Below are 53240 nucleotides of genomic sequence, written 5' to 3' on the forward strand. Positions count from 1 at the left end.
TGTCGGTCCCCGACCGCGAGGCCGGCGCCCTCCTCGGCGCGGCGGCGGTCGGCGCCGCGGCGCTCGCCGCGGTCCCGCTCGTGCCGGCCGCGCTCACCTACGGGATCGGAGCCGACCACCTCTCGGCGGCGCTCGCGAACGCCCCGGCGAACCTGGCCGACCGAACGCTGGTCTTCGTCGCGGTGTTCGCCGCCGGGATGGCGCTGCTGTACCAGGGCCTCGTTCAGGGCGCGTTCGGGCGGGTGCTCGGCCCCGAGCGCGCGGCCGCCGCGACCGCGCTGACGAGCGCGTACTTCGCGACGCCGCGGTTCGTCTCCGCGCCCGCCGCCATCCGGTCGGGGCCGTGGCTGTACGTCACGCCCGAGCGCGCGGCCGTCGCGGCGCTGTTCGTCCTCGGTCTGGGCGTCGCCGTCTACGCCGACCGGCGGGTCGACGACCGGCGGGCCCGCGCCGCGGCGCTCCTGCCGGTCGCGCTGGCCGTCGCGCTCGCCGCCTTCTCGGTCGGGCGCGGGATCGACGGGCCGCTCGAACTCCTGACGCCGGCCACGCACGTCGCCCTCGTCGGGGTGGCGGCGTACGCGTACGTCGGGACGCGCTCGCTGCTGGCGCCCGCGCTGGCGTACCTGTCGTACGCGCTCGCGAGCGTCGTCGTCAACTCGGCGACGCTCTACGCGCTCGTCGGGGCCTGACCGCTCAGTCGCCGGTCGCACGCCAGCGCTCGGCCAGCTCGACGACGAACTCGGCGTACTCCGTCTTCGCCCGCTCCCACTCCTCCCCGCCCGACTCGCAGGCCGATTCCAGCCGACCCAGGCGGTCGGCGTCGTAGCGCGACGCCAGACACATCGCCTGGAAGACGGGCGAAGTCGCGGGGTCGCCGCCCTCGTCGCCCGCGATCCGCTCGCGGATCTCCTCGGAGTCCATCGCGAGCGAGACGCCCGACCCGGGGATCGACTTGGCCATCTTCGGCGTCCCGTCGAAACCCGGGAGCATCCGGGTGTACAGCCCCGCCACGTCGCCGTCGACGGGTGCGGCGTCGCGGAACCGCCGCGCCATTCCGGTGAGGTGGTGCTCGTCGATCCCGAACTGGAGGACCAGCCGCTCGTACTCGCCCGCGTACAGCGGGTGGAGGAAGTCGACGCCGTGGAGGACGGCGCTGTGGGCGTCGGCCGCCTCCGAGGTCGCACCCGACCGCGCGACGGCGGCGGTCCCCGGCCCGCGGTCGCCCTCGGCGGCCCCGTAGGCCTCGCGCACCGCCCGCTCCCACTCGGTCGGCGGCGGATCGCCGTCCGGCGAGTCGCCGTCGGCGTCGTCCTCTCCGCCCCACGCATCGGGGTCGTAGTAGGGCGCCAGCAACTGCCCGGTGTGCATCACGTCGCGGGCCTCGCTCTGAGTGCGGAGCCGGCCGCGGTCCGGGTCGAATCCCAGGTCGAGCGCGAACGCGCGGTAGCGCTCGGCGAGCGACCGCACGCGGTCGAGCGGGGCGCCGCCGTGGTAGGGCTCCAGGTCGGCGAGGACGAACTGCACGTCCAGGCCCGCCTCCTGGAGCGCGACGGCGGTCAGGAACTGGCCGACGGTCCCCAGGTGGGGCGGACCGGTCATCCCGACGCCCGTCGCGACGAGCGTCCCGCTCCGGTCGGCCCTGTCGGTCCCGTCGGCCCCGTCGGTCCCACCGAAGACGGCCTCGTCGTCGACGGCGACGAACCGCCGGCGTTCGCCGGCCGGCACCGGCCCGACGGCCCCGTCGACCGGTTCGAAGTCGTTGCGTTCCCGGACGGTCTCGTAGTGGTCGGTCAGTGCGTCCACGGCCGGAACACGTACGCGAAGCGTAAAGTGATAATCTGTGACTAGGTACCGTACAACATAGACGGCCGCCACGGGGCGGCTGGCCGGCCCGATCCGGCGAGAGTCCGGGAGGGTACGGCGGCGATAACCCGCGCCTACCGGGAGTTGCGGGGCTATAACGAAATACGGGTGTCCCCCTACCCGGGAGCGTGCTATGTCCGACCGACAACTGCGGAACACGAGACGGACCTTCCTCGCGTCGAGCGCGCTGGGGGCGCTGTCGGCGGTCGCAACGGGCGGGACGGCGGCTGCAACGGACGGGACGGTCGCGCCGACGGCGGCGGTCGAGTGCTCGACCGTCAGCGTCGACGACTGGGGGAGCGCCCGCAGCGCGCGGGCGGTCTTCGCCGACGGGAGCTTCGTGGACATCGGCGAGGGACGGCCCGAGACCTTCGGTGCGCCCGGGCGCGTGGTCGAGTCGGTGACGTTCGCCGACTTCGACGGCAACGAGTGGACGCGGACGAACGACGCGGCCGACTGCGACCCCGGGGGGAAGTCGGTCACGTTCACCGACTCGCGGGCGACCGTCCGGCCGGGGCAGTTCCTGGAGACCGACACCTACCCCGGCCGGCTGGTCTCGCAGGTCGACCTGCACTTCGTCGACGGGACGAGCCAGGAGAAGGTCCACCTCGACGGCCCCGAATCGCCCGACGGGATCACCGGCGTCTACCGGGGAACGGGCGAGCACGCGGGCAAGGTCGTCGAGGCGGTCGAGATCTTCCACGACCTGGGGTACGTGACCCACTACGTCCGCAACCCCGCCGCCGAGCAGTACCTGCTCGGGAAGGCGACTCACCAGGAGCGGCTCGTCGAGGTGATGGGCGCGACCGAGGGCGCCGTCGACTACGAGTTCACCGTCGACGGGCCGGTCCGCGCCGTGACGCTCTCGGACCGCCGGGGCGCCTCGCCCGGCGGCAACGACGCCATCGCGACCGGCGACGGCGGGACGACCGTCTCGGGTACGACCGGGAACCCGGGCTACAGCGACGTGTACGCCGTCGGCGGCCCGATCACCGAGTTCTCCCAGACCGGCGGCGACGGCGACTACGTCCTCCGCGAGGCCGAGTGGCGGGCCGTCGAGACCACCGCGCCAGCGACCGACCTGCTCGCGGTCGTCGCCACCGAACAGGGGGAGGTCGACTACGAGTTCACCGTCGAGGGGACCGTCCGGAAGGTGACCAACGCCGGCCCGAAGCGCTCGGCCGGGGACAACGACGAGGTCGTCGAGAACGGCGACGGTACCGTCACCGTCAGCGGCTTCACCGGCAACACCGGCTACGGCGACACCTACGCGGTCACCGGCGACGTGACGGACTTCGCGCGGACCGGCGGCGAGGCGGCTTTCCGCATCGACTACAACGGCCGCGAACTGACGCCCGAGGCACTACTCGCGCGGGACTGAGGGCGGTACCCGGACCGTTCGACCAGCTATTTCCCCGCCGACCGCGTACTCGCGGCCGTGATCGACCTGCGTAGCGACACCGTCACGAAACCCGACGAGGCGATGCGCGCGGCAGCCCGCGACGCCGAGGTCGGCGACGACGTGTACGGCGAGGACCCGACCGTCAACGAGCTCGAAGCCCGCGTCGCGGACGTGCTGGGCTTCGGCGACGCCCTGCTGGTCCCCTCGGGGACGATGGGCAACCAGGTCGCCGTCCGCACCCACACCGAGCGCGGCCAGGAGGCGATCGTCGAACGCGAGAGCCACGTCTACAAGTGGGAGCTCGGCGGCGTCGCACAGCACTCGGGCGTCCAGCCACGACCCGTCGAGGGCGACGACCGCGGCGTGGTCGCCCCCGAACAGGTCCGCGAGGCGTACGTCGAAGCGGACGGCCACCGCGCCGGGACCGGCCTGCTCGCCCTGGAGAACACTCATAATAGCAAGGGCGGCACCGCCATCGCGCCCGAGGCCATCGACGCCGCGGCCGCGGTCGCCCGCGAGCGCGACGTGTCCGTCCACCTCGACGGCGCGCGACTGTTCAACGCCGCCGCGGCCCTCGATACCCCGGCCGAGCGGGTCACCCGCGAGGTCGACTCGGCGATGGTCTGTCTCTCGAAGGGGCTGGGCGCGCCCGTGGGGTCGGTGCTCGCAGGATCCGAGGAATTCGTCGAGCGCGCCCGCCGCAACCGCAAGCTCATGGGCGGCGGGATGCGCCAGGCCGGTATTCTCGCCGCGCCCGGGCTCAGAGCGCTGGAGAACCGCGACCGCCTCGCCGCGGACCACGAGCGGGCCCGCCGGCTGGCCGCCGGGCTGGACGACCTCCCGGGGATCGACGCGCCCGAGCCCGAGACGAACATCGTCGTCGTCCGGACCGACGATCCGGCCGACGAGGTGGTCGCGGCCTGCGAGCGCGAGGGTGTCGGCTGCGTCGCCTTCGGCGACTACCGCGTGCGCTTTTGCACGCACTGGGATGTCGACGACGAGGATATCGACGCGGCGCTGTCGGGCGTCGAGCGGGCGATAGACTGAACGCCAGCGGGCGGCCGCTACTGGCGGCCCTGGTTCATCCCCTCTTTGAACCCCTGTGCGGTCCGGCGGAGGAACAGGTAGAGGAGGAACACGAACGTCAGAAGGACGGCGACGATGGCGACGAGGACGGGGTCCTCGAAGAACCACGAGACCAGGTCACCGATCTGCATACGCCGGCCTACCGCGCCCCCGGGCAAAGAGGTTTCGGCACGGCGACACGCGCGGGAGCGGCCGGCCGGACCCGTCGACCGCGCCGGCACGGAGGGAGGCGGTGCCGGCAGGGTGGCGGCGATTGCGCCGGCACGGGGGAGGCGGTGCCGGCGATGGGTGACGCCCGCGCCGCGACCCGTGTCGGGCCGTCACGGGCGGGACCTGTCACGTCTGTCAGGTGGTAAGACTGATACTGCAGGGGTGCAAAGCGCGACGTGAGATGTCGCTGCTGCCCTCCAAACCCGACACCGCGGCGGCCGACGACGCGGAGCCGCGGGTAGTCGGCGTCGAGAGCGACGACGCCGACGATCTGCTCTCTGCGCTCTCCTCGGAGACTGCCCGTCGCCTCCTCGGTGAGCTCCACGAGGCCCCCGCGCCGCCGGCCGAGCTGGCCGAACGCGTCGACACCTCGCTGCAGAACGCACAGTACCACCTTGAGAACCTCGAGGACGCCGGCGCCGTCGAGGTCGTCGACACGGCCTACTCCCAGAAGGGCCGCGAGATGGACGTGTACGCGCCCGCCGACCAGCCGCTGGTCATCTTCGCCGGCGACCAGGAGAAGTCCACGAGCATCAGGACCGCCCTCTCGCGGCTGCTGGGCGCGGTCGGCCTGCTCGCGGTCGTCAGCCTCGTCGTCTCGGCGCTGGCCGGCCGCGGCGTCCCGGTGCTCGGCGGCGAGTCCGCCGGGGCCGGCACCGACGGCGCCGCGGCCGCCGCCCACACGCCGACCCCCACCGGCCCCCCCGTCGCCTCCACGGGCGTCGTCGAGGGGCTGGGACCGGGCGCCTTCTTCTTCCTCGGGGGCGCCGCCGTGCTCGTCGGCGCCTTCGCCGTCTGGTACGTCCGCGGGTAACCACCGGCGGGCCGATCCCCCGGACATCCGGCCGACCGGCCCACCGCGGCGGTCGGTCCGACAGTGAAACGGCCGTTTGAGTTTCCGCCGGCTACTTTTCCCTCCCCGCCGAAGTAGCGGGTGCACGCCGCCCCGCCCTGCCCCGCTTCGACCCCGGCCCGCCGTCACTCCCGCCCGGTGGCGGCGAGGTCGAACTCGTCGAAGACCTCCCCGTCGGGTGCCACCAGCCGACCGGTCGGGCCCTCCCCGGTCGGTTCCAGTTCCGCGTGGCCCGGACGGTGCCACCGCGGGTCGGCGTGACTCCCGGGGTTCAGGACCGTGACCGCCCCTACCCGTCGCCACCCTGGCTCGTGGGAGTGCCCGACCACGACGACGTCCGCCCGCTCCTGGCGCCCCAGCAGCGACAGCGACGTGTCGTCGTGTTCGTGGCCGTGGACGACGGCGACCCGGAGGCCGTCGCGCTCGACGGTCCGCTCCGCCGTCAGCCGCTCCCGGACCCCCGGGTCGTCGTTGTTCCCGTACACCGCGGCGAACGCCGCGTTCGTTCCGCTCTCCCCATCCCCGCGTTCGCCGCTGTTCTCGGCCCCGGCTCCGGCCCCGACCTCCGACTCGAACGCGTCCAGCACCGCCTCCGTCGTGAAGTCGCCGGCGTGAACGACGAGGTCGGCCTCCCGGACCGCTTCGAGGGTCCGGCCTTCGAGTCGGTGCCCGTCGGTGCCGTGGGTGTCCGAGACGACCGTGATCACGGTGGCGGGTTCGACGGCCCACCACCTAACGCCTCGGATCCGCCGCGGTCGGGTGCCAAAGCCTTTGGCGAACCCGTGCGACCGGACCACAATGGCAGAGAGCAAGTCGGTCGTGATGGCGGCGCTGATCGCGAACGGGGCCATCGCGATCATGAAGTTCGCCGGCTTCCTGTTGACCGGGAGCGCCGCGATGCTCTCGGAGACCTACCACTCGATCTCCGACACCGGCAACCAGGTCTTTCTCCTCATCGGCCTCCGCTACGGCGGCCGCGAGGCCGACCGGCGCCACCCCTTCGGCTACGGCAAGGCGCAGTTCTTCTACGCCTTCCTCGTCTCCGTCTTCCTGTTCGGCATCGCCGGCTGGGAGTCCGCGAAACACGGCATCAACGCGCTGATGGGCTCGGGCGGCCACGGCGGCGGGGGCGAAGCCGTCGAGTTTCTCTGGCTATCCTTCCAGCCGCCGGGCGGGTTCGACCCGATCCTCGTCAACTACACCGTCCTCCTGCTGGGCATCGCCTTCGAGAGCTGGGCGTTCAGCAAGGCCTACGCGGGCATGAAGACCCAGATCGAGGAGAACGACTGGTCGGGCATGCGCGAGGCGTTCCGCAAGACCAGCGACGTGACCACCCTCACCGCGCTGACCGAGGACACCATCGCCCTCGTCGGCCTGGTGCTCGCGCTGGCCGGGATCTTCCTCGAACAGCAGACCGGCAACGCCGTCTACGACGCCCTCGCCGCGCTGCTCATCGGGATCATGCTGATGGGCTTCGCCGTCGCGCTCGCCTGGGAGAACAAGCGGCTCATCCTCGGCGAGAGCCTCCCCAGAGACGAGGAGGAGAAACTGCGCGCGATCGTGGAGGACCGCGAGGAGGTCGACCGCATCGTCGACTTCCGGACGGTCTACTTCGGCCCCGAGCGGATCGTCGTCTCCGCGGACGTTGAGTTCCACCCCGGGTCCGACGGCACCGACCTCGACGCGACGATCACGGAGATCGAGGAGGCGATGAAGGCGGCGAACGCGAGCGTCCGCACCGTCTACCTCGAACCCGAGGTGTGAGCGGACACTCCGGACCCGGCGGTTCGTGCGACACGTCGAGGACGCGCGAAGCGCGGTCGAGAACGGCGTCGGTCGTCGGTCGGTGCGCTGGGTCGTCAGTCGGCGGAGGCGGCGGCCTCGCAGTCGCCGTCGCAGTCGGGCTTGTCGATCTCGTAGAGGTTCTGGCGGGCGTCGGCGAAGTAGACGTCCTCCTCGACGACGCCGACCTCCTCGAGGCGTTCGAGGGCGTAGCGGACGGTCCGCGCGGAGAGCATCGACTCCTCGACGATCCCTTTCTGGGTGAGCGGACCGTCGTACTCCAGCACTTTGAAGACGAGTTTCGCGCTCGGCGGCAGGTCGCTGAGGTCGTCCCCGTCTGTCTCGGGCATCGATAGATGGGTGGGGCGCGCGTACAATAAAGATTCACACTGGCGACAGCCAAGACCCGCAGTATCGCCGCCACGGGAGCGCAGACGGTGACGCCGGTGGGGCGCCGCCGGGGGACGGCAAGGGGCTGAGGGTGACGGCGGGACCGGTGGGGGCCAGTGGTGGCCAGCGGGGACCAGTGGGAGTCAGTGAGGGCGCGGCGCGTTCCGGCCCGACGGTGGGGGCGGGAACGAACGGCTTTTGGGGCCGCGCGGCCGAGACGGACGTATGGCTACCGAAACCGCCGAGGGGTGGGACGACCACCTGCGGGGGCTGACGGTGACGACGCTCGCCTCCGTGCTGGGGATCGGCGCCGGCGTGGCCGCCCAGGCGCTGGCGACCGGCCCCAACGACCGGCTGGGCCTGTACCTGCTCGGCGCGGCGGTGCTCGTCCAGCTTCCGGTCTACATGGCGATCGGCATCGACGTCGACGACTTCGGCCCCAAGGAGTACCTCTACATCGCGTTCATCACCTTCTCGCTGTGGTTCGTCTCCTGGGGGATCCTGCTGACCGCGGGGACCTCCCTGTAACGATGGCGGACGACTCCATCGCGGTCGTCGACCTCGACAGGTGTCAGCCCGACCGCTGTAACTACGAGTGTGCGAACTTCTGCCCGCCGAACCGCTCGGGCAAGGAGTGTATCGTCACCCGCGAGGAGCGCTTCGAGGAGGGCGAACCCTTCGAGGGCGACCCCGACCAGATCCACATCTCCGAGGAGATCTGCCTCGGCGAGTCCTGCGGTATCTGCGTCAACAAGTGCCCGTTCGACGCGATCGAGATCATCAACCTCCCGCAGGAGCTCGACGACGACCCCGTCCACCGCTACGGCGAGAACGCCTTCGCCCTCTACGGGCTGCCCGCGCCCCAGGAGGGGCAGGTCACCGGCATCCTCGGCCCGAACGGCATCGGGAAGACCACCGCGGTCCGCATCCTCGCCGACGAGATGGCGCCGAACCTCGGCCAGGTGTCGGGCGACCCGCCCGGCTGGGAGACCGTCATGGACGAGTACCGCGGGACCGAGCTGCAGACCTACCTCGAGGAGCTGCGGGCGGGCGACGTGACCGTCGCGCGCAAACCGCAGTACGTCGACCAGATCCCCGACCAGTTCGACGGGACGACTCGCGAGCTGCTGGAGCGGACCGACGAGCGGGGCGCGCTCGACGAGCTGATCGACCGCGTCGGGATCCGCCCGGTCGTCGACCAGGACATCGACACCCTCTCCGGCGGCGAACTCCAGCGGGTCGCCCTCGTCGCCTGTCTCGCCCGCGACGCCGACTTCTACTTCCTCGACGAGCTGACCCCCTACCTCGACATCGGCCAGCGGATGACCGCCGCGCGGCTCGTCCGGGAACTCGCCGACGAGGGCGGCCGGTCGATGCTCGTCGTCGAGCACGACCTGGCCATCCTGGATCTTTTGGCCGACACCATCCACGTCGCCTACGGCTCGTCGGGCGCGTTCGGCGTCATCACGAGCCCCAAGTCGACGAAGAACGGCATCAACGAGTACCTCGGCGGCTACCTGGAGAACGAGAACATGCGGGTCCGCCAGGAGTCCATCCAGTTCGAGGAACACGCCCCGCGGACGACCGCCCAGGGCGACGTGGTCGTCGAGTACCCCGACCTCACCAAGTCCTACGGCGACGGCGAGTTCTCGCTCGACGTGGAGGGCGGGGAGATCCAGGAGAACGAGGTGCTGGGCGTCGTCGGCCCCAACGGCATCGGGAAGTCGACGTTCGCCCAGCTGCTCGCCGGCCGGCTGGAGCCCGACGAGGGGGAGGTCGACGCGCGGCTGGAGATCGCCTACAAGCCCCAGTACGTCGAGATCGACCAGCCGATGCGCGTCGACGCCTTCCTCTCCTCTATCACCGACGACTTCGGCACCTCCTACTGGAACACGGAGATCGCCGACCCGCTGCAGCTCGACCGCGTGATGGAACAGAACCTCACCGACCTCTCGGGCGGTGAGCGCCAGCGCGTCGCCATCGCGGCCTGCCTCTCCGAGGACGCCGACCTGTACCTGCTGGACGAGCCATCGGCGCACCTCGACGTGGAACAGCGGGTGCGGGCCACCTCGGCCATCCGCCGCTACGCCGAGAACCACGACGCCACCGCGCTGGTCATCGACCACGACATCTACATGATCGACCTGCTGGCCGACCGGATGCTGGTCTTCGACGGCGAACCGGCCGAACACGGCCACGCCTCGCCGCCGGTGAGCATGCGCGACGGCATGAACGAGTTCCTCGCGAACCTCGACATCACCTTCCGCCGCGACGAGCGCACCGGCCGCCCGCGGATCAACAAGCCGGGGTCGCAACTCGACCGCGAGCAGAAGAACGCCGGCGAGTACTACTACTCGGACTGACCTGTCAGCGAGGTCCGTTTCGGACACGTCCGAACCCTTTTCAGACATTCCGCCGTACCGATCCGTATGAGCACCGGGCGCGAGATCCGCCTCATCGAGGAAGACGACGGCTGGTGGTCGGCCGTCGACGAGGAGACGGGGGTCGCGAGCCAGGGTCCGAGCAGGACGGAGGCGCTGGCGAACCTCGACGAGGCCGTCGAGGCGACGCAGGCAGCTGAGGAGGTCGACGGAGAGGCTCCGGAACCGGACGCGCCGTGGTTCGACGAGTAGCGGATGGTTTCTCGCGACTTTTCCGGCGAGGAGATAGTCAACGTCCTCCGCAAATTCGGGTATCGCCACGACCGGACACGCGGTGACCACGCGATTCTCAAGTACACGCATCCCGAGACGGGCGAGAAACGGACCGTCACCGTCCCGCTGCACGACCGCGTCCGGACCGGGACGCTACAGCAGATCGCGGACCAGTGCGGGGCGGACGATTTCCACTCGTGGTGTGAGTGGATCGACGAACACCGCTGAGCCACGACTCGCAGTCAGTCGGTGTGCGTGACGAACGGGTTCTCGGGGGCCTCGAAGTCACCGCTCTACCTGAGCGGCCGCCAGCGCCCCGTAGAGACCGATATCGTCGCCCAGCGGCGTGAGCCGAACGGTCGGGCGGTCGACGAACAGGTACCGGTCGAGGTGCGCCTCGATGCCGGAGAGGATCCGGTCCGGGTTGTTGAGCGCGACGCCGCCGCCGAGCGTGACCAGCCCGGGGTTGACCGCGTTACAGACCGCCGCGACCCCGGCGGCGTTGTACCGGTCGACCTCGTCGAGGCAGTCCCGGGCCCAGGCCTCGCCCGCGTCGGCCGCGGCGAACACCGCTTCAGCCGTGTGGCCGCCGCCGTCGAGCCCGACCGCTCCGGAGCGCCCGTCTCCCCGCTCCGCGTCCGAGGCGGCGGCGTCGTCGGCGAACTCGGCGGCGAACCGAGGGATGCCGCGGCCGGAGCAGACCGCCTCCCAGGCGCCGGCGACGCCCGTGCTCTCGAACTCGCGGGGCGCGACCGGGAGCAGGCCGAACTCGCTGGCCTGGCCGCTCTCCCCGCGGTGGAGCCGGCCGTCCTCGACGACGCCGCCGCCGATCCCGGTCCCGAACGTGAGGTGGGCGAGACAGCGCTCGTCGCGGCGCGCGCCGTAGTACCATTCCCCGAGCGCGGCCGCGTTGCAGTCGTTGGCCAGCGTGACGGGGAGCCCGTGGGCGCGGTCGACCGCTCCGCCCACGTCGATCCGTTCGACCGTCTCCCCGTCGGGCGTGTCGAACTCGCGGATCACACCCGCCGAATCGTCGACGAGCCCGGCGGTCGAGACGGCCACGGCGTCGATGGGGTGGTCGGTCGACCGCCGCAGGTCGCCGACCGCCGTCGCGAGCTGGTCGGCGAGGTCCCGGGGGCGCGTCGGCTCGGCGGCGACGTCGGTTAGGAACTCCCCGCTCGTCGTGGCGACGGCGGCTCGAAAGTTCGTGCTCCCGATACCGAACGCGGCGACGCGATCCATGGGTCCGACGATCCGACGGGATCGGCATGAGTATTCGGTTGTTACTTCGCGGGCGCGAGCGCCGAACCGCGACCGGGTCGGTGCTGCAGGCGGTCCGAGGGCAGTCCCGGCCGGGACGGTGACCGCCTCGGCGCGGAGGTCTCGGAGTCGACGCGCGAACTCGTGAGCGCGCTCTCGCCGCTGATGGCCTACGGCGAGCCGGTCGAACCGATCTCCGCGCAGGGCGCCGAGAACTACGAACGGTTCGCGCACATGGGCGGCGGCGCCGACGCCGTCTACGAGCGGACCTGGTTCCACGTCGCCGTCCTGCTGGCCTGGTCGCTCGGCTCGCTGGCACTCGGATACCTCCGGTTCAGCCGCCCCGAACTCGGCTGACTCGCCGAGCAGGTTCGCCTCGGCCCGGCCTCCGAAACGCCGTTGCTACTGGAGTCCGTACCACGGCCATGGGAACTATCAGCGCGGACTTCTCGGGCGAGACAGTGATCGTGACGGGCGCGAGTTCCGGCATCGGTCGCGCGGTCGCCGTCGGCTTCGGCGAGGCCGGCGCGACCGTGATCAACGCCGACGTGCGCGCCGACCCGAAAGACCGGGACGGCGATGCGGCCGCCGGCGACGCCGAGACGCCGACCCACGAACTGGTCGACGCCGAGACCGGCGGCCGGGGGGTCTTCGTCGAGACCGACGTCGCCGACTACGACGCCCTCGCCGCCGTCGTCGAGGGCGCCCGCGACTTGGGCGGCGTCGACGTGATGGTCAACAACGCGGGGATCCACGAGAGCCGCGAGTTCCTCGACGTCGAGCCCGCCGGGTACGACCGCCTCCACGCGGTCAACGCCCGCGGCGCGTTCTTCGGGACGCAGCTCGCGGCGCGGGACATGATCGACCGCGACGACCCGGGCGTCGTCGTCAACACCGCGTCGACGACCAGCGAGCGCGCCGAGTGGGACCACTCCCACTACGCGACGACCAAGGGGGCGGTCCAGATGCTCACGCGCAGCGCAGCGCTCGAACTCGCCGACCACGGCGTGCGCGTCAACGCCGTCGCGCCGGGCCCCGTCGCCACCGAGATCACCGATGGCTGGTCCGAGCGCGCCGCGGACGCCGTCGGCGGCGGTCGCGAACCCCCGACGCGCGCCGGCCGGCCGGCGGACCTGAAAGACGCCTACCGCTACCTCGCCAGCGAGGGCGCCGACTACGTCACCGGCGAGGTGCTCTGGGTGGACGGCGGCGATAGCCTCTGACCGGGCCGCCGACCCACCAGACCGGGAACAAAAACGGGATTCAGCGAGCGCTTTTGGTGGGGTCGGCCGTGGGTCCGGACATGCTCCTCGCCGGCAGCGACGACGGCGTGTACCGGTTCTCCGACCTCGACGGCCCTGCCGACCGGACGGCCGAGCGAACGCTCGCCAGCGGCCGCGTGATGCGACTGCGGACGTTCGACGGCCTCGACGGCGGTTTCGCGAGGGAACGGAGCGAAACCTCGTCGGACTCGTCCGACGGCGCCTTCGCGGCGACGACGACCGGCCTCTTCCACTCGCCGGACGGCGAGACGTGGGTCGACCTGGGAGTCCCGACCGAAGCGGTCTACAGCGTCGGCGCGCTCCCCGGCGGGCGGCTCTACGCCGGGACCCGTCCGGCCCGCGTCTACGCCGGCGAGTTCGAGGGCGTCGACGCGGGCGAGTCCGACGACGGCGGCCCGGCCGTCGAGTGGCGCGAGTGCGAGGGGTTCCAGCGGCTCCCCTCGCGCGAGGAGTGGCGGCTCCCCCGCCACGACGATCTCGCGCAGGTGCGCGACCTCCACCACGACCCGGCCGACCCCGACCGGCTGGTCGCCGGCGTGGAGGTCGGCGGCGTCCACGGCAGCGACGACGGCGGCGAGACGTGGGCCGAACTGCGGGGGGACGACGCCGCGGGCGATGTCGTCGACGACGACATCCACGAACTCCACGTCGCCGGGCCGGGCGAGTACGTCGCCGCGACCGGCTTCGGGCTCTTCCGCACGACCGACGCGGGGGCGTCGTGGACACGGCTGGACGGGGGAGTCGACCAGCGGTACTTCCGGACGGCGTTCTCGCTGGACGGGACCGTCTACGCCGGCGGCGCGCTGGCGAACTCCGCGACCTGGGACGACCCCGACGCCGACCCCGAACTGTTCGCCGTCCGCGACGGCGCGGTCGAGGCCGTCGAGTTCCCCCCGGCCGACGAGACGGTCACCGGGATGACGGCGGCCGGCGGCGACCTGGTCGTCGCGACCCACCGCGGGTCCGTCCTCGTCCGCCACGGCGGCGAGTGGACGGCCGTCGGCGAGCTGCCGGTGCCCGGCGACCTGACCGGGCGGTACACGCCCGTGACCCGGCTGGCGTGACAGTTGCCCGGCGACCTGACCGGGCGGTACACGCCCGTGACCCGGCTGGCCTGACCGTCACCCGCCGACCGCCCGCTGGTCGGGCCGCAGCGCGGCCGCGTCGTCGGCGTCGGCCCGCGGCAGCGTGACGACGACGGTCGCGCCGTCGTCGCCCCCGCGGCCGTCGTCGGCGATCCGGAGGTCGCCGCCGTACCGGTCGACGAGCGTCGCCGCGATGCGGAGCCCGCCGCCGTCCGTCTCCGCGCCCGGCCGGTAGACGGTCGGCCGCTCGTCGGGCGCGAACCCGGGGCCGTTGTCGCTGACCGTCAGGGTGACCGCGTCGTCGCCGTCCTCGACGGTCAGCGCGACGTGGGGGTCGGCGCTGTCGTTGTGCTCGACCGCGTTCTCGACGAGGTTGTCGACGACCGACCGGAGGCCGGCGTTGGCGACGACCGGCGCCCGCTCGGGGAGGTCGGTCCGCACGGTCGCGGCGGTGGCGGCCTCGACGCTCGCGGCCGCGTCGCCGGCGACGGCGGCCAGATCGACCGGCTCGTACTCGGCCTCGCCGGCGACGGTCTTCGCCAGCGAGCCCGCCGTCTCGATGCGCTCGAATGCCTCCTCGGTCTTCTCGCGGACGACCGCCGCGTGGTCGGCCACCTCGTCGTCCTCCGCGTCGGCGTCCTCGATCTCGCCCGCGTAGGCGCGGATCACCTGCATGTCGTTGCGCAGGTCGTGCCTGACGAGCCCGTTGACGAACGCGAGCGCGTCGCCCGCCCGCTGGGCGCGGGTGGCGTCGGCGACCGCCCGCGCCCGGTAGTAGCCGGCGACGACACCGGCCAGCCCGCCGAACGAGGCGGCGACCAGCAGCGTGAACGCCGGTTCGGAGACGACCCTGTCCTCCAGCAGCCGGACGCCGATGGTCAGCCCGACCGCGCCCGTGAAGACCACGACCCCGCCGAGCGACCAGACGGCCACAAGCCACTGGTACTCGGCGTCGAGGTCGGTGTGCTCGAGGCGGTAGCCCGCGTATACCAGGCCGACCGCCGGGGCCCCGTCGACCAGCAACGCGATCGCCGGACCCCGGAGCGAATCGAGCGTCGCGGCCTCCGCCGCGTGGTGGACGAGCGCGGTCGCCGCGAGCACGGCGCCCACGCTCGCGACGGCCAGCGGGCCCACCCCCCACCGGCGGTGCGTATCCATGATCCTGCTTTGGGACTTCGCCTTTTTTAATTGGATGCCTAATGCGCCGGGAGACGGGGCCGGCGGCGTCGGCCATTGACACGCCACGTGGCCGCGCGTGTCGTTTTGCTGGTGGCCGACAGGGTCGACGTTGAGAACTGGCCGACGCGTCGGCGGGGCGCCAGCGAGGGGCGCGGAACGGCGTGCTCACCGTCGTTCGGCGTCGACCGCTTCGATCGCCTCACAGACGATGTCGAGCCCCGTTTCGGCCTGCTCGCGAGTCAGCACCAGCGGTGGGATCAGCCGCAGGACGTTGTCGTCGCGGCCGCCGCCCCAGGCGAGCACGCCCCGTTCCATACAGCGCTGGCGCACCGCCGCGACGGCGTCGGGAGCCGGGCGCCCCTCGCCGTCGACGAACTCCGCGCCGACGAACAGCCCCAGCCCGCGAACCTGGCCGACCAGCGGGCTGTCGACCCGGGCGAGCCGCTTCCGGAGGTAGGTCCCCAGCTCGGTCGCGTGGTCGAGCAGGTCGCGGGCCTCGATGTACTCGATGGCGCGCAGCGCCGCCCGCATCGCGACGTTGTACCCCCGGAAGGTGCCGGTGTGGCCGCCCGGCCCCCAGGTGTCCAGCTCCTCGCGGTAGACCGTCGCCGAGAGCGGGTGGCCGTTGCCGATGGCCTTCCCGACGGTCATCGCGTCGGGGGTCACGTCGAAGTGGTCGCTGGCCCACCACTCCCCGGTGCGGCCCATCCCCGTCTGTATCTCGTCGACGATCAGGGGCACGTCGTGGTCGTCACAGAGGTCGCGCAGCCCGGACATGAATCCTGCCGGGGGGACGACGATGCCGCCCTCGCCCTGGACCGGCTCGACCCACACGCCCGCGGGGTTGGGCATCGCCCCGTAGCGGTCGCCCAGCAGCGTCTTCACGTCTTCGAGGGCGCGCTCGACGGTCTCCTGCGGTGTCCCGTCCTGACGGAACGGGTAAGGGTACTGGGCGTGTTCGACCTCGGCGAGCAGCGGTGTGTAGTCGCGCTTGTACTTGCCGTCCGCGCTGAGGCTGAACGCGCCCGAGGTCTCGCCGTGGAAGGCACCGTAGAAGGCCACCATCCCGCGGTTACCGGTATACTGCTTGGCGAGTTTGATCGACCCCTCGACGGCGTCGCTCCCGGTCGGTCCGCCGAAGACGACGCGGCTCGCCCCCGCCATCTCGCCCGGGGCTATCTCGCGGAGTTTCTCCACGAGGTCCAGCCGGGGTTCGGTCGGGAAGTCCAGCGAGTGGGGGAGCCGCCGGGTCTGCTCGGTCGCCGCCTCGGTGACGTAGGGGTTGGCGTGGCCGACGTTGAGGACGCTGATCCCGCCGAAGAAGTCCAGATAGCGGTTCCCGTCGACGTCCTCGAGGGTAGCGCCGCGGCCCTCGCGGAAGGCGATGGGCATCTCCGTCGGGTACAGCACCGCGGAGCTCTCGGCGGCGCGCTGGCGGTCGCGGAGCTGTCGGGACTTCGGGCCCGGCACCGCCTCGACCGCGGGCGCGTCGTCGAAGTGGAGTTCGTCGATGGGGGGCGGCGCGGTCATGGGTTCGCTTCGGAATTGGGGCGTTTCCCCCTTGGCTTCCCCCACTGATTTTCCGCTTCCGGGCGGGGTCGCGGCCCGCTCGGTGCGGCCCCGTCCCCACGGGCCCGCCCGCGGCGACGGGGTCGCGGCCCCGAAAGCTCCTTCGCTGTGCCGGATCCATACCGGGGCGTGTACGACTACCACGTCCACTCCAACTACTCGGACGGCGAGTTCATGGGCTCCATGCTCCGAGCGGCCGCCGACGCGGGGCTGGACGGCGTCGGCTTCGCCGACCACTGCAACGTCTCCGAACGGGAGGGGCCCCGCCGCGCCAAGAAGCGGCTCGGCTTCAACCTCGACGCGACCTACGAGCGTCGCCGCGACGCCATCGCCGACCTCCGCGCCGACTACGACATCCGCGTGTTCGACGCCGTCGAGATGGACTACCATCCGGCCGACGAGGCCGAGATCCGGGCGTTCCTCGCGGAGGCGGACTTCGGCTACGCCGTCGGGAGCGTCCACGAGCTCCGCGGCGTGAACGTCCACCGGGACTACTTCGCGGACCTCCCGGAGTCCGAGCGGGCGGCCGCCGTCGACGAGTACTTCGACCGGGTGGTCGCGCTCGTCGAGTCCGAACTGTTCGACGTCGCCGCCCACCTCGACATCGTCGAGCGCAACCCGGCGCTGCGGGGCCACGCGACGGCCGACCACTACGAGGCGGTGGCGGCGGCGCTGGCCGACTCGTCGACGGTCCCGGAGCTCAACGCCGGCCGGGTCGACCGCGAGTACGGCGAGTTCCACCCGAACGCCGAGTTCCTGTCGGTGCTGGCCGACCACGACGTGGCGGTGACCGTCGGCTCCGACGCCCACACACCGAATTCGCTGCGAGAACGGATACCGCTACTGCGCGACCGCCTGGCCGCCGCCGGCGTCGACACGGCGACGCTCTAGCTCGACGCGCCGTCCAGGTCCGCGTCGATGGCGCCGTCGAGGCCGTCGTCGTCCGGTGCGTACTCGTCGTCCTCCGAGTCCGAGACCTTCTCGCCGTCCGCTTCCTGGGACTCCGTCACGGTGTCGTCGCCGGTGACCGAGACGAACAGTTCGCCGAGTTCACGCGTCCGCTCGCGGTTCTGGGATTCGCTCATCACTCCCGCTTGGCGGCCGCCGGGAATAGCGCTGATGCCTAACCACGTTGGTATCCCGCGGTTCGGTCGAGAAAAGCCGTGAGCGCCGTCGTGTGGCCGGTACTGCCGGCCGTTGTCACATGACCTCGCGCTGGCAGGTCCCGCAGAGCGCCTCGTCTTTGATGTCGACCTCGCGGACGGTGGGCGAGAAGCTCATGACGCAGCGCTTGTTGTCGCAGTGTTCCAGGCCCATGGTGTGGCCGATCTCGTGGATGACCTCCTTGCGGACGCGGTCGGAGAACACGTCCTCGTCGGACCGGCGGGAGATGCCGCCGTCGGAGGAGGTGTTGAGGCGGTAGGTGGAGATGACCGACCCCTTGCCGTCGAGGTAGGCGAGCCCGAAGACGTAGTTGCGGCGGTGGTAGAACAGGTCCTTGGGGGTGATGGCGATGTTCTTGTCGCCGTCGCCGACGCGGGTGGCGAGCTTGATGAACGATTCCGCGCTGTACTGGTCGCGACTGCGGTCGTACGCGCCGGAGGGGATCGACTGCGTGTCGTGCATCGTCACGTCGCTCTCGTAGACGGCCCGGAGGCTCGCCGAGGCCTCGCGTTTGACCTCGGCGCGGACGTCGCCCACCGGCACGATGTCGACGTGCATACGGGACGTTTATGCGTGCCGCCGTGATAAACTCCCCGCTGTGATCCCCGAGACGCTGGAGGCATTGGTCGCCCGCTTCGCCGAATTCGATACCGCCGTCGAAGTGGGGATCGGCCGCCGCACGGTCGTCGCCGACGCGCTCGCCGAGGCGGACACAGACGTGACCGCCACCGACCGCCGGGTCCGGTCGGTCTCCGACCCCGTCCGGTTCGTCGTCGACGACGTGACCGACCCCGACCCGTCGGTCTACGCCGACGCCGACCTCGTGTACGCGCTGAACCTCCCGCCGGAGCTCCACCGGCCGACGCTGGCCGCCGCCCGGGGGGCCGACGCCGCGTTCATGTTCACCACGCTGGGCACCGACCAGCCGCTCGTCCCAGTCGATCGGGAGACGCTGCCCGGCGAGACGCTGTTCGTCGCGCGGGGCTGATATCGCGATGGGGCTGTGACCGTCCTCGACAGCGCGGGCCGACCGCACCGTATGGCACAGCCGCCCCACCGAACCGCCGCCGCTCCCGCCGAAGTTTCTCCCGAGTCGGAACGGACTTTTGCCAGGAGCGCATCGCCGGAAACACCGATGAACGCGGACGCGGTCGTGCTCGACGTCGACGGCGTGCTCGTCGACGTGGCCGACTCCTACCGCCGGGCGATCGTCGAATCGGTGTCGCGGGTCTACGGCGACACCATCCCGAAGGAAGCCATCCAGCAGTTCAAGGACGCTGGGGGATTCAACAACGACTGGGAGCTCACGTACGCCGCCGCGCTGTACGTCCTCGCCGACGGGGCGGGGCTGGGGCTGTCGCTCCCCTCCTTTACCGACCGGGTGGCGGCCACCGGTGGCGGCGTCTCCGCGGCGGAGACGGTCGTCCTCGACGCGCTAGGCCCCGCCGAGCGCGAGCGCGTCATGAACGAGTGGGACCCCGACCGGCTCCGGGACGTGTTCCAGCAGCTGTACCTGGGCAGCGACCTCTACCGGGAGCTGGAGGGCGGCGAGCCCGAGATGGACACCCCGGGGTACATCCACGACGAACCGGTCATCCTCGACGGCGAGACGGTCGACGCGCTCGAGGCCCGCTACGACGTGGGCGTCCTGACGGGCCGGCCCGCCGCGGAGGCCGACATCGCGCTGGACCGCGTCGGGCTGGACGTGCCCGACGAGCACCGGTTCACGATGGACGACTGGGCGGAGGGCAAGCCCCACCCCCGCGCGCTCGTGACGCTGGCCGAGCGCTTCGGCGCCGACTCGGTCGTCTTCGTCGGCGACACGCTCGACGACATCGAGACGGCCGTCAACGCCACCGACGAGGACGCCGACCGGGAGTACCGTGGCGTGGGCGTCCTCACCGGCGGGCTGACCGGCGAGGAGGGGCGCCGGAAGTACGAACGCGCCGGCGCGACCGCGGTGGTCGACTCCGTCAACGACCTGCCCGCGTTGCTCGACGGCGAGGACTGAACGGCGAGCGACAACGGGAACTGACTCCCGACGAGCGCCGCGGTCGCGACCGCGGCGACAGCCGACGGGTTCCCGCCCCGTTCGCCGAATCGCCAACGCTTATCCTGATCTCGGCCTACGGCCCCGACATGGACATCGCACTGCTTGGCGGGACCGGCGACATCGGCGAGGGACTGGCGCTGCGGTGGGCCTACCACACCTCCCACACCGTCGTCGTCGGCTCCCGGGACGCCGAGCGCGCCGAGAACAAGGCCGAGGAGTACGCGACCGAACTCGACAGCCGCGGGGTCGACTCCGACATCGCGGGCGCCGAGAACGCGGCGGCCGCGGCCCGCGCCGACGTGGTCGTCGCCGCGGTCCCCGCGTACCACCTCACCGACACCGTCGAGGCGGTCGCCGACGAACTCGACGCGGGCGACGTGCTGGTCTCGCCCGCCGTCGGGATGAAACGCGACGAGGAGGGGATGCACTACAACAAGCCCGGCGCCGGGAGCGTCACCGCGCTGGCCGCCGGCGCGGCACCGGACGAGGTGGCCGTCGTCGGCGCGTTCCACAACCTCGCCGCCGACCGCCTCGCGAACCTCGACGCCGACCTCGACGTGGACACGCTCGTCGTCGGCGACGACGAGGACGCCGTCGACACCGTCTCGGCGCTGGCCGAGGGGATCGAGGGCCTGCGGGCCGTCTCCGCCGGCCCCATTGCGAACGCCGCCGAGGTCGAGGCGCTGACCCCCCTGCTCATCAACATCGCGACGAACAACGAGAAGATGCACGACGTGGGCGTCAAGTTCCACTAGCTCGGCCGCATTACGACGCCGACCGCAGCCGGCGAAGTCTTTCGTCCGCGACCAGTTACATCCGATATGTCCGACCCGGAAGCGGATCTACGGGAACTCGCGGCTCGTGTTCGCGAGCGGTTCGACGAAGAGGGAACCACCGAAGCGGACGTGGAAGACACGATCGCGGCGGTCCGCTCCGAAGACTGACGTGGGCACTGCTGACGAAGTGAGTACGGGGACGGGCGAGAACGGAGATCAGGAAGGGCGCGCTACGCGGAGGCCTGCTGGAGGGCGTCCTCGATGTCGTCGGCCTGGGTGACGCCGACGAACCGCTCGACGATGCCGTCGTCGTTCTCGACGATGAGGGTGGGCAGCGAGCGGACGTGGTACTCGTTGGCCACGTCCTGCTGTTCGTCGACGTTGATCTTCTCGAACTCGACGTCTCCCCACTCCTCTTCGAGGTCCTCCAGAATGGGGTCCTGGGTCTTGCAGGGGCCACACCAGTCGGCGTAGAAGTCCTTGAGCGTGACTGTCATGGGTCATCGGACGTTGCGAATCCGCGGGGATAAGGGTTTCCACTACCGCCGTTCGGCGGGTCCGACGGTCGCCCGAGTGACAGCTTCGGCGGAGGAGCGAACGCCGCCGCGACGGGGGTCGCGGGTCGGGGGCAGGACGAAAGGCTTACGCGGGCGGGAGTGGGAGAGACAGATATGAGCAGCAACGACGGCGGCGGACTGATGTCCAGCGCGGGGCTGGTCCGGTACTTCGACGCCGAGGACCGCAACGCCATCCGCATCGACCCGAAGACGGTCATCGCCTTCGGCGCGATGTTCGGCTTCCTCGTGCTCGTCCTCCGCGCGACGATCTGACCGGCCGACCACCGCGACTACCGCGACCACCGCACCGACAGCACCGACCGGCGGCTCGCCCCGCCCGCGAGCGGCGAACCACCGCCGCGGGGCGTGACCGCGACGTTTTCAAGCCCCGCCCGCGAACCCGCGGGTATGCACTTCGACCAGCGGACGCAGGCGGCGCTCCGGGAGGCCGGCCTCTCCGACGAGGAGATCCGGGCGGCCTCCGAGCGCGTCGTCGCGGCGACCCGCGAGGCCGCCGACGACCTCGAAGCGTTCTTCGCCGACCGCGACGCCGTCTACTCCGACATGGACCAGGCTCACTCCGCCGAGGAGTTCCCCGAACACGCCGTCGACTATCTCGACCTGTTCACCCACGCCGACGACATCCGCGGGTACCTCCGGTTCGACTCCTGGGGCGTCCCCGTCACCGGCGGGCGCGTCCTCTCCGACGAGGTCGTCGAACTCTCGCTGGGGCCGACGGTGAACGACCGGGTCCGCTTCGCCGCCGACCGCGACGCGCTGTGACATCCTCACCCGCCGCGAACGGCGGGGCTTCCTACAAGGGAAGTCTCGCTACGCGAGGAGGTTTCGGAACTGTACGCCGAGAGGGTCGTCTGTCGGGGTTCCCGACTCGCCTCTCGGTGTCCCGTGGTGCTGTCACAGGCACTCCCGTCCCGTGGCGAGTCATCGTCTGCCGGTTTCAGCGGCAGGCTCTCTCCCCACGGGTCAAGGCGGCCAGCGATGTTGGCCGCCGCGTTCAGATCGGCGTGGTACTCCGTGACCCAACAGCCCTCGTTGGTACACCGGAACTCGTCGCCGTCACGGTGGCCGACGTGCCCGCAAGCGTGGCACGTCTGCGACGTGTAGGCCGCGTTGACGTACTCGACTGGAATCCCGGCGTCAAGGGCTTTGTCCTCAATGCGGCCCTGCAAGCGGGCGAACGCCCATGCGTGGAGACGGCGGTTCATCCACTTGCCGTAGTCCAGCGACTCACGGATGTAGGTCAAGTCTTCGAGGACGATCACCGGGCCCTCGAACTGTCGGGCGTACTCAACGGCTTCTCGGCTGGCCTTCTCGACAATATCCGTGAGTGCGTTCTGGTAGTGGGTGGACCGTTCGTCAATCCGCCACTCGGCGGCCCCGCGTTCTTGCAGGCGTTTCAGCGTCGTATGCATCTCTTTGCGGAGGTGTCGCGCTCGCCCGCCGTCAACGAACAGCGGGTCCACCGGAGCGCCCTGCTCGACGGCACAGCCGACGAGCAACGACGACTCGCCCACGTCGAAGCCGACCGGCGTGGGGTCGTCCGGCGTCTCCGGTTGCTCGATCTCGTACTCGACGGTGACGTGCAACGTCCACGAGGAGCGGTGCTGGCGCAGGCGAAACTCGCCCACGGACACGTCGCCGTCGTACAGCCGGTCCCACAGGTCCCGCTGGTCGGGGTTGATTCGCAACGGAATCCAGAAGGAGGTGCCGCGCCCGGCCTGTGGCACCCGCCAGCAGAACTCGTGGGCGCGGTCGGGCGAGTGGTCGAGGTGCCACCCTCGGTTCGTGAACCGAGCGGGATGGTCCTCGGCCAGTTCCTCGGCGTCGTAGGTCCGTCGGAGCTGCGGGACGTACTGTTTGAGCGTGTCTTTCGCATACGAGGACAGGTCATAGCCGGTCACAACGTCGTTGACCGCCGTCTGCGTGTCGGCCCCGGACGCGAAGGCGTCACGGAGCGCACGGCGGTAGGTCGCCTCGGTGCGCTGAAGCCGTCGCTCTTTGTGCGCCGTGGGTGGCGCGAGCGTGGCTTCGAGCGTCTTGGTGGCGGTCGTCGTGGCCGACATTCGACAGTCAAACAAACACACCCGACACACATAAAAATCATGCTAACTACACACAAACATGGGCAAAGAGATTCGGTTCATAGTCGAGGAGGACCAGTTCGAGCGACTGAAAGCGGTGAAAGAACGGCGCGGCTACACTTGGAAGGGCCTCATGTTGGAAGGGGTAGACGCGCTCGACACCGACGACAGAGACGGGTAGGACAGACGGTCAGCAACAGTCGTGGACGGACAGGGCGGCAAACGCGATTCCTCCGCGCCGTTCACGGCGCGGTTTCCTCGCTACTTCAAAGATGAGCGGCGACGACGGAGCGGCGGACGCGAGCGCGGATGCGGCCAGCGACGAGGACGCCGGAAGCGATGCCAGCGAGGAAGCCACCGGAAGCGATGCCGGCGACGCACCGACCGTCCGGGTCCGGGGCATCTACACGACGGCGCTGACCCGGCTGTTCGAGGACGCGGGGCTGTCGGTCGTCCAGGCGTCGCCGCCGATCCGCGACCGCTTCGACGACGCGTTCGCGGTCGCGCCCGCGGGCGCCGAGGTCGCGACGACCGACGACCGGCAGGGCGTGGGGGTCGTCGGCGACTCCGCGGCGGTCGCGGCGGCGCTCGACGCGGCCCGCGGGGTCGGCACCGACGCGCTGGCGTGGCGCGACCCGACGCCGCGGGGCGCCGTCTACGCCGGCGAGGTGACCGAGACGCTCGGGAGCGGCGCCGTCGTCGCCCTCGGGAGCGGAGCTACCGAGAACGACGCCGAAACCGACTCGCTGCCCCCGGTCGCCGGCACCGACCCGGAGGGATTCCTGCCCTACTCGAAGACGGCCGCACACGTCGAGGAAGGGGACCGGCTGCGCGTCCAGGTCGAGGAACCCGCGGCGCCGTGGAGCGACGGCCGGCCGGTCCTCGACACGACGGTCCGCGTGCAGGCCGGCCTCGCGACGCTCGTCCGCGGCACGTCGCCGGACAGCAACGGGCCGGAACTGGCCGACCTGCTGCCCGTCGACCCGCCCGAGGGCTGGGGGACCGACTGGGACCGGGCGGCCGACGACGCGGACCTGGACGCGCTCGGTGACGCGCTCGACGGAGTCGCCCACCGGGCGGCGGCGCTCGATTCGGCGTTCGACGACGCGCCCGCGCCGGAGGAGGCCGCCCCGTACTGCTACTGGCCCGGCGAGGCGACCGTCTGGGTCTGGTTCGGCCGCGAGTCGCGGTTCGGCCTCGACGAGCACCGGCGGGACGTGACGGCGACGATGCCCGGCCACCACCGCACGAAGGCCGCGACGAACGCCGCCAGCGCGGCCGTCGACTTCGTCGAGGCGGTCTGTCCCGACGCCGGGACCGGCGGCGAGGCGGACTTCCCGTTCGACGCCGTGACGCGGCAGTTCGGCCCGATGGAGGGCGACAGCGTCCGCATCGACCACGGCAAGCCCGACGGCCGGATGTTCTCGCTGGGCAGCGGCGAGGTGACCCGCCGGGACGCCGACGGCACCGTCGTCGTCGAACGCGAGATGTCCGGCCGCGGCACCTACGACGCGCTCGGCGTCGAGCAACAGGCCGGCGACGTGGCTGTCACCAAACTCACCGAGGGCAAGTGGTGGTACCCCACCGTCTACCGCGGCGACGACGGCGAGAAACGGGGCACGTACGTCAACGTCTGCACCCCGGTCGAGGTGTTCCCGTCGGCGGTCCGCTACGTCGACCTGCACGTCGACGTGGTCAAACACGCCGACGGCCGCGTCGAGCGGGTCGACGACGACGAACTCGACGCCGCCGTCGACGCCGGCCACGTCCCCGAGGCGCTCGCAGAGAAGGCCCGTAGCGTCGCCGGCGCCGTCGAGAACGCCCTCTGAGGGCTACTCCTCGTCTCCCGGCTCGTCGCTCCCGTCGAGCAACCGCCACGCGCCGATCCCGATGCCGGCCAGCGCCGCCGCGGGGCCGAACCCCGGGCCGTCGCCCGCGGTCGCGCCCTCCGTTTCGACTGCGTCGGTCCCCCCGTCGGAACCGGCCCCGTCATCGCCCGCGTTTTCGCCGTCGCCGCTCCCGTCCGTCGCGGGACGGCCGCCCGACCCGGTCGGGGCCGTCGTCGCGCCGGCGCGCCCGGGCGTCGGTGTCGGCGTCGCCCGGTCCACGTCGGGGAACGTGTAGACCCGCGCCGGCGCGTCGGGATCGGAGGGGTCGTAGTAGCTGGTGGCGACGACCGCGCCGCCGGGCGCCGCCAGCTGTGCGGTCCAGAAGCTCGTCTCGGAGGAGCGCCGGAAGTACCGCACCCGCTCGGGGTCGGCCGGGTCCGACAGGTCGTGGACGGCCACCCCGCCGCGGTACCACGACGAGTAGCAGTGGCCGGCGGCCAGTTCGAAGTTGTGGGCCGTCGTCCGGACGCCGTTGATGTTCGGGTCAGCGGTCGGCGGCGGATCGATAGTCGAGAGGTGCTCCGGCGAGCGCGGGTCGGCGATGTCGTAGATGGCGACCCCGCTCGGGCCGCCGGGGTCGTCGGGACCCGGCGTGGTGCCCTCCTTCCCGAAGTTGGAGTTCCACGACTCCTTGCCGACCGCGAGCAGCGAACTGTCGGGATCGGTCGCGGCGTAGTGGTCGTTGCCCGGCGGCTCCGAGTACTCGCGGGCGACCGCCAGCCCGTCGAGTTCGGCCAGCGTCTCGGGGTCGCGCTCGCGAACGTCCGCGACGTACCCCGGATCCGTGGGGTCGCTCACGTCGAGGATCCACGTCCCGGCGTCCCAGTAGGCCAGGTAGGCGAAGCCGTCGCGGACGAACACGTCGTGGAGCGTCCGCAGCTGCTGGGGGACCGACTCCCAGACCGGGTCGTGGTCCAGCACCGACCAGCGGGCGACCTCCCGTGGCTGGTCGCGGCCCACGTCCACGACGAGCAGCGGGTTGGCGTCGCGGTCGCTCCGGGTGAGGTAGGCGTACTCGCCCGCGAGGTCGCAGTTGTGGACCGGGTAGGCCGTCTCGTAGGCCCGCAGGAACGCGGGGTCGGTCGGGTCGCTCACGTCGAACAGCGCGACGCCGTAGAAGCTGTCGGGGTCGTAGCCCGCGGGGCCGCCGACGAGCAGGCGGCCGTCGTCGTACTTCACGTCCCGAACCCCGCCCATCGTCTGGTTCGTGCCCGGCGGCGAGATGTCGCGCTCGCTCGCGACGACCGTCGGGGCCGCGGGATCGGTCAGGTCGAGGACGGCGAAGCCGTCGCCGACCGCGACGAACGCCGTGTCGCCGTCGGGCGTCAGGACCGTCTCCGTCGCGCCCTCGACGGCGACGCTCCCGATCGGTTCGTATCCCGAGGTGGGCGTCGCGACCGCGTCCGTCGGTGTCGGCGTGGGCGTCCCGGAGGGGGTCGCCGTCGCGGCCGCGTCGTCGCTCGTCGTGGTCGCGTTCGCAACTGCGCTCGCCCCCGGCTCGGCCCGGCGGGCGTCGCCGTCGCGGGCCGCCAGGGCGGCGGTCGGGAGGGCGGCGGTCCCGGCGACCGCCCGGAGGAACTGGCGTCGATGCACGTCCCCGGCATGGCGGTCGACGGGTATCAGTTTCCCGGTGGGGTCGACGGGACTGGCGGACCGGCGGGCCGGCGAGGCCGGCGGACCGGCCGGACTGGCGGACTAGCGGGCCGGCGCGCTCGGCGCGGTCACTCGTCGTCGCCGCGGCCGAGCCGCCAGGCGCCGATGCCCAGCGCCGCGAGCCCCGACAGGACGCCCAGCCCGGGGCCGTTCCCGCTGGTCGTCGCGTCCGCGTTGCCGGTCGCCGTGTCCCCCTCGCCGGCCATCCCGCTCGTCGCGGTCGCGGTCTCGCCGGCCATCCCGCTCGTCGCGGTCGCGGTCTCGCCGGCCATCCCGCTCGTCGCGGTCCCGCCCGTCGCGGTCGGGGTGTCGGTCGGCGTGGCCGTCGGCGTCGGCGAGGCCGACGGCGTGGCCGTGGCGGTCGGCGACTCGGTCGGCGTCCCGGCCGAGGTCCCCGTGTCGGTCGCCGCCGCGTCGGTCGGCTCAGGCGTGTCCGTCGGCAGGTCGACCTCGGCGCCGGAGGGCGTCACCGTCGCCGGGTTGTCCGAGGGGTCCGGGAAGGTGTAGAACGCCCCGGGCCCGTCCCGGTCGGTCGGGTGGACGTAGCTCGTCGCGATGAAGAACTCGCCGGGGACACCGACCTGCGCGGTCCAGAAGCTCGCGCGGTCGCCGTTCTCGTAGTGGGCCAGCTGTTCGGGGTTCGCCGGGTCGGAGATGTCGTGGACCTTCACCCCGCCGCGGTACCACGACGAGTAGAGGTAGTCGCCGGCGATCTCGAAGTTGTGCGAGGTGGTGTAGTAGCCGCCCTGTCGCCGGGCGGTCTCGCCCTCCGGCGGCTGGGGCGGTTCGATCTCCGTCAGCCGCTCGGGACTGGTGGCGTCGCTGATGTCGTAGAGGATGATCCCGCTCGGCCCGCCCAGGTCCTCCTCGTCGGACTCGTCGTCGTCGACGCCGCCCTCGAGGTTCCAGCTCTCCCCGCCGACCGCGAGCAGGTCGCCGTCGTCGTCGGGCTGGACGTAGTGGGCGTTGCCCTCCGGCTCCATCGCGTACTCGTAGAGGTCGGTCCCGCTCACGTCCTGCAGCTCCGACAGGGAGTACTCGGCGGCGTGGCCGACGTACTCGGGACTCGCCGGGTCGGACACGTCGAGGATCCACGCCCCGCCGTCCCAGTAGGCCAGGTACGCCCGCTCGTCCTGGACGTACATGTCGTGGAGATTGACGAGGTTGCCGGACAGCTCCCCGTACTCCGCGTCGTACTCGGCGGGCGACCACTGTGCCACCGACTCCGGCTGGTCGGGGGCGACGTGGACGACGTCGAGCTCCCGCCCGGTCGTCAGGTACGCGTACTCCCCGTGGAGGTCGGAGTTGTGGATGGTGTAGGTCGTCTCGTAGGTCTTCATCGGCCGCGGGTTCAGCGGGTCCGACACGTCGTAGATGGCGATCCCGCGGAACCCCTCGGCCGCCCGGGAGGTCGCCAGCATCAGCCGGCCCTGGTTGTACTTGATGTCGTAGAAGCCCGTGATGGACCGGCCGCCCGACGCGGTGATCCCGGTGTAGGTGCCGACGACCTCGGGGTTCTCCGGGTCCTGACAGTCGACGACGTAGAAGCCGTCGATCCGGGAGGCGAACGCGTACCGGCCGGACGGTTCCATCACCGCCTCGGTGGTCTGGAACCCGCCCTGGTCGTTCGACACGTCGAAGCTTGCCAGCGGGCCGTAGCCGTCGCCGGCGTCGGTGCCGGTGGGGGTCGCGGTTCCGGTTTCTGTCGGCCCGGCGGTGGCGGTCGGCGTCGCGGTCGTTCGGGAGGAGGGCGATGCGTCGTCGTCGCTGCCGGCGGCGGTCAGGGCGCTCCCTGCGATCCCCGCGAGACCGGCAGCGCCGACTGCGGAACGGAGGTATTCACGGCGGCGCATGCACCCCATCCTCCGGGCGGCTGTCGTTTAGTTTTGCTGATCGGAACGGTCGGCGACCCCCTCCGCGACCGCCCCTGCGGCGCCGGGCGCGAACCCGCTCCTTTTCCACCCGCCCGGTGTAGGACCCCCCATGTTCGAGTCACGCCCGGACCGGGACGCCGAGGTCGTCCTCGTCGGCCGGTCCAACGTCGGCAAGTCGACGCTCATGCGCGAGCTCACCGGCCACACCTTCGACACCGGCCAGCGCCCGGGCGTCACCCGCTCGCCCAACCACTTCGACTGGGCCGGCCCGGACTTCGTACTCACCGACCTGCCCGGCTTCGGCTTCATGGAGGGCGTCCCCGAGGACGTGCGCGAGCAGACCAAGACCGACATCGTCCGCTACATCGAATCGAACGCCGACAAGATCCTGGCCGCCGTCCTCGTCGTCGACGGCAAGGCCGCCGTCGACATCATCGACCGCCACTCCGGCCCCGACGAGGTGCCCTACGACGTGGAGATGTTCCACTTCCTCCGCGACGTGGACATCCCCGTCGTCGTCGCCGTCAACAAGATGGACAAGGTCGACGACCGCGACGAGCGGCTGAACGAGCTCTGCGACCGCCTCGGCCTCTACCCCCCCTGGAAGCAGTGGCAGAACACCATCGCCCCCATCTCCGCGAAACGCGGCTCCATCGAACCCATGACCGAGGCCGTCCGCCACCACCTCCACGAACAGGAACGCGACGACCTGTTCCAATTTTTCTGAACCCACTTTTTGCGGCGGAGAGTTCCTCGCGCGCCGGAGGCGCGCTGCGGGAATCCTCCGCCGCAAAAACTTGGGGAAAAAGGCCGGACGACTCGGTCGCTTCGCTCCCTCGCGTCCGGTGAACCGGCGCTCCGCGCCGGATGCTGCCTGCAGGCCAGGGCTGTTGCAGTGAGCGGTTGCGGTGCGGTCGGCGCGTGCTGTCGTCTCGGAATCGCTTGCGATTCCGATGGGCCGTCAGAGCTTGCTCTGACGTTGGCGGCCTCCGTGCCGCGACGGAATCGCGCGAGGTCTTCGTGAACGTGTGAACGAAGGCTCGTCAGCGCTTGCTCTGACGGTGGATTCGCGACTCGCGTGTCGCGAATCGGCTGGGGAGGCTCGTGGCCGTCTGCGGTGCTGTGGGGGGCGGGTGCGGTCGCAGTGTCGTGCTGTGCAGTTGCGGTCCCTGGCGGACTGAAAGGGCGAGGCGCGCTCGCGCTTGCCTGGTCGCCTGAGCGACCCCTACCCGAGCGCAGCGAGGGTATGTCGCTCAGCGACCGCGAGCGCGCCGAGGGCTTTCACCGCCTGCTGTTTCTTGCGGTACTGACTCCAGCTAGCGAGCGCGTCGAGGGCTTTCACCGCCTGCTGTTTCTTGCGGTCGAGTCGAGTGCGGTCGCTGCCTCGCGACAGTCTTTCAAACTGGTTCGACCAGAGACACCCGACCAACTCCCACCGCTATCCGACGATTCCATCGAGCAACACCCACGCTTAGGTGCGGGCACGCCCACAGGCGATCCATGCAGGTCGAAGCACACTCGGCGAACGAGACGGTCGAAGTCACCGACGGCGTCCACCTCACACAGCTCGCGGTCGGCGAGCGGATGAGCATGCAACACGTCCACATCGAGCCGGGGGCAGTCGTCCCGGAACACAGCCACGAACACGAGCAGGTTGGGTACATCACGAGCGGGTCGGGCGTGTTCGTCGTCGACGGCGAGGAGTTCCCGGTCAGCTCCGGCGACTCCTACCACCTCGCGAGCGAGGAACCCCACAGCGTCGAGGCGACCGGCGACGAGCCGCTGGACGGCATCGACGTGTTCGCGCCGCCGCGGGCGAACCCCGACTGGATGGACTGAGGCGGGACGGACCGCGGCCGCACCCGACGATCGGCCCCGCGGCGAACCCGTGAGTCCAAAGGTCTAAGCCCCGTCGTCGCCAACGTCGAGGTACTATGAGCACAGAGACCGAGGACGGCGACGACCTGCGCGAGCGCATCTCGAACTTCCTGCGGCGGAACTTCCCGCAGATCCAGATGCACGGCGGGTCGGCGGCCATCGAGGAGATCGACCGCGAGAACGGCTCCGTCACCATCCAGCTGGGCGGCGCCTGCTCGGGGTGTGGCATCTCCCCGATGACGATCCAGGCGATCAAGACGCGCATGACCAAGGAGATCCCCGAGATCGAGACGGTCAACGCCCGCACCGGCGGCGGCATGGGCGGCGAGGAAGGCATGATGGGCGCCGACACCGGCCCCTCGATGCCCGGCGACTCCCGCGGCGGCGACATCGGCGGCGACGACGACGAAGGCCCCGAAGCGCCGTTCTGAGGTCGTCCCCTCGGTTCACCTTCTCGGGTTTTTTCACCGCCCGGAGTCGCGACGCTGCCGGTCGCACACGGCAGAAATCGAGCGCCTACAGCCCCAGCGCGGCCGTGACCGGGACGCCGGCGGCGACGGCGCCGACGAGATAGCCGCCCAGCACGCCGGCGTTCAGCGGCGGGAGGCCGGCGTGGGCGCCCTCGACGCGGTGGACGAGATAGAGGAGCCCGCCCATCCCGACCAGGCCGCCGACCAGCGCCCCGAGGGCGGGCGCGTTGGCGTTGAGCGCCGGGACGACGGTGGGAGCGTCGAGAAAGCGGCCCGCGCTCACGGCGAGCATCCCCGGGATGATCGCGTCGCCCAGTCCCAGCAGGGCGACCTCCGAGCGAGCCGGTGACGCGGCACCTTCGGGCGGCTGGTCGCCGTCGGCCGTGTCGGGCCCGCCGTCCGCTGAACTCTCGTCGCCCATCAGGTCGAACTCGGGGTCGCGCATCGAGAACGAGCGGGAGTGGGGGACGACGAAGACGATGGGGGCCTTCAGGTCGCCGAGGCCGGCGGCGAGTTCCTGCATGTGGCCGGAGACGTAGACGGCGTAGGCGTCGTAGCCGGCCCACGCGACCAGCAGGACGACGACCGGGAGCGGCCCGAAGCCGAGGCCGAGCATCGGGATGGCCGCGGCGCCGAACACGACGGCCGCGATGTCGTTGACGTACCACTCGGGATAGGTCCAGAGGACCGCGAACGTGACCGCGGCGACCGCGATCGAGGCGGGACTGGTCGGCAGTCCCATCGCGAGGCTCCCGCTCGCGGCGATCTCGCCGACGCCGGTCAGCGCGACGAACGCGACGGCGGTGAGCGTGCTCGCCGACCCCAGCAGGAAGGCGCGGACGAGCGCCTCGCCGTAGCCGTAGCGGAAGGCGGCGACCATCCCCGCGGTGGCGACCAGCAGTATCGCCGCGAAGACGCCCACGTTCCCCACGTTCCCGGGGTCCTCGAACATGGCCAGCCCCATCGCGGCGACCTCGTCGGTCAGCGCGAGCCCGAGGACGATCGTGGCCGCGTACAGCGCCACGATCCCGACGTAGGCGCAGGTGCCCGACGGGATCCCCGTGGTCTCCTCGGTCGCTCCGGTGGGCCGTTCGCTCATCGGTCGGCCCCCCGGCGGACCGCCGTCGTCGGCTCCCCGCGCGCCGCCAGCCGTTGCATGGTCGGCGACGAGGGCCACCGCCGGCAAATACTTCCCGGAGTCGGCGCCGGACCGGCGGCCCGCGGCCGGCCGACCAGCGGGCGACCGGCGGACCACGGAGTTTAATTCCGTGCGTCGCGCTCACCCACCCATGAGCGAGACAGACGGTCCGGGGAACGTCCTGTTCGTCGTCATGGACACGGTCCGGCAGAGCCACCTCTCGGTGTACGGCTACGACCGGCCGACGACGCCGAACCTGGAGGACTTCGCCGACGACGCCGTCGTCTTCGAGGAGGCCGTCGCCCCGGCGCCCTGGACCCTGCCCGTCCACGCCTCGCTGTTCACCGGGCTCTACCCCACCCAGCACGGCGCCACCCAGGAGAACCCCTACCTGGAGGGCGCCACCACGCTCGCCGAGTCGCTGTCGGCGGCGGGCTACGCCACCGCCTGCTACTCCTCGAACGCCTGGATCACCCCCTACACCAACCTCGCCGACGGCTTCGACGACCAGGACAACTTCTTCCAGGTCATGCCCGGCGACCTGCTGTCGGGCCCGCTCTCGAAGATCTGGAAGACGATGAACGACAACGACACCCTGCGGAGCGTCGCCGACCGGCTCGTCGAACTCGGCAACACCGCCCACGAGTACTTCGCCGAGAGCGGCGGCGGCGACACCAAGACCCCCGAGATCGTCGACCGCGTCCAGACCTTCGTCGAGGAGAGCGAGGAGTCCGGCGACGAGTGGTTCTCCTTTATCAACCTGATGGACGCCCACCTCCCCTACCACCCGCCCGAGGCGTTCGCCGAGGAGTTCGCCCCCGGCGTCGACTCGACCGAGGTCTGCCAGAACTCCAAGGAGTACAACTCCGGTGCGCGGGACATCGACGACGACGAGTGGGCGGATATCAAGGGCCTCTACGACGCCGAGATCGCCCACATCGACCACCACCTCGGCCGGCTGTTCGACTGGCTGAAAGAGACCGACCGCTGGGAGGACACCCTCGTCGTGGTCTGTGCCGACCACGGCGAACTGTTCGGCGAGCACGGCCTCTACGGCCACGAGTTCGGCATCTACGACCCGCTGGTCAACGTCCCGCTGCTGGTCAAACACCCCGAACTCGACGCCGAGCGCGACACCGAGACCCAGGTCGAGTTGCAGGACCTCTATCACACCGTGCTGGACCACGCGGGGGTCGACGCCGACACGGGTGGCGAGCCGTTCGACCGCGCCCGGTCGCTGCTCGACGCCGACTACCGCGAGTTCGCCAGCGTCGACGCGCCCCGCGGGGCCGACTCGCGCTTTTCCGCCCACGACGCGGGCGAGCTGGACGGCTACGCGTTCGTCGACTACCACCGGCCGGTCGTCGAGCTGAACCAGCTGGAGAGCAAGGCCAGCGCGGCCGGGATCGAACTCGATACCGATTCCCGGTTCTACTCGCGGATGCGCGCGGCCCGCCGGCCCGACGGGAAGTACATCCGCAACGAGCGCATCCCCGACGAGGCCTACCGGCTGGACACCGACCCCGACGAACTGGACGACGTGGCCGACACCGACGACGAGGTCATCGCCGCAACCGAGGAGGCGCTCGTGACGTTCGAGTCGGAGATGGACGGCGAGTGGGCTGACGTGACCGACGAGGACGTGCTCGACGACATGGGCGAAGAGGCCAAAGACCGACTGTCGGACCTGGGATACATCGAGTAACCGTGAGCGAGTCCAGCCGTGACCTGTTCGACTTCGTCGACCGGCAGACGGCTATCAAGATCGTCGGCGGGTTCGTCATCGCCTTCGTCGCGCTCGGGCTGATCGCCTACGGGATCGGGATCGAGAAGATCCAGCGGGAACTCTCCCGGGCCGACCCGGCGTGGCTGGCCGCGGGCTGTCTCTCGACGGCGGTCGGGCTCGTCGCCTGGGCGAAGGCCTGGCAGGTCGTCCTCCGGGTGGTCGGCTACCGCGTCCCCTTTCGAAAACTCGTGGTCACCTACTACGCGGCGACGTTCGCCAACTACGTCACGCCGCTGGGCCAGGCCGGCGGCGAACCCTTTATCGCCTACGTGCTCTCCAGGGACACCGAGGCGTCCTACGAGGACTCGCTGGCCTCGGTCGTGACCGCCGACCTCCTGAACCTCCTGCCCTTTTTCACCTTCGCCGCGATCGGGACCGTGGTCCTCGTCGTGCGGACGACCCTGTCGGACCAGATCCGCGGCGTCGCGGGCATCCTCGTCGTCTTCGCGGTCGGCGTCCCCGTCGCCGCCGTCGTCGGGTGGCGCTCGCGGCGCCGGCTCGGGAACCTCCTCCTGCGCGCCGTCGCGCCGGTCGCCCGGCGGACCCGCTTTGTCAGCGTCGAGGGGCTTCGCGAGCGGCTGCGCGAACTGAACACCGCCTTCGAGCGCATCGCCGCCGACCGACCGGCGCTGGCCCACGCGCTCGTCTACTCGTTCGTCGGCTGGCTCTTTTTCGCCCTGCCGCTGTACGCCGCCGTCCGCGCGCTCGGGGAGTCGATCTCCATCTTCCTCGTGTTCTTCATCGTCCCCGCGAGCACGCTCGCCGGGCTGACCCCCTCGCCCGGCGGCCTCGCCGGCGTCGAGGCGGCGCTGGCCGGCCTGCTCGGGACGCTCGGGGGCTTCTCCTTCGCGACCGGTCTCTCCATCGGCATCGTCTACCGGCTGGCCAGCTACGTGTTCGCGGTCCTGGCCGGCGGCGTCGCCGCGCTGTACGTCGTCTCGCGGAACTGAGCGACGGGTGTCGGCGCGGTCACGCCCCGCCCTCGACCCACGCGTCCAGGGCGTCGTCGACGGTCCCGCCGACCGCTCGCCCGCGGTAGCCGAAGATGTCGTCGTACCCCGACTGGGACAGCAGGACCGGGACGAACGACTCCTCGGCGGTCAGGAGCCCCTCGGCCGACTTCGCGTAGGCCTCGCCCGGCGCGACCGGCTCGAAGTTTCGCGCCAGCAGTTCGTAGGACTCGTCGCCGGGCGGCTTCTCGACCCTGTCGTATATCTCGAAGTACTCGGCGTCGGGTTCGTGCATCGGCGGCGCCGCCGGCAGCGCCCCCTCCGCGTGGAGGAACGTCCGGATCAGCATCTCGGCCTTCGCGACGGCGTTCGGCTGTTCGACCCGTCCCGCCTCGACGGAGACGACCCCGCCGGTCGACGCGAACGCCGAGTCGGTGACGGGCGTCTCGTTGACGACCGGCCCGACCGGCAGTTCCGCGGCGATCTCGACCGCGCGCCGGTCGCCCTCGGCGACGAACGCGACCGGCTCCGGCGTCGCGTGGGTGGTGTGGATGGCGACGGTGTCACAGTCGGCCGTCTCCTCGGTGAGCTGGGCGGCCAGCCGCCGCTCGCGCTCGTCGGCCTCGGGGTCCCCGGGGAACACCCGGTTCAGGTCCGCGTCGAGGCCGCGGCGGTGCGCGGCCGACGCCGGGGGGTTCGCGACGACGAACTTCACCGCCCGCTCGAACTCGGGGCCCGACGCGAGGACGCGGTGGACGGCCCGGGCACCCGTCGGCTCGTCGCCGTGGACGTTGCAGACGACCGCGAGCTCCGGGTCGCCGGGGCCATACACCGTCACGTCGGGGGAGACATCCTTGTCGAACATCCTGGCCGACGGGTAGCTCCTCCGGACGGAAAGCCGTGTCACCGGAACCTGCGTGGGGCTACGACTCCACGTAGTCCTCGTGGCCGCTGGCGACGAGGTACTCCCGCAGCAGCGCGGGGAAGTTCCGCCCCTGCAGGTACCGCAGGCCGAAGTCGTCGGCCCAGCCGACGATGCCCTGGTCCTCCGTCACCACGCCGGCCTCCAGTTCGCGGGCGAGGATGAGCAGGTCGAAGTCCTCGCGGGAGTCGAGCACACCCTGGCGCAACGCCCGGCGGTACTCGTCGCGCAGGTCCGAGATGACCCGGTCCACCTCGGTCATGTGGTCGTGGTCGTCGACGGGGTCGGTCGAGGACTGCTCGGCCTCGCGGACGGCCTTCTCGGCGACCCGCAGGCCGCGGTTCACCCGGTCGGACATCTCGTCGACGAACTGGTAGACGATGTGGGCCGGCACCTGCACCTCGTAGCGGGCCGGCGCCTTCGTGATGACCCAGGTGTCCAGCCTGGCGAACACCTCCTCGTCCACGTCGCGGTCGCGCAGCATCTGGGTCAGCTCCTCGTCGATCGTCGGCGGCATGTAACAGGAGATGTTGAGCGTCAGCTTCGCGTCGGCGACGAGGTCGAGCAGTTCGAGACACGCCGCTTCGAGGTCCTGGTCGCCGTCGCGGATCTCCTCGGTGATGAACACCGACGTGTCGAGCACGAACCGCTGTTTGAGCGGCGAGTCCGACATTAGCTGGCTCTACGCGACGAACCCCCAAGAATTGCCGGGGCGGTCTCCGACGGTCTGTTCTCCGCGTGGGTGTCTCGGTCGTTTCTGGGTGGGTTGGTGTGGAAGGGAGCTCTTCGAGAGCGACCGCACTCGACGGTGAGCGGTGACAGCGCTCGCTCGCCTGGAGTCAGTACCGCAGAGGATAGCAGGTGATGAAAGCCCTCGGCCCGCTCGCGGTCGCTGAGCGACATACCCTCGCGGCCTGCGGCCGCTTCGGGTAGGGGTCGCTCAGACGACTGACGTGGACGCGAGCGGGCCTCGCCCTTTCAGTCCACCAGGGACAGCACCGCGACCGCCCCGCACAGCACCGCAGACGGCCACGAGCCTCCCCAGCCGATTGCGCTGTCTGCGGGCGACCCGAGCGTCGCCCGCATGGCCCGAGGGACCTCCGGTCCCTCGCTGCTCGCAAGCTGCGATGCTCATCCACCGTCGGAGCACGCTCCGACGAGCCTTCGTTCACACAGTTCACGAAGACCTCGCGCGGCTACGGTCGCGCACATGAACGCGCGCTCCAGCGCGCGCCATCCGCACCGCGACCGCTCACCGCAACAGCTACTGTCCTCACTGGGTGTTCGCCGAGTTCGCGAGCGGTCGGTATAAACGCCTGGAGCGGCTACTCGGGGGTATGTCAGAACACGAGGACGCGCTGCCGGACTCGGACGAGGAGTGGCGCGAGCGGCTGACCGAGGAGGAGTACAAGATCCTGCGCGAGCGGGGGACGGAACCGAAGTTCAGCGGCGAGTACCTCGACGTCGACGAGGAGGGGGAGTTCACCTGCGCCGGCTGCGGGACGGAGCTGTTCTCGACGGACCAGCAGTTCGACTCCGGGCACGGCTGGCCGAGCTTCTTCGACGTGGTCGAGGAGGGCAACGTCGAGACGAAACTGGACACCAGCCACGGGATGCGCCGGACCGAGGTCGTCTGTGCGACCTGCGGCGGCCACCTCGGTCACGTCTTCGACGACGGCCCCGACCCGACCGGCAAGCGCTACTGCATCAACTCGGCCGCGCTCGACTTCGAGGGCGACGAGTAGCGACCCGGGCGGCCGCCGGTTATCGATTCGATCGAAGCGGGCGGAAGCCTTTTTGAACTGCTGCGCGCTTGGACGGGTGTGAGTTCAGAACACGCGGACGACCCGGGGGGCGAGGAGGCGTCCGGCGACCGGACGGTGTCGGTCCTCGGCACCGAGGTCGTCCTGGAGGAGGCGTTCGTCGCGTTCCCGTGGCGGGCGGGGATGGCGCGGGCGCCCGGCGCCTTCCTCGCGGTCTTCGTGCTGACGGCCGGGGCCGCCGCCGTCGGCGGCTTCGGCACCGGGTCGCTCCAGCGGCGGTTCGCGCTGCTCGGCATCGTCGTCTTCAACGCCCACAACATCCCCGCGACGACCGGCGCGGTCCCCCAGCTGCTCGTCCCGGTGGCCCAGCCGGTCGCCTCGCTGCCGGGGATCGGTCGGCTCCTGCGCGGCCTGTTCACGTTCGGGACCGGCCACGCGGCGCCGGTCGCCCACGTCGGCGGGATCCTGAGCGGCCAGACTGCCGAGATCGGCCACCTCAACCTCATCGCCCGGCAGGGCGAGACGGACGTGCCGGCGGTCGTCTACTACCTGCTCGCGCCGGTCGCGCTGGTCGGCGCCGGCTACGAGTTCGCCGACAGCCACTGGGCGGAGACGAGCACGGAGTCGTTCGCGGAGGTGGCCCGGTTCGGCCTGGCCATCGCGGCCGGCTACGTCGTCGTCCTGCTCGTCGGCTCGGTGCTGTTCACGGCGGTGCTGATCAGCCCGCTGACGGGCGAGGTGACGATCCTCCCCGACCGGTACCTGACCGTCGTCTACGGGTTCGCCTACCCGACGATCTTCGCGACGCTGGGGGCCTGGATCGTCTACCGGGACAGAACGTGAGAAGCTACGCGTAGCTCTTGTTCAGGTACTCGACGATCTTCTCGGATTCGGCCATCGTGACGCCGCGGCCGTCGTCGACGAGGACGGGGACGCCCCGCTGGCCGGAGACCTCCTTGACCTCGTTGCGCTCGGAGTGGAGCGCCTCGACCCACACCGTCTCGTAGTCCAGGTCCAGTTCGTCCATCCGGTCGGCGACCTTCTCGCAGTACGGACACCCGTCGAGCTGGTAGAGCGTGAACGCCATACCCGGCCTTCGGAAGCGACCGGCAAGTGCGTTGCGCCTACCGGTCGAGTTCGACGCCCGCGACCTCGAAGCGGGCGCCCCGCGTGGCGCCGTCGGTCGGCGTCTGCGCGTCGGTCAGCCGGACGCTCCAGCCGTGGACGTCGGCGATCTTCCGGACGATCGCCAGCCCCATCCCGGTGTTGCCGCCGGCCCCGTTCGTGGAGTAGCCGGCGTCGAAGACCTGCTCGCGGTCGGCCGGCGCGACGCCGGGCCCGTCGTCGGCGACGAAGAACCCGTCGAGCGTGGCGCCGACGCTGATCCGGCCGTCGCCCGCGTGTTCCACGGCGTTGCGAAAGAGGTTCTCGAACAGCTGGGCGAGGAGGCTGGCGTCGGCGACCAGCGCGACCTCGTCGAGCACGTCGAGCGTCGCGGAGCCGGTCTCGACGTTCGTCCACGCCGCCCGGGCCACCGTCCCGAGGTCGACGTGTTCGGTGTCGGCGGCGTCGGACCCGCGTGCGAGGACGAGCGCGTCGTCGACGATGTCGTTCATCCGTTCGAGCGACCCGCCGATCGACGCCGCGTGTTCGGCGACGGCGTCCGCGTCGCCGGGCGTCTCCCCGAGGAGCTCCGCGCGGGCCATCGCGACGTTCAGCGGGTTGCGCAGGTCGTGGCTGAGGACGTTCGCGACCGTCGACAGCGTCTCGTTGTTGGCCTCGACGCGGAGCTCGGCCTCCTTGCGGTCGGTAATGTCGACGTGCATGACCAGCGCGTGAGGGTCGTCGTACTCCGGGAGGGCGATCGCCCGCATCAGGAACCAGCGACGCTCGTCGGGCGAGTGACAGGGGTACTCCAGCGAGAACGACGAGCGCTCGCCGTCGATGACCGACCGGATGCCCGCGGCGGCCTCGGTCGCCGTCTCGTCGTCCGAGGCGTCGCAGACCGAGAGGTAGTTTTCGCCGACCATGTCGACCCCGCCGCCGAGGTCGTTCGCCGCGCCGAACTCCCGCCAGGCGCGGTTGGTGGTCCGGATCACGCCCTCCGAGTCGACGACGGCGACCTGTGCCGGGAGCGCGTCGAACGCCGCCGCGATGAGCGGTCGCTCCCCGCTCGCCGCCGCCCCGCTGCCGTCGTCGCGCTCGGGAGTCACTATCAGATTCCAGGTGCGCGACGGGTATAACGGGCCCGACCGATTCTCACGGATGAATCTCGGAGAGCGCTCGGATCGGGTGGAGTCGGCCGTTCAGGCGGCCGGCCCCGTCACTCGTTCATCAGGCCGTCCTCCTCGACGCGCATGACGGCCTCGCCGTCGGGGAGGTTCGGGGCGTCGACGAGCTTGACGATGCGCTTGTCGCCCTTGGACTTGCGGAGGTAGATGCGGAACGTGGAGGTGTGACCGAGGATGTTCCCGCCGATGGGCTGGGTCGGGTCACCGAAAAAGGAGTCGGGGTTGGAGGCGACCTGGTTGGTGACGACGACGGCGGTGTTGTGGAGGTCGCCGACGCGCATCAGGTCGTGGAGGTGTTTGTTGAGCTTCTGCTGGCGCTCGGCGAGCTCGCCGCGGCCGACGTACTCGGCGCGGAAGTGAGCGGTCAGCGAGTCGACGCAGAGCAGGCGGATGGGGAACTCGTCGTCCTGGGTCTCGCTGGCGAGTTCCTGGGCCTGCTCTGCCAGCAGGATCTGGTGGTTGGAGTTGAACGCCTTCGCGACGTGGATGTTGTCGAGCATCGCCTCGACGAGGTCGTCCAGCAGCGCCTCGTCGCTCGCGTCGGCGTCCTCGGCCTCCTCGACGATGTCGTGCAGGACCATCGCGTCCTCGAGGACTTCGTCGTCGTGGCCCTTGACCATCTGCTCGATGCGCTCGGGGCGGAACGTGTCCTCGCTGTCGATGAACATCGCCGACCCCTCCAGGCCGCCGTGCTCGCGGGGGAGCTGGACGTTGACGGACAGCTGGTGGGTGACCTGGGACTTGCCGGCGCCGAACTCGCCGTACACCTCGGAGATCGACTGGGTCTCGATGCCCCCGCCCAGCAGGTCGTCGACCTCGTCGACGCCCCAGGTGAGCTTGCCGATCTGCTCGCGCCGTTCGAGGACGGCCGCGCCCGTCTCGAAGCCGCCGATGTCGGCGGCCTCCCGCGCGGCCTCGATGATGTCCGCCGCGCTGGACTCCCCGATGTCCGCCGTGTTCGACAGCTCGCCCGGCGAGGCGACCGCGATGCCCTGGTAGCCGTCGAACCCGTTCTCCCGCAGCTTCTCGGCCGTCGCCGGACCCACGCCCGGCAGTTCTTCGAGGTCTTCTGTCGCCATACCCAGCGGTTGCGCCGCCCCTCATATAAACCCTCGTTAACACCAAAGTGAAAGTGAAATCCCGAGCCCGCTCGGCGCTCGGATCGAACCGTTCCGAAGGTTGATACGTCAACGGGCGGTCGCGGTGTGGGGATCGTCGCGGTCAGCCCCGGGCGCCGAGGTAGACGACGGCGAAGACGCCGAGGAAGTAGACGGCGGTGAGCCACGACTCGGGGACCGAGAGGACGCGATGCCCCTGGTGGCCGACGACGACCAGCGCCAGCGCGACGGCGGCCAGCGCCGGGCGGGCCACCAGTCCGGCGACGAACGCCCGCAGGTTCCAGACCACGCTCCCGGCGAACCGGCGCGCCTTTTCACCCAGGGGCCGGTTGCCGTCGGGGTTGTCGGCGGGGTCGAACCCCTCGACGGTCTCGCGGGCGACGGTCGCGACCTCGCCGGTGTTGACCCGGTAGCCGTCGGCATCGCCGACTCGCAGGAGCGTGACCGTCCCCTCGCCGACGCCGACGACCCGGTAGGTCCCCGGCGAGAGCGCGGTGTCACCGCCGTCGGACACGGACGCGCCGCTATCGTCGGGCACCCGGACGTGGTCGTAGACGGCGGGGTCCCGGCTGTCTGTCATCGGTGGCGATTCACGTTCCCCGAGGGACGGGCCGGCGGGTTAAATCCGTCGGGGGTGGTCCGACCAGGGGACCACCCCGAGATGGTTACCGACCATCAGAGCCGCGAGAACGACGACGAACCCACCGGTCGTCAGCCCGGCGATCCCCGGGATCGTCGCGGCGTAGGCGACGCCGAACGCCGCGAACGCGACCGCGAGACTGACGTTGAACGCCCAGCGTTCGCGGACCCCGGGCCGAACGAGGACGGCGACGGCGAACGCGAGGACGAGCCCCCCGGTCGCGAACACGGCCGTCGTCCCGGCCCGCCAGCTCACCGTCAGCACGGCGACCGCGGCCGCGACCGCACGCAGACGCGGGGATCGAACTATCCCTCCCGTGGTGTCCTGTCCTTCCTCGGGGCGGGCGGAGTCGGTCGGGGACACGGACTATGTGTCAAACGTCGCGAACGTAAGGCTGTCGCCGCGGCGAGGCGGCGCCGGGGCGACGGACCGGCTCATTCCCAGGGGTGGTTCCCGGGCCGGTCGGGCCAGAGCGGGTACCAGTAGTCCTTGTCCGGTTCGACGGCCAGCTCGCCGTCGAGGACGCTCTGGAGCTTGATCTCCGTCTGGTTGTGCCGGTCGTGGTCGCCCTCCGGCGCGAAGGGGTAGTACTTCCCCCGCCGGAACGAGTAGACCCAGTAGGCCACCCGGTCGCCCTTCTCGAAGGCGAAGACGGCCGCGAGCAGCCGCGAGCCGTAGCCCCGTTCGATGAACTCGTCGGCGGCGAAGTGGATGCTCGTCACCAGGTCCTCGGGGTCGTCGTCCGCCAGCACGACCCACTCGTAGCCGTGGTCGTCGGTAGTGAACCTGGCTTCGGTGCCGGTCTCGACCTCGCCGGCCTCGAGGATGGCCTCGACGTTCTCGACGGCGTCCTCGAAGTCCGTGCTGTCGACCTCGGCGAAACAGAGGGCGGCCGCGCCCGCCGGCGCGAACCCCAGGTCGGCCTCCATCGTCAGGTAGGCCGTGCTCATCCCGAACAGGTCCTCCGGGTCGGCGTCCCGGGTCGCGTCGGCCTCCGCCTTCATCCCCAGCGCGGACTTCAGGCCGTCCAGCAGTCCCATGCCCGTGTATTCGGCCGAGCGCCTAAAAGTCGCTTCCCTCCGGTGGTCGCTCGCTGCCGCCGGCTCGACGGTCGCCCTGCCGGCTCGTCGAGCGCGACTGCCTTACTCGTCCCAGGGCGCGCCCTCGAAGTCGATCTCCCGGTGGCCCCGGTCCAGATCGGCGATCCGGTCCAGGTCCTCGTCGTCCAGATCGACGTCGTAGGCGCCCCAGTTGTCGCGGATGTGCTCGGCCCCCGTGGCCTTCGGGATCGCCGCGACGTTGTCCAGCGACAGGAACCACGCCAGCGTCACCTGCGGGACGGTCGCGTCGTGTTTCTCCGCGATGTCCTGCAACACGGGGTCGTCCAGCATCTCCGTCCGCGCCAGCGGCGAGTAGGCGACGACGGTGTGGCCGTGCTCGCGCGCGTACTCCCGCAGTTCCGCCTGCTGGAGGTACGGGTGCATCTCCACCTGGTTGGCGAAGACCGGGGCGTCGAGCACCTCGCGGGCCTCGTCGAGATGGCGGGGTTCGAAGTTCGAGACGCCGATATGGCGAATCGCGCCCTCGTCGTACAGTTGCTGGAACGCCGACAGCGTCCCCTCGGGGTCGTAGGCCTCGGTCGGCCAGTGGACGTACAGCAGGTCGAGGTAGTCGACGCCAAGCCGCTCCAGACTCTCCTCGGCGGTGGCGAGCACGTCGTCGTGCGCGAGGTTGGCCGTGTCGACCTTCGTGGCGAGGAAGACCTCCTCGCGCGGTACGTCGGCCTCGGCGATCCCGTGGCCGACCGCCTCCTCGTTCTCGTAGGCCTGTGCCGTGTCGATGTTCCGGTACCCGAGTTCCAGCGCGGTCTTCACGCTCTCGGCGCACTGCTCGGGGTCGGTGTTCTGCCAGGTGCCCAGTCCGAGCCGGTGCAAGTCGAGTTCGCTCATGTCGGTATCGGGTGTTAGACTCGGCGGTCCTAACGGCTGTGGAACCGGCCCGTCTCTCCCCCTACGCCGCCCCTTCCATCTCGGCCGCCAGTTCCCGGAGTTTCCGGATCCGCTTGTGCGTCGGCGGATGCGTCCCGGGCAGCCCGAGCGAGGGCGAGGGTACGATGCAGAATGCGTTGAACCCGGCCATCGAGCGCATGTCCTCCTCGGGCGGCTCCGGCAGTCCGTGTAGCTCGGCGAGTGCCTCGGCGAGCGCGACCGGCTTGCCCGTGATCGCCACGGCGCCGCGGTCGGCGGCGTACTCCCGGTACCGCGAGAGGACGAGCGTCCCCGGCAGGCTCACCAGCAACAGCGGGAGGCTCAGCAGCGCCAGGAACACCGCGACGCCGAAGTAACCCAGCACGAGGGCCCAGCCGTTCATCCCCTCCAGGGCCGTCGAGAGCATCGCCAGCGCGACCGTCGCGGGGAACCCCGCCACGGTCAGCACCGACGAGTCGCCGTTCTTCACGTGGGCGAGTTCGTGCGCGAGGACGGCTTCCAGTTGCTCGTCGTCGAGCTCCTTCAGCAGCCCGAGCGTCACGCAGACGACGGTACGGTTCCCCGTGCCGGCGGACATCGCGTTCGGCTCGTCGCTGGGGATCACGGCGACGGCCGGTCGCGGTACGTCGGCCTGCCGGGAGAGCCGCTCGACGGCGTCGAACAGTCCGGGGTGGTCCTCGCGGTCGATGGCGACGGCCTTCGTCGCGAGGTAGGCCAGCCGGTCGGCCTCCAGTACGAGCCCCCCGAGGACCGCCAGGAGGACGCCGCAGACGACGAGCGCGCCGGGGGGCGGGAGGAGCCAGACCACCGGCCCGAGCAGCGCGGCGTAGCCGAGGAGGGCCAGCCCCAGGGCGAGGACCATCCGGCGGGTCAGGCGGCTGTCGGTCTGCCACTCCATACGAGACATTCACTCTCGCCGACTAATCAGTCTTCGGTCGAACGGGCGACGGTCCCGCGAGAGCGAGGCTCCGACGAACCCGACGGCGGGCCGACGGGCGAGGACCGTTCAGGCGCTCTCCATCTCGCCGGCCAGGTCCTGCAGGCGCTCGACGCGGCGCTCGGTGGTCGGGTGCGTGCGGAAGAGGTTCGCGATGACGCCCGAGTCGATGGGGACGATGAAGAAGGCGTTCATCTCGGACTGCTCGCGCAGGTCCTCCTTCGGCACGCGGTCCATGCGGCTGTCGATGGTCATCAGCGCGGAGGCCAGCGCCGCGGGTTTGCCGGTGATGGCGGCGCCGCCGCGGTCGGCCGCGTACTCGCGGTACCGCGAGAGCGCGCGGATGAGCAGGAACGAGACGATCCAGACCACCAGCGAGGCGACGACGGCGACGATGATCCCCCCGCCGCCGCCCTGGCGGTTGCGGCCGCCGCCGCCGAACAGGAACCCCCACCGGAGGATGAACATCGCGATGGTCGCCAGGAACGACGCGATGGTCATCACCGCCACGTCGCGGTTCTTGACGTGCGCGAGCTCGTGGGCCATCACGCCCTCCAGTTCCTCCTGGTCGAGCGTCTCCAGGAGCCCCGTGGTCACGGCGACGGTCGCCGACTTCTGCGAGCGCCCGGTCGCGAAGGCGTTGGGCGTGCGCGTGTCCGCGACGGCCACGGTCGGTTTCGGCAGGTCGGCCTGCTGGGAGAGGCGACCGACCATCCGGTGTAGTTCGGGGTACTCTTCCTCGGAGACCTCGCGGGCGCCCATGCTCCGCAGCGCCAGCTTGTCGCTGAAGAAGAACTGTGCGATCAGGAAGACGCTCATGAAGCCGACGATGAGCACGAACGACTGGTTCGTCCACAGCAACACGCCGAGGAAGGCGATGTACAGCGCCGCGAGCAGGAACATCGTGAAGAACATCCGCCCGCGGAGTCCCCAGTCGGTTTTCCACTCCATAGGGAAAGTAGGGGACGGCCGCCATATCAATCACTCGTGTCACTCGCCGGCACGCCGGGAGCGCTCGGGGAACGCCGCCCCACGAAAGCGCCCCCTTCGACGCCTCACCCGAGTGAATCGCGGATCGCACCGGCGACCCGTCCCCGGACCGAGAACTCAACGTACCGGTCGCCGAACACCTCGCGGGCGCTCGCGGCCGCGTCCCCGTCCACCGAGAACGCGACGCCCGGATAGGTCACGTCCCAGAGGACGAGCGGGTACGGCGGCGCCGGGGCGACGCCCGCCGGCCCGTCCACGACCGCCTCGCCGAGTACACGGTCGACCTTCGACACCTCGGACTCGCCCCGTCCGACCTCGGCGGCGAGCCCGACGACCCGCCGGACCAGCTGTCGGGCGAACCCGTCCGCTTCGAGGCGTGCGACCAGGAAGTCGCCGTCGCGTTCGACCGTCGCAGACAGGTCCCGGGCCGTCCCCGCCTCGTCCGGGGTGAGGTTGTGGAAGTCGTGTTCGCCGGCGAGCCGGTCGAACGCCTCCCGAATTCGACTCCCGTCGACCGCCCCCTCGTCACCGTCGGGAGGCGCGTACAGGTGATAGCGATAGGTGCGCGACTCGGCGTCGTGTGTGGCGTGAAAGTCCGGATCCACGTCGGCGCCGGCCCACGCCCGGATCGAGGCCGGGAGTTCGCTGTTGAGCGCCCGCGGGGAGAGCCAGTCTGGCGCCGCGAAGGCGACGGTCTGGGCCCGCGCCGAGACGCCGGCGTCGGTCCGCCCCGCCGCGGCGTACCCCGCCGGCTTGTCCGCCCCGCCGTCCAGCACGCCCAGGTCCTGGAGCGCGTCGAACAGGGCGTCCTCGACGGTGGGTACGTCGGGCTGGCGCTGGAACCCGTGGAACGGCCGGCCGTCGTAGGCGACGCGGTAGGCGCGCATCACTCCACGTCCCGCACGCGCTCGCGGTCCTGTTCGCCGACCGACTCGACGTTCTCGGTTTCGAGGAGGCGGTCGAGTCGCTGCTCGAACTCCGCCTCGTCGATCTCGCCGCGGGCGTACCGCTGGCGGAGTTCGTCCACTGGGTCGGTCGTCGCGTCGTCGTCGCTCCCCCCGGACCGGAGCAGCGCCTCGATGGGGTCCGAGAGGAAAATCGCAGCGAGGAAAGTCACGACGCCGAGGGCTGCGACGGCACCGACGCCGATCTCGCCGCCGAGAAAGAGGAGGGCGATCCCGAGGAACATGAACACCTCGGTCACGTTGCCCGCCACCGCGTCACGGAAGCCTCCCATATCGGCGAATCCGACCGACTGCGGCAAAAGCGTGTCGTCCTGACGGACGAGCGACCGTTAGGCGAACTCGTCGTAGGTCGGCCGCTCGCTGTCGCCCGGGAACTCCGCGACCGGGACGTTCGTCTGGTCGCCGCTCTCCATATCCTTGACGGTCACCTCGTCGTTCTCCAGGTCGCGCTCGCCGACGATGACGACCGTCTCGGCGTCGATGGCGTCGGCGTAGTTCATCTGCGCGCCGAACGACCGGTCGCTCACGTCCGTCTCGACGACGTTGCCGCGCTCGCGCAACTCGCGGGCGATCCGGGAGGCCACCGGGCGCACGTCGCCGACCTGCAGGACGTAGTAGTCGGTCGAGATGCCCTCGCCCGGCCAGGCGTCGTGGGTCTGGAGGAGCAGGGGGAGCGTCGAGTTCATCACGCCGATCCCGACGCCGACCGCCGGCGTGGGCTGGCCGCCGAACTCCTCGATGAGGTGGTCGTAGCGGCCGCCGCCGAAGATCGACCGCGAGACCTCCCCCGAGGCGTCGAAACACTCGAAGACGACGCCGGTGTAGTAGTCCAGCCCCCGCGCGGTCGTCAGGCTCACGTCGCAGTACTCCCGGACGCCGAGGTCCTCGGCCGCCGCGAGCACGTTCTGGAGGTTCTCGACGGCCGCGGCCAGCTCGTCGCTGTCGGAGAACTCGGTGAGCGCGGAGAGGTCGTCGTCGGCGGCGACGAGCAGGTCGTCGAACTCCCGGGCCTGGTCGTAGGAGAGGCCGGCGTCCGACAGGAGGCCGAGGTACTCCTCGCGCTCGACCTTCGCGCGCTTGTCGACGGCGCGGATCGCCTCGGTGGTGTCCACGTCGGCGTCGAACGACCGCAGGAGTTCCCCCAGAATATCGCGGTGGGAGACGCGGAACTCGAACTCCGAGCCGTCGAGGCCGAGGTTCGTCAGCGAGTCGGCGGCGAAGGCGAGCACCTCGGCGTCCGCCTCGGGTTCGCTCGACCCGAAGATGTCGGCGTTGGTCTGGTAGAGCTCGCGGAAGCGGCCCTGCTGGACCTGCTCGTAGCGCCAGAACGGCCGCGTCGAGAACCACTTGATCGGCTTCGACAGCGCCTGCTGTTTCGCGACGACCATCCGCGCGACCGTCGGCGTGAGTTCGGGCGTCAGCGTGACGTGGCGGCCGCCCTTGTCCTCGAAGTCGTAGAGCTCGTCGACGATGTCCTCGCCGCTCTTGTCGGTCCACATCTCCGCCGGTTCCAGCGCCGGCGTCGCCGTCTCGCGGAAGCCGTAGGCCCGCGCCGTCTCCTCGATCGTGTCGATGACCTGCCGGCGCGGGGCCATCTGGTCGGGGTAGAAGTCCGTGAACCCCTTGAGTCCCTCGTACATACACCGTGGTTCGGCGAGGGGTCGCTTGAACCTGTCCGTGTGGGGCGAGCGCTGCCGCGCCGCCCCGAAACCGCTCCGTCCGGGACGACCGAGTCCGTCGATCGAGGGGAGACCCGCGAACCCGATCCGGCTGGGTCCGTCCGCACGCGAGGGACGCCGCTCACTCCCGACGGCCCCGGACCCGCGACTGGACGTGCTCGGGGAACACGTCGGAAACCGTCCCCTCGCCGTACTCGTCGGCCATCAGTGCCCGGAGTTCGGTCTCGTAGTCGCCGGTCGGAAGCCGCTCGCTCGGGCCGGTCTCCACCTCCAGCAGCCGCCGGGCCAGCTCGTCGATGGCCCCGCGGCCGTAGCCGGCGAGCGGGCGCAGGTAGTCGACGCCGTGGCGGTCCTCCAGGCTCTGTGCGAACGGCCGCTCGATTGCGGGCGCGCGGTCGTCGCGGCGGGTGCCGTCGGCCACGGCGTCGAACGCCCGGCCGCCGACTTCCTCGCGGCCCGCGACCGTCTCCAGGGCGTGCTCGTGGACCAGCTGGATCCCCTCGCGGGGGTAGCCGTCGGCGACCATCCGGTCGACGGCCTCGCGGGCGACCGACGCGTCCAGCTCGACGGTCGCAACCGGAAACCCCGCTCGCTCGCCGGCCTCGTGGGCGGTCCCGGCGACCGACGGCCCCCCGTCGAGGCCGAACGTGCAGCTACAGAGGGTCACGACGTAGAACGGTTCCAGAACGAGGGCGGCGAGCGTCGAGTCCTTGCCGGCGGAAAAGAGCGCGGCGACCGTCGGCATCTACCGGCGCTGGATGTCGAAGCTCTTCTTGTCGGGCTGGAGCTTCTCGAGCAGCTGTTTCATCTTGTCGTCGTCGATCTTCCCCTGGATGCGGCCGCTCTGGGCCAGCGCGAGCACCTGCTGTTCGACCTGCTCGCCGAACTCGGGCTTGGACATCTGGACGGTGTTGAGCCGCTTGCGCGCCTCGTCGGTGAGGTGCTTGCGAAGCATGGCCTTCTTCTGGGCCTCGCGCTGCTCGCGCTGGGCCTCCATGGCCTCCTCGTCGACGCCCTGGCCCTGTCCCTGACCGCCCTGTTCCTGCAGCTGCTCCATCTTCTCCTGGCGGAGCTTCTCGAGCTCCTCGTCGTTCGGTTCACCGCTCATGGGCGTCCCTTGTCGAGTCGTCGGGAAAACGATTTCGGAGCCGACGGCGCGGCGGCTCGGCTACCCGTGCGGCGAAATCGAGAGAACAGCCGGCAGAACCTAGGCGTAGCGTTCGAGTTCCGGGCGGTCGAGGTCCTCGAGGACCTCGCCGGCGGTGTCGTCGAGGAGGCTCTGGCCCTCCGGGGTGATGCGGCGGCCCTCGCCCTCGGCGGTCTGGACGTAGCCGGCCTCTTCGAGCTGTTGGAGCGCGACGCGGATGATCTTCCCGCTCGCGTCGGTGGTCTGTTCCGGGCGGACGACGTAGCGGTTCGAGCCCTGCTTGGAGTCGCCGTAGGCCGTCCGGAGCGCGCCGACGCCCGTGGGGCCGTCGACGGCGACCTTCCGGAGGAGGCTGGCGGCCCGCAGCTGCCAGAAGTCCTCCTGTTCGGGCGGGAGCTCGCGGCCGACGCCGGTCTTCGCGAACTTGAACCAGTCGGGTTCCTGTACGTCGTCCTCCTCGGCGAGGCGCTCGGCGACCGCCTCGTTGAGGTCCTCCGCGGGCACGTCGTAGAGTGTCGCCATTGCAGGTGTCTTCCGGAGCGGTTCATTTAAGGGCATCGTTCGCCGGACGGGTACGGGACGGCGACACAGGGGCTGTGGGACCGAGCGGAGCGACCTCCGGGAGAGGCGACCCCTCGGGAAACGCGACCGCTCAGTCGCCGACGCCGAGCGCGAAGGCGACGCCACCGCCGACGACGGTCGGGAAGACGTAGGTGGCGCCGCGGTGGACGAGGACGGCCGCGCCGGCGACGCCGCCGGAGACGCCCGTCGTCGAGACGAGCAGGGCGATCAGCACGGCGTCGACGCCCCCGAGGCCGCCCGGGAGCGGCGTCATCCCGGCGACGGCGCCCATCGGGACGACGAGCAGGACCGCCGAGAACGGGACCGTGTGCCCAAGCGCGTGGACCGACAGCCACAGCGAGGTACACATCGCGAGCCACCCGAGCGCCGAGAACCCGATCGCCTCCAGCAGCGTCCGGGGGCTCGTGGCGACCCGCTCGATGGCGCCGAAAAAGCCCTCGATGCGGCGCTCGATGGCGGCGGCCGTCGGCGGCGACTTCCGGGGGACGACCCGGCCGAGCGTGCGGATGACCGGAGTGACCGCGCGGACGACGGCCCCCTCCAGCTCGTAGCGGTACTGCCAGCCGAAGTAGGCGGCCGCGGGGATGCCGACCGCGAGGACGACCAGCGCCGTCGTGGCGAAGACGAGGTTGCGGCCGAACTCCGCCGCGCCGGCGACCACGAAGGTCAGGCCGACGACGGCGTAGCCGATGGAGGGGACGAAGTGCAGGGCGTCGACGGAGGCGATGGCGGCCAGGCCGGTCTCGTACTCCCGGTCGGTCGCCCGCGAGATGAGGTAACCGCTGACGGGTTCGCCGCCCGCCTGGCCGAAGGGCGTGACGTTGTTCGAGAAGACCGCGCCAGCGAACACCAGCCCGCTCATGACGACGGAGATGGGGGCGTCGAGGGCTGCCAGGACCGCGCGCAGGGCCAGCCCCCAGCAGACGAGCCAGACGACGGCGACGGCGACGATCACCAGCAGGTACCGGAGTTCGACCCCGCGCAGTTCCGAGAGGATGTCGCCGATGCCGACGATCCACACGAGGACGGCGAGGACCACTGCGGCGCCGAGAAATCCGACGACCGTCGCCCACCTGTCCCCGTTCATGTCGGGGTCGAAGGGCGTCCGCGGCTTCAACCCTCCGGAGTGGGTGCGAGCGCGCCCTCGACGGCCGCCGCGCCCCGAGTGCGAGCGCGTCGGCCGCGGAACTGCCGGTGCCGCCGGAACCGCAGGCGGTTTCCCGGGCGCGGGCGAACGCGGGGTATGGACGAACGGACCGCGCTGGGCATGCTCGGCGACCGGCTGTCGGCGGCGGGCGACGACGCAGCCGTCGTCGACGGGGGGGTCGTCACCACCGACATGCTCCACGACCGGACGGACTTCCCCGACGGGACGACCCGCTACACCGCCGGCTGGCGCGCTGTCGGGGCTTCCCTCTCGGACGTGGCCGCGATGGGCGCCGCGGCCACCGCCGCCGTCGCCGTCTACGCCGCGCCCGCGTTCGACGAGGGCGAACTCGCCGACTTCGTCGACGGCGCCGCCGATGTCTGCGAGGCTGTCGGCGCCGAGTACGTCGGCGGCGACCTCGACCACCACGAGGAGTTCACCGTCGCCACGACCGCCCTCGGGGACGCGGACGACCCCGTGCGCCGCTCGGGCGCCGAGGTCGGCGACGCCGTCTGCGTCACGGGGACGCTCGGCCGGAGCGCCGGCGCCCTCCGGCTGTTCGAGGGCGGCGAGCGCGAGCGAGCGAACGACCTGTTCCGGTTCACCCCGCGAGTCGCAGCCGGGCGGGCGCTGGCCGGGCGGGCGACCGCGATGATGGATTCCAGCGACGGGCTCGCGCGCTCGCTCCACCAGCTCGCCGAAGCCAGCGGCTGCGGGTTCGCCGTCGAGTCGCCGCTCCCGATCGATCCCGTCGTCGACGAGGTCGCCGCCGACGCCGACGAGCGGCTGGAACTGGGCACTTCCTTCGGCGAGGACTTCGAACTCGTCTGTACGGTCCCCGAGGAGGCCCTCTCGGCCGTCCGCGCAGACCTCCCGGTCGAGCTGACCAGGATCGGACGGGTCGTCGAGTCGGGCGTCACGCTGGACGGTGAGCCGCTCGCCGACCGCGGGTACACGCACTGAAACTGCTGTTTTCGACGACAGCTGTGCTGCTGCGAGCGCCTACGGCGCCAGGATCTCGAAGGGAACGGGCGTGAAACAGAGCAGACCGAGCACGAGGGTGACGACGCCCAGCACCCGCCGACGAGGGCCGATGGGGTCGTCGCGGATCGGCGTGGCGGGGCCGGCGTAGGCCAGCCCGGCGGCGATGACCCCCCAGACGACCCAGAGGACGACCGCGTTCGTCGCGTCTTGGGCGAAGTAGAGGTAGCCGGCGAGGCCGAACAGCGCCGCCGGGACGGCCGCGGCGACGGTCTCCTGGCGGGGGCCGAGGATCGCGCGGACGATGTGGCCGCCGTCGAACTGGCCCACGGGGAGGAGGTTCAGGAAGGTGACGAACATCCCGACCCAGCCGCCGAAGATGACGGGGTTGGCCGCCAGCCGCGGGTCCGGGTACGACAGCGGCTGGCCGGTCGCCTCCGCGAGGATCACGAGCAACAGCGGGTCGTTGAACCGGATCGCGCCGCCCCCGCCGTTCACGACGCGCTCGGGGACGGTGATCGGGTCGAGGTACAGGCCGACCACCGTCACGACGACCGTCGCGACCAGACCCGCGAGCGGGCCGGAGACGCCGATGTCGAACAGCGCCTTCCGGTCCGGGATGCGCCCGCGCATGCGGATGACCGCGCCCATCGTCCCGATGAGCGAGGGGAACGGGATGAAGTAGGGGAGGCTCGCGTCCACGTCGTGGTAGCGGATGAGGACGTAGTGGCCGAACTCGTGGACCGCCAGCACGCCGAGGATCGCGGCGGTAAAGGGCCACGCCTCAAGCAGGGCCAGCGGGCTGTCGAGTTCGACGTAGTACCAGATCGACCCGACGTACAGCGTCGACAGCACCGTCAGCACGAAGAAGACGAGGTTCGTCCACGGGATCCCGTCGATGTGGGGCGAGCGGGGCTCGGCGACGAGGACGTACTGGGGGCGGGTCGGCCCGAAGCGCTCCTCGACGGCCGGCCGCTCGTCGAACGGCGCCGCCGACTGGGCGCGGGTCGTCAGCGACACGTCGTAGCCCGCCTCGCGGAACAGCCCCCACAGCTCCCGTTCGAGGGCCTCGGCGGACGCCAGCGGCGTGCCCAGGTAGTAGATCGCGTCGTCGTCGCCGACGCGCACGTCGGCCACCTGGAAGACCGACTCGATGTCCTCGACCGGCGGCCCCTCCGCCGGCA

Annotated in this window: 62 protein-coding genes (1 of these 62 running past the window's edge); 29 read left to right on the forward strand and 33 right to left on the reverse strand. The window is 71.1% G+C overall.

The features are described from left to right. A partial coding sequence (locus tag ACMGFG_RS04750; RefSeq protein WP_436929212.1) for a hypothetical protein occupies positions 1–689 on the forward strand: 689 nt, incomplete at its 5' end. Between the two features lie 4 nt (positions 690–693). Here ACMGFG_RS04750 and ACMGFG_RS04755 read toward each other — a convergent pair. Beyond that, complete coding sequence (locus ACMGFG_RS04755) at positions 694–1803, reverse strand: nucleotidyl transferase family protein (protein ID WP_436929213.1); 1110 nt, start codon at positions 1801–1803, stop codon at positions 694–696. A 193-nt stretch (positions 1804–1996) separates the two neighbouring features. Here ACMGFG_RS04755 and ACMGFG_RS04760 point away from each other — a divergent pair, with 193 nt between their 5' ends. Together ACMGFG_RS04760 and ACMGFG_RS04765 are read left to right on the forward strand one after the other, a co-directional pair. Continuing rightward, positions 1997–3244, forward strand: coding sequence for a hypothetical protein (locus ACMGFG_RS04760; RefSeq protein ID WP_436929214.1), 1248 nt, complete (start codon positions 1997–1999; stop codon positions 3242–3244). Between the two features lie 57 nt (positions 3245–3301). Next, entirely contained in the window at positions 3302–4312 is a 1011-nt protein-coding gene (locus ACMGFG_RS04765; RefSeq protein ID WP_436929215.1) for a threonine aldolase family protein, read from the forward strand. A gap of 17 nt (positions 4313–4329) precedes the next feature. Here the strand turns inward: ACMGFG_RS04765 and ACMGFG_RS04770 are convergent, their stop codons facing one another. Further along, positions 4330–4482: a DUF7859 family protein gene (locus ACMGFG_RS04770; protein ID WP_436929216.1), complete on the reverse strand. Its 153-nt coding sequence runs from the start codon at positions 4480–4482 to the stop codon at positions 4330–4332. 260 nt (positions 4483–4742) lie between these two features. Here ACMGFG_RS04770 and ACMGFG_RS04775 point away from each other — a divergent pair, with 260 nt between their 5' ends. Beyond that, complete coding sequence (locus tag ACMGFG_RS04775; RefSeq protein WP_436929217.1) at positions 4743–5375, forward strand: ArsR/SmtB family transcription factor; 633 nt, start codon at positions 4743–4745, stop codon at positions 5373–5375. A gap of 164 nt (positions 5376–5539) precedes the next feature. Here the strand turns inward: ACMGFG_RS04775 and ACMGFG_RS04780 are convergent, their stop codons facing one another. Continuing rightward, a complete protein-coding gene (locus ACMGFG_RS04780; RefSeq protein ID WP_436929218.1) occupies positions 5540–6121 on the reverse strand; it encodes a metallophosphoesterase in 582 nt (193 codons plus the stop codon). A gap of 91 nt (positions 6122–6212) precedes the next feature. Between ACMGFG_RS04780 and ACMGFG_RS04785 the strand changes: the two genes are divergently transcribed. Continuing rightward, on the forward strand, positions 6213–7178 hold the full coding sequence (locus ACMGFG_RS04785; RefSeq protein ID WP_436929219.1) for a cation diffusion facilitator family transporter: 966 nt from the start codon (positions 6213–6215) through the stop codon (positions 7176–7178). Positions 7179–7273: 95 nt separating this feature from the next. Here ACMGFG_RS04785 and ACMGFG_RS04790 read toward each other — a convergent pair whose 3' ends face one another. Further along, on the reverse strand, positions 7274–7546 hold the full coding sequence (locus ACMGFG_RS04790) for a winged helix-turn-helix transcriptional regulator (protein ID WP_135366170.1): 273 nt from the start codon (positions 7544–7546) through the stop codon (positions 7274–7276). Positions 7547–7811: 265 nt separating this feature from the next. On the opposite strand from ACMGFG_RS04790, the gene ACMGFG_RS04795 reads away from it, so the two are divergent. The 4 genes from ACMGFG_RS04795 to ACMGFG_RS04810 all read left to right on the forward strand — a co-directional run bounded on the left by ACMGFG_RS04795 (position 7812) and on the right by ACMGFG_RS04810 (position 10468). Continuing rightward, positions 7812–8114 (forward strand): EMC6-like membrane protein, encoded by a 303-nt coding sequence (locus tag ACMGFG_RS04795; protein WP_436929220.1) that lies wholly within the window; start codon positions 7812–7814, stop codon positions 8112–8114. A gap of 2 nt (positions 8115–8116) precedes the next feature. Then, positions 8117–9949, forward strand: coding sequence for a ribosome biogenesis/translation initiation ATPase RLI (locus tag ACMGFG_RS04800; RefSeq protein ID WP_436929221.1), 1833 nt, complete (start codon positions 8117–8119; stop codon positions 9947–9949). A gap of 66 nt (positions 9950–10015) precedes the next feature. Then, on the forward strand, positions 10016–10219 hold the full coding sequence (locus ACMGFG_RS04805; RefSeq protein ID WP_436929222.1) for a type II toxin-antitoxin system HicB family antitoxin: 204 nt from the start codon (positions 10016–10018) through the stop codon (positions 10217–10219). A gap of 3 nt (positions 10220–10222) precedes the next feature. Continuing rightward, complete coding sequence (locus tag ACMGFG_RS04810) at positions 10223–10468, forward strand: type II toxin-antitoxin system HicA family toxin (RefSeq protein WP_436929223.1); 246 nt, start codon at positions 10223–10225, stop codon at positions 10466–10468. A gap of 57 nt (positions 10469–10525) precedes the next feature. On the opposite strand, the gene ACMGFG_RS04815 is transcribed toward ACMGFG_RS04810, so the two are convergent. Next, on the reverse strand, positions 10526–11482 hold the full coding sequence (locus ACMGFG_RS04815; RefSeq protein ID WP_436929224.1) for an ROK family protein: 957 nt from the start codon (positions 11480–11482) through the stop codon (positions 10526–10528). 162 nt (positions 11483–11644) lie between these two features. On the opposite strand from ACMGFG_RS04815, the gene ACMGFG_RS04820 reads away from it, so the two are divergent. From ACMGFG_RS04820 to ACMGFG_RS04830, 3 genes are all read left to right on the forward strand, one after another. Further along, the gene (locus tag ACMGFG_RS04820) at positions 11645–11857 is read left to right on the forward strand and encodes a hypothetical protein (protein WP_436929225.1); all 213 of its coding nucleotides are present in this window, start codon (positions 11645–11647) and stop codon (positions 11855–11857) included. Positions 11858–11925: 68 nt separating this feature from the next. Next, positions 11926–12723, forward strand: a complete 798-nt coding sequence (locus ACMGFG_RS04825) for an SDR family NAD(P)-dependent oxidoreductase (protein WP_436929226.1) — start codon at positions 11926–11928, stop codon at positions 12721–12723. Positions 12724–12803: 80 nt separating this feature from the next. Beyond that, positions 12804–13847 carry a WD40/YVTN/BNR-like repeat-containing protein gene (locus tag ACMGFG_RS04830; protein ID WP_436929227.1) on the forward strand — a complete coding sequence of 348 codons (1044 nt, stop codon included), beginning with the start codon at positions 12804–12806 and terminating at the stop codon, positions 13845–13847. Positions 13848–13904: 57 nt separating this feature from the next. Here ACMGFG_RS04830 and ACMGFG_RS04835 read toward each other — a convergent pair whose 3' ends face one another. Beyond that, positions 13905–15026 carry an ATP-binding protein gene (locus ACMGFG_RS04835; RefSeq protein WP_436929228.1) on the reverse strand — a complete coding sequence of 374 codons (1122 nt, stop codon included), beginning with the start codon at positions 15024–15026 and terminating at the stop codon, positions 13905–13907. A gap of 186 nt (positions 15027–15212) precedes the next feature. Further along, complete coding sequence (locus tag ACMGFG_RS04840; protein WP_436929229.1) at positions 15213–16577, reverse strand: aspartate aminotransferase family protein; 1365 nt, start codon at positions 16575–16577, stop codon at positions 15213–15215. A gap of 168 nt (positions 16578–16745) precedes the next feature. Here ACMGFG_RS04840 and ACMGFG_RS04845 point away from each other — a divergent pair, with 168 nt between their 5' ends. Next, a complete protein-coding gene (locus tag ACMGFG_RS04845; protein WP_436929230.1) occupies positions 16746–17507 on the forward strand; it encodes a PHP domain-containing protein in 762 nt (253 codons plus the stop codon). On the opposite strand, the gene ACMGFG_RS04850 is transcribed toward ACMGFG_RS04845, so the two are convergent. Both ACMGFG_RS04850 and ACMGFG_RS04855 read right to left on the reverse strand, forming a co-directional pair. Continuing rightward, positions 17504–17701: a hypothetical protein gene (locus tag ACMGFG_RS04850; protein ID WP_436929231.1), complete on the reverse strand. Its 198-nt coding sequence runs from the start codon at positions 17699–17701 to the stop codon at positions 17504–17506. The genes ACMGFG_RS04845 and ACMGFG_RS04850 overlap by 4 nt on opposite strands. A gap of 115 nt (positions 17702–17816) precedes the next feature. Continuing rightward, a complete protein-coding gene (locus ACMGFG_RS04855; protein ID WP_436911062.1) occupies positions 17817–18338 on the reverse strand; it encodes an archaemetzincin family Zn-dependent metalloprotease in 522 nt (173 codons plus the stop codon). Here ACMGFG_RS04855 and ACMGFG_RS04860 point away from each other — a divergent pair. The 4 genes from ACMGFG_RS04860 to ACMGFG_RS04875 all read left to right on the forward strand — a co-directional run bounded on the left by ACMGFG_RS04860 (position 18325) and on the right by ACMGFG_RS04875 (position 20777). Next, on the forward strand, positions 18325–18768 hold the full coding sequence (locus ACMGFG_RS04860) for a UPF0146 family protein (RefSeq protein WP_436929232.1): 444 nt from the start codon (positions 18325–18327) through the stop codon (positions 18766–18768). The two genes, ACMGFG_RS04855 and ACMGFG_RS04860, sit on opposite strands and share 14 nt — an antisense overlap. A gap of 147 nt (positions 18769–18915) precedes the next feature. Next, the gene (locus tag ACMGFG_RS04865; protein ID WP_436929233.1) at positions 18916–19791 is read left to right on the forward strand and encodes a TIGR01548 family HAD-type hydrolase; all 876 of its coding nucleotides are present in this window, start codon (positions 18916–18918) and stop codon (positions 19789–19791) included. A 128-nt stretch (positions 19792–19919) separates the two neighbouring features. Then, on the forward strand, positions 19920–20588 hold the full coding sequence (gene npdG, locus ACMGFG_RS04870) for an NADPH-dependent F420 reductase (RefSeq protein ID WP_436929234.1): 669 nt from the start codon (positions 19920–19922) through the stop codon (positions 20586–20588). A 66-nt stretch (positions 20589–20654) separates the two neighbouring features. Further along, on the forward strand, positions 20655–20777 hold the full coding sequence (locus ACMGFG_RS04875; protein ID WP_436929235.1) for a hypothetical protein: 123 nt from the start codon (positions 20655–20657) through the stop codon (positions 20775–20777). A 62-nt stretch (positions 20778–20839) separates the two neighbouring features. On the opposite strand, the gene ACMGFG_RS04880 is transcribed toward ACMGFG_RS04875, so the two are convergent. Beyond that, positions 20840–21106, reverse strand: a complete 267-nt coding sequence (locus ACMGFG_RS04880; protein WP_436929236.1) for a thioredoxin family protein — start codon at positions 21104–21106, stop codon at positions 20840–20842. 174 nt (positions 21107–21280) lie between these two features. Between ACMGFG_RS04880 and ACMGFG_RS04885 the strand changes: the two genes are divergently transcribed. After that, positions 21281–21439 carry a preprotein translocase subunit Sec61beta gene (locus ACMGFG_RS04885; protein WP_135366185.1) on the forward strand — a complete coding sequence of 53 codons (159 nt, stop codon included), beginning with the start codon at positions 21281–21283 and terminating at the stop codon, positions 21437–21439. A gap of 135 nt (positions 21440–21574) precedes the next feature. After that, positions 21575–21949, forward strand: a complete 375-nt coding sequence (locus ACMGFG_RS04890; protein WP_436929237.1) for a DUF7532 family protein — start codon at positions 21575–21577, stop codon at positions 21947–21949. Between the two features lie 5 nt (positions 21950–21954). Here the strand turns inward: ACMGFG_RS04890 and ACMGFG_RS04895 are convergent, their stop codons facing one another. Further along, positions 21955–23250, reverse strand: a complete 1296-nt coding sequence (locus tag ACMGFG_RS04895; RefSeq protein WP_436929238.1) for an RNA-guided endonuclease TnpB family protein — start codon at positions 23248–23250, stop codon at positions 21955–21957. 58 nt (positions 23251–23308) lie between these two features. On the opposite strand from ACMGFG_RS04895, the gene ACMGFG_RS04900 reads away from it, so the two are divergent. Next, positions 23309–23449 carry a hypothetical protein gene (locus ACMGFG_RS04900; RefSeq protein WP_436929239.1) on the forward strand — a complete coding sequence of 47 codons (141 nt, stop codon included), beginning with the start codon at positions 23309–23311 and terminating at the stop codon, positions 23447–23449. Positions 23450–23540: 91 nt separating this feature from the next. Further along, positions 23541–25097 (forward strand): ribonuclease FAU-1 family protein, encoded by a 1557-nt coding sequence (locus ACMGFG_RS04905; protein WP_436929240.1) that lies wholly within the window; start codon positions 23541–23543, stop codon positions 25095–25097. A gap of 3 nt (positions 25098–25100) precedes the next feature. Here ACMGFG_RS04905 and ACMGFG_RS04910 read toward each other — a convergent pair whose 3' ends face one another. Further along, on the reverse strand, positions 25101–26750 hold the full coding sequence (locus ACMGFG_RS04910; protein WP_436929241.1) for an LVIVD repeat-containing protein: 1650 nt from the start codon (positions 26748–26750) through the stop codon (positions 25101–25103). A gap of 128 nt (positions 26751–26878) precedes the next feature. Beyond that, positions 26879–28663, reverse strand: coding sequence for an LVIVD repeat-containing protein (locus tag ACMGFG_RS04915; RefSeq protein WP_436929242.1), 1785 nt, complete (start codon positions 28661–28663; stop codon positions 26879–26881). A 130-nt stretch (positions 28664–28793) separates the two neighbouring features. Here ACMGFG_RS04915 and engB point away from each other — a divergent pair, with 130 nt between their 5' ends. From engB to ACMGFG_RS04930, 3 genes are all read left to right on the forward strand, one after another. Beyond that, on the forward strand, positions 28794–29411 hold the full coding sequence (gene engB, locus ACMGFG_RS04920; protein ID WP_436929243.1) for a GTP-binding protein EngB: 618 nt from the start codon (positions 28794–28796) through the stop codon (positions 29409–29411). A 773-nt stretch (positions 29412–30184) separates the two neighbouring features. Next, the gene (locus ACMGFG_RS04925; RefSeq protein ID WP_135366191.1) at positions 30185–30523 is read left to right on the forward strand and encodes a cupin domain-containing protein; all 339 of its coding nucleotides are present in this window, start codon (positions 30185–30187) and stop codon (positions 30521–30523) included. A gap of 95 nt (positions 30524–30618) precedes the next feature. Continuing rightward, positions 30619–30993, forward strand: coding sequence for a NifU family protein (locus ACMGFG_RS04930; RefSeq protein ID WP_436929244.1), 375 nt, complete (start codon positions 30619–30621; stop codon positions 30991–30993). An 85-nt stretch (positions 30994–31078) separates the two neighbouring features. Here ACMGFG_RS04930 and ACMGFG_RS04935 read toward each other — a convergent pair whose 3' ends face one another. Continuing rightward, a complete protein-coding gene (locus ACMGFG_RS04935) occupies positions 31079–32131 on the reverse strand; it encodes a presenilin family intramembrane aspartyl protease PSH (RefSeq protein WP_436929245.1) in 1053 nt (350 codons plus the stop codon). Between the two features lie 190 nt (positions 32132–32321). On the opposite strand from ACMGFG_RS04935, the gene ACMGFG_RS04940 reads away from it, so the two are divergent. Both ACMGFG_RS04940 and ACMGFG_RS04945 read left to right on the forward strand, forming a co-directional pair. Continuing rightward, a complete protein-coding gene (locus ACMGFG_RS04940; RefSeq protein WP_436929246.1) occupies positions 32322–33875 on the forward strand; it encodes a sulfatase in 1554 nt (517 codons plus the stop codon). A 2-nt stretch (positions 33876–33877) separates the two neighbouring features. Further along, complete coding sequence (locus ACMGFG_RS04945) at positions 33878–34906, forward strand: lysylphosphatidylglycerol synthase transmembrane domain-containing protein (protein ID WP_436929247.1); 1029 nt, start codon at positions 33878–33880, stop codon at positions 34904–34906. A 19-nt stretch (positions 34907–34925) separates the two neighbouring features. Here the strand turns inward: ACMGFG_RS04945 and ACMGFG_RS04950 are convergent, their stop codons facing one another. After that, positions 34926–35771 carry a M14 family metallopeptidase gene (locus tag ACMGFG_RS04950; protein ID WP_436929248.1) on the reverse strand — a complete coding sequence of 282 codons (846 nt, stop codon included), beginning with the start codon at positions 35769–35771 and terminating at the stop codon, positions 34926–34928. A 58-nt stretch (positions 35772–35829) separates the two neighbouring features. Continuing rightward, complete coding sequence (locus ACMGFG_RS04955; RefSeq protein WP_436929249.1) at positions 35830–36501, reverse strand: RNA ligase partner protein; 672 nt, start codon at positions 36499–36501, stop codon at positions 35830–35832. 664 nt (positions 36502–37165) lie between these two features. Between ACMGFG_RS04955 and msrB the strand changes: the two genes are divergently transcribed. Both msrB and ACMGFG_RS04965 read left to right on the forward strand, forming a co-directional pair. Then, positions 37166–37573 (forward strand): peptide-methionine (R)-S-oxide reductase MsrB, encoded by a 408-nt coding sequence (gene msrB / locus ACMGFG_RS04960; protein WP_135366200.1) that lies wholly within the window; start codon positions 37166–37168, stop codon positions 37571–37573. Between the two features lie 78 nt (positions 37574–37651). After that, positions 37652–38434: a DUF7978 family protein gene (locus ACMGFG_RS04965; protein WP_436929250.1), complete on the forward strand. Its 783-nt coding sequence runs from the start codon at positions 37652–37654 to the stop codon at positions 38432–38434. 4 nt (positions 38435–38438) lie between these two features. On the opposite strand, the gene ACMGFG_RS04970 is transcribed toward ACMGFG_RS04965, so the two are convergent. The 16 genes from ACMGFG_RS04970 to ACMGFG_RS05045 form a co-directional block, all read right to left on the reverse strand. Further along, on the reverse strand, positions 38439–38678 hold the full coding sequence (locus ACMGFG_RS04970; protein ID WP_436929251.1) for a glutaredoxin family protein: 240 nt from the start codon (positions 38676–38678) through the stop codon (positions 38439–38441). Positions 38679–38715: 37 nt separating this feature from the next. Beyond that, positions 38716–39804, reverse strand: a complete 1089-nt coding sequence (locus ACMGFG_RS04975; protein ID WP_436929252.1) for a PAS domain-containing sensor histidine kinase — start codon at positions 39802–39804, stop codon at positions 38716–38718. Between the two features lie 110 nt (positions 39805–39914). After that, complete coding sequence (gene radA, locus ACMGFG_RS04980; RefSeq protein ID WP_436929253.1) at positions 39915–40961, reverse strand: DNA repair and recombination protein RadA; 1047 nt, start codon at positions 40959–40961, stop codon at positions 39915–39917. Between the two features lie 142 nt (positions 40962–41103). Then, a complete protein-coding gene (locus ACMGFG_RS04985) occupies positions 41104–41580 on the reverse strand; it encodes a hypothetical protein (protein ID WP_436929254.1) in 477 nt (158 codons plus the stop codon). Between the two features lie 39 nt (positions 41581–41619). After that, the gene (locus tag ACMGFG_RS04990; protein ID WP_436929255.1) at positions 41620–42003 is read right to left on the reverse strand and encodes a hypothetical protein; all 384 of its coding nucleotides are present in this window, start codon (positions 42001–42003) and stop codon (positions 41620–41622) included. A 71-nt stretch (positions 42004–42074) separates the two neighbouring features. Continuing rightward, a complete protein-coding gene (gene pspAB / locus ACMGFG_RS04995) occupies positions 42075–42680 on the reverse strand; it encodes a PspA-associated protein PspAB (RefSeq protein ID WP_436929256.1) in 606 nt (201 codons plus the stop codon). Positions 42681–42782: 102 nt separating this feature from the next. Further along, complete coding sequence (locus tag ACMGFG_RS05000) at positions 42783–43589, reverse strand: aldo/keto reductase (protein WP_436929257.1); 807 nt, start codon at positions 43587–43589, stop codon at positions 42783–42785. A 61-nt stretch (positions 43590–43650) separates the two neighbouring features. After that, entirely contained in the window at positions 43651–44526 is an 876-nt protein-coding gene (locus ACMGFG_RS05005) for a M48 family metalloprotease (RefSeq protein WP_436929258.1), read from the reverse strand. A 108-nt stretch (positions 44527–44634) separates the two neighbouring features. After that, positions 44635–45516 carry a zinc metalloprotease HtpX gene (htpX, locus tag ACMGFG_RS05010; protein ID WP_436929259.1) on the reverse strand — a complete coding sequence of 294 codons (882 nt, stop codon included), beginning with the start codon at positions 45514–45516 and terminating at the stop codon, positions 44635–44637. Between the two features lie 104 nt (positions 45517–45620). After that, on the reverse strand, positions 45621–46442 hold the full coding sequence (gene truA, locus ACMGFG_RS05015; protein ID WP_436929260.1) for a tRNA pseudouridine(38-40) synthase TruA: 822 nt from the start codon (positions 46440–46442) through the stop codon (positions 45621–45623). Next, positions 46442–46792: an SHOCT domain-containing protein gene (locus ACMGFG_RS05020; protein ID WP_436929261.1), complete on the reverse strand. Its 351-nt coding sequence runs from the start codon at positions 46790–46792 to the stop codon at positions 46442–46444. Before ACMGFG_RS05020 ends, truA begins: the two co-directional genes overlap by 1 nt. A 57-nt stretch (positions 46793–46849) precedes the next feature. Then, complete coding sequence (gene hisS / locus ACMGFG_RS05025; protein ID WP_436929262.1) at positions 46850–48160, reverse strand: histidine--tRNA ligase; 1311 nt, start codon at positions 48158–48160, stop codon at positions 46850–46852. Positions 48161–48320: 160 nt separating this feature from the next. Beyond that, positions 48321–48944, reverse strand: coding sequence for a DUF7411 family protein (locus tag ACMGFG_RS05030; RefSeq protein ID WP_436929263.1), 624 nt, complete (start codon positions 48942–48944; stop codon positions 48321–48323). Next, entirely contained in the window at positions 48945–49307 is a 363-nt protein-coding gene (locus tag ACMGFG_RS05035) for a DNA-binding protein (RefSeq protein ID WP_135366215.1), read from the reverse strand. It lies immediately after the preceding gene. A gap of 99 nt (positions 49308–49406) precedes the next feature. Next, a complete protein-coding gene (locus ACMGFG_RS05040; RefSeq protein WP_436929264.1) occupies positions 49407–49868 on the reverse strand; it encodes a 30S ribosomal protein S19e in 462 nt (153 codons plus the stop codon). Between the two features lie 130 nt (positions 49869–49998). Then, positions 49999–51015: a lysylphosphatidylglycerol synthase transmembrane domain-containing protein gene (locus ACMGFG_RS05045; RefSeq protein WP_436929265.1), complete on the reverse strand. Its 1017-nt coding sequence runs from the start codon at positions 51013–51015 to the stop codon at positions 49999–50001. A gap of 156 nt (positions 51016–51171) precedes the next feature. Here ACMGFG_RS05045 and thiL point away from each other — a divergent pair, with 156 nt between their 5' ends. Continuing rightward, positions 51172–52038 (forward strand): thiamine-phosphate kinase, encoded by an 867-nt coding sequence (gene thiL, locus ACMGFG_RS05050; RefSeq protein ID WP_436929266.1) that lies wholly within the window; start codon positions 51172–51174, stop codon positions 52036–52038. A 39-nt stretch (positions 52039–52077) separates the two neighbouring features. On the opposite strand, the gene ACMGFG_RS05055 is transcribed toward thiL, so the two are convergent. Beyond that, on the reverse strand, positions 52078–53240 hold the 3' portion of the coding sequence (locus ACMGFG_RS05055; protein WP_436929267.1) for a site-2 protease family protein. The gene runs 16 nt beyond the window's last position; only the last 1163 of its 1179 coding nucleotides appear in the window; its start codon lies off the right edge, out of view — the gene reads right to left on this strand; it ends in the stop codon at positions 52078–52080.

It is taken from the genome of Halosimplex halobium, assembly GCF_051414055.1.
Taxonomy (GTDB): Archaea; Halobacteriota; Halobacteria; order Halobacteriales; family Haloarculaceae; genus Halosimplex; species Halosimplex halobium.

Coding starts and splice junctions, on each gene's coding strand:
- ACMGFG_RS04865 (WP_436929233.1), top strand. CDS start 18,916: ATGAACGCGGACGCGGTCGTGCTCGACGTCGACGGCGTGCTCGTCGAC.
- ACMGFG_RS04795 (WP_436929220.1), top strand. CDS start 7,812: ATGGCTACCGAAACCGCCGAGGGGTGGGACGACCACCTGCGGGGGCTG.
- ACMGFG_RS04775 (WP_436929217.1), top strand. CDS start 4,743: ATGTCGCTGCTGCCCTCCAAACCCGACACCGCGGCGGCCGACGACGCG.
- ACMGFG_RS04915 (WP_436929242.1), bottom strand. CDS start 28,663: ATGCGCCGCCGTGAATACCTCCGTTCCGCAGTCGGCGCTGCCGGTCTC.
- engB (WP_436929243.1), top strand. CDS start 28,794: ATGTTCGAGTCACGCCCGGACCGGGACGCCGAGGTCGTCCTCGTCGGC.
- ACMGFG_RS04950 (WP_436929248.1), bottom strand. CDS start 35,771: ATGTTCGACAAGGATGTCTCCCCCGACGTGACGGTGTATGGCCCCGGC.
- ACMGFG_RS05020 (WP_436929261.1), bottom strand. CDS start 46,792: ATGGGAGGCTTCCGTGACGCGGTGGCGGGCAACGTGACCGAGGTGTTC.
- msrB (WP_135366200.1), top strand. CDS start 37,166: ATGTCAGAACACGAGGACGCGCTGCCGGACTCGGACGAGGAGTGGCGC.
- ACMGFG_RS04810 (WP_436929223.1), top strand. CDS start 10,223: ATGGTTTCTCGCGACTTTTCCGGCGAGGAGATAGTCAACGTCCTCCGC.
- ACMGFG_RS05000 (WP_436929257.1), bottom strand. CDS start 43,589: ATGAGCGAACTCGACTTGCACCGGCTCGGACTGGGCACCTGGCAGAAC.
- ACMGFG_RS04825 (WP_436929226.1), top strand. CDS start 11,926: ATGGGAACTATCAGCGCGGACTTCTCGGGCGAGACAGTGATCGTGACG.
- pspAB (WP_436929256.1), bottom strand. CDS start 42,680: ATGGGACTGCTGGACGGCCTGAAGTCCGCGCTGGGGATGAAGGCGGAG.
- ACMGFG_RS04970 (WP_436929251.1), bottom strand. CDS start 38,678: ATGGCGTTCACGCTCTACCAGCTCGACGGGTGTCCGTACTGCGAGAAG.
- ACMGFG_RS04760 (WP_436929214.1), top strand. CDS start 1,997: ATGTCCGACCGACAACTGCGGAACACGAGACGGACCTTCCTCGCGTCG.
- ACMGFG_RS04955 (WP_436929249.1), bottom strand. CDS start 36,501: ATGTCGGACTCGCCGCTCAAACAGCGGTTCGTGCTCGACACGTCGGTG.
- ACMGFG_RS04940 (WP_436929246.1), top strand. CDS start 32,322: ATGAGCGAGACAGACGGTCCGGGGAACGTCCTGTTCGTCGTCATGGAC.
- ACMGFG_RS05035 (WP_135366215.1), bottom strand. CDS start 49,307: ATGAGCGGTGAACCGAACGACGAGGAGCTCGAGAAGCTCCGCCAGGAG.
- ACMGFG_RS04880 (WP_436929236.1), bottom strand. CDS start 21,106: ATGACAGTCACGCTCAAGGACTTCTACGCCGACTGGTGTGGCCCCTGC.
- ACMGFG_RS04790 (WP_135366170.1), bottom strand. CDS start 7,546: ATGCCCGAGACAGACGGGGACGACCTCAGCGACCTGCCGCCGAGCGCG.
- ACMGFG_RS04885 (WP_135366185.1), top strand. CDS start 21,281: ATGAGCAGCAACGACGGCGGCGGACTGATGTCCAGCGCGGGGCTGGTC.
- truA (WP_436929260.1), bottom strand. CDS start 46,442: ATGCGCGCCTACCGCGTCGCCTACGACGGCCGGCCGTTCCACGGGTTC.
- ACMGFG_RS04905 (WP_436929240.1), top strand. CDS start 23,541: ATGAGCGGCGACGACGGAGCGGCGGACGCGAGCGCGGATGCGGCCAGC.
- htpX (WP_436929259.1), bottom strand. CDS start 45,516: ATGGAGTGGAAAACCGACTGGGGACTCCGCGGGCGGATGTTCTTCACG.
- ACMGFG_RS04855 (WP_436911062.1), bottom strand. CDS start 18,338: ATGCACGTCGACATCGTGCCGGTGGGCGACGTCCGCGCCGAGGTCAAA.
- ACMGFG_RS04935 (WP_436929245.1), bottom strand. CDS start 32,131: ATGAGCGAACGGCCCACCGGAGCGACCGAGGAGACCACGGGGATCCCG.
- ACMGFG_RS04835 (WP_436929228.1), bottom strand. CDS start 15,026: ATGGATACGCACCGCCGGTGGGGGGTGGGCCCGCTGGCCGTCGCGAGC.
- ACMGFG_RS04890 (WP_436929237.1), top strand. CDS start 21,575: ATGCACTTCGACCAGCGGACGCAGGCGGCGCTCCGGGAGGCCGGCCTC.
- ACMGFG_RS04785 (WP_436929219.1), top strand. CDS start 6,213: ATGGCAGAGAGCAAGTCGGTCGTGATGGCGGCGCTGATCGCGAACGGG.
- hisS (WP_436929262.1), bottom strand. CDS start 48,160: ATGTACGAGGGACTCAAGGGGTTCACGGACTTCTACCCCGACCAGATG.
- ACMGFG_RS04805 (WP_436929222.1), top strand. CDS start 10,016: ATGAGCACCGGGCGCGAGATCCGCCTCATCGAGGAAGACGACGGCTGG.
- ACMGFG_RS04925 (WP_135366191.1), top strand. CDS start 30,185: ATGCAGGTCGAAGCACACTCGGCGAACGAGACGGTCGAAGTCACCGAC.
- ACMGFG_RS04770 (WP_436929216.1), bottom strand. CDS start 4,482: ATGCAGATCGGTGACCTGGTCTCGTGGTTCTTCGAGGACCCCGTCCTC.
- ACMGFG_RS04900 (WP_436929239.1), top strand. CDS start 23,309: ATGGGCAAAGAGATTCGGTTCATAGTCGAGGAGGACCAGTTCGAGCGA.
- ACMGFG_RS05040 (WP_436929264.1), bottom strand. CDS start 49,868: ATGGCGACACTCTACGACGTGCCCGCGGAGGACCTCAACGAGGCGGTC.
- ACMGFG_RS04875 (WP_436929235.1), top strand. CDS start 20,655: ATGTCCGACCCGGAAGCGGATCTACGGGAACTCGCGGCTCGTGTTCGC.
- ACMGFG_RS05030 (WP_436929263.1), bottom strand. CDS start 48,944: ATGCCGACGGTCGCCGCGCTCTTTTCCGCCGGCAAGGACTCGACGCTC.
- ACMGFG_RS05005 (WP_436929258.1), bottom strand. CDS start 44,526: ATGGAGTGGCAGACCGACAGCCGCCTGACCCGCCGGATGGTCCTCGCC.
- radA (WP_436929253.1), bottom strand. CDS start 40,961: ATGGCGACAGAAGACCTCGAAGAACTGCCGGGCGTGGGTCCGGCGACG.
- ACMGFG_RS04830 (WP_436929227.1), top strand. CDS start 12,804: ATGCTCCTCGCCGGCAGCGACGACGGCGTGTACCGGTTCTCCGACCTC.
- ACMGFG_RS04895 (WP_436929238.1), bottom strand. CDS start 23,250: ATGTCGGCCACGACGACCGCCACCAAGACGCTCGAAGCCACGCTCGCG.
- ACMGFG_RS04985 (WP_436929254.1), bottom strand. CDS start 41,580: ATGACAGACAGCCGGGACCCCGCCGTCTACGACCACGTCCGGGTGCCC.
- npdG (WP_436929234.1), top strand. CDS start 19,920: ATGGACATCGCACTGCTTGGCGGGACCGGCGACATCGGCGAGGGACTG.
- ACMGFG_RS04850 (WP_436929231.1), bottom strand. CDS start 17,701: ATGAGCGAATCCCAGAACCGCGAGCGGACGCGTGAACTCGGCGAACTG.
- ACMGFG_RS04840 (WP_436929229.1), bottom strand. CDS start 16,577: ATGACCGCGCCGCCCCCCATCGACGAACTCCACTTCGACGACGCGCCC.
- ACMGFG_RS04800 (WP_436929221.1), top strand. CDS start 8,117: ATGGCGGACGACTCCATCGCGGTCGTCGACCTCGACAGGTGTCAGCCC.
- ACMGFG_RS04930 (WP_436929244.1), top strand. CDS start 30,619: ATGAGCACAGAGACCGAGGACGGCGACGACCTGCGCGAGCGCATCTCG.
- thiL (WP_436929266.1), top strand. CDS start 51,172: ATGGACGAACGGACCGCGCTGGGCATGCTCGGCGACCGGCTGTCGGCG.
- ACMGFG_RS04815 (WP_436929224.1), bottom strand. CDS start 11,482: ATGGATCGCGTCGCCGCGTTCGGTATCGGGAGCACGAACTTTCGAGCC.
- ACMGFG_RS04860 (WP_436929232.1), top strand. CDS start 18,325: ATGTCGACGTGCATACGGGACGTTTATGCGTGCCGCCGTGATAAACTC.
- ACMGFG_RS05045 (WP_436929265.1), bottom strand. CDS start 51,015: ATGAACGGGGACAGGTGGGCGACGGTCGTCGGATTTCTCGGCGCCGCA.